General features: G+C 61.0%; 54 protein-coding genes and 1 tRNA gene (2 of these 55 only partly in view). 38 read left to right on the top strand and 17 right to left on the bottom strand.

What is annotated here, in order from left to right:
- On the bottom strand, window positions 1–250 hold the start of the coding sequence (locus tag CIW50_RS08495; protein ID WP_149530825.1) for an alpha/beta hydrolase family protein. It extends 671 nt beyond the left edge of the window; only the first 250 of its 921 coding nucleotides appear in the window; it begins with the start codon at window positions 248–250; its stop codon lies beyond the left edge, outside the window.
- Between the two features lie 159 nt (window positions 251–409).
- On the opposite strand from CIW50_RS08495, the gene CIW50_RS08490 reads away from it, so the two are divergent.
- Genes CIW50_RS08490 through CIW50_RS08480 form a run of 3 tightly spaced genes read left to right on the top strand, consistent with a single transcriptional unit; the run spans window position 410 to window position 3,952 of the window.
- On the top strand, window positions 410–1,798 hold the full coding sequence (locus CIW50_RS08490) for a class II 3-deoxy-7-phosphoheptulonate synthase (RefSeq protein ID WP_149530824.1): 1,389 nt from the start codon (window positions 410–412) through the stop codon (window positions 1,796–1,798).
- 2 nt (window positions 1,799–1,800) lie between these two features.
- Window positions 1,801–2,154, top strand: coding sequence for a diacylglycerol kinase (locus tag CIW50_RS08485; protein WP_149530823.1), 354 nt, complete (start codon window positions 1,801–1,803; stop codon window positions 2,152–2,154).
- A 43-nt stretch (window positions 2,155–2,197) separates the two neighbouring features.
- Entirely contained in the window at window positions 2,198–3,952 is a 1,755-nt protein-coding gene (locus CIW50_RS08480; RefSeq protein ID WP_149530822.1) for an NAD+ synthase, read from the top strand.
- A 12-nt stretch (window positions 3,953–3,964) separates the two neighbouring features.
- Here CIW50_RS08480 and CIW50_RS08475 read toward each other — a convergent pair whose 3' ends face one another.
- Window positions 3,965–5,152, bottom strand: a complete 1,188-nt coding sequence (locus CIW50_RS08475; RefSeq protein WP_149530821.1) for a DUF2865 domain-containing protein — start codon at window positions 5,150–5,152, stop codon at window positions 3,965–3,967.
- A 231-nt stretch (window positions 5,153–5,383) separates the two neighbouring features.
- Window positions 5,384–5,689, bottom strand: a complete 306-nt coding sequence (locus tag CIW50_RS08470) for a Rossmann-fold NAD(P)-binding domain-containing protein (protein ID WP_149530820.1) — start codon at window positions 5,687–5,689, stop codon at window positions 5,384–5,386.
- 302 nt (window positions 5,690–5,991) lie between these two features.
- Between CIW50_RS08470 and cysS the strand changes: the two genes are divergently transcribed.
- From cysS to CIW50_RS08455, 3 genes are all read left to right on the top strand, one after another.
- Window positions 5,992–7,386 carry a cysteine--tRNA ligase gene (cysS, locus tag CIW50_RS08465; RefSeq protein ID WP_149530819.1) on the top strand — a complete coding sequence of 465 codons (1,395 nt, stop codon included), beginning with the start codon at window positions 5,992–5,994 and terminating at the stop codon, window positions 7,384–7,386.
- Between the two features lie 115 nt (window positions 7,387–7,501).
- On the top strand, window positions 7,502–7,996 hold the full coding sequence (locus CIW50_RS08460) for a GNAT family N-acetyltransferase (protein ID WP_149531559.1): 495 nt from the start codon (window positions 7,502–7,504) through the stop codon (window positions 7,994–7,996).
- 30 nt (window positions 7,997–8,026) lie between these two features.
- On the top strand, window positions 8,027–8,419 hold the full coding sequence (locus tag CIW50_RS08455) for a VOC family protein (RefSeq protein WP_149530818.1): 393 nt from the start codon (window positions 8,027–8,029) through the stop codon (window positions 8,417–8,419).
- Window positions 8,420–8,425: 6 nt separating this feature from the next.
- On the opposite strand, the gene CIW50_RS08450 is transcribed toward CIW50_RS08455, so the two are convergent.
- On the bottom strand, window positions 8,426–9,031 hold the full coding sequence (locus tag CIW50_RS08450) for an LOG family protein (protein WP_149530817.1): 606 nt from the start codon (window positions 9,029–9,031) through the stop codon (window positions 8,426–8,428).
- 209 nt (window positions 9,032–9,240) lie between these two features.
- On the opposite strand from CIW50_RS08450, the gene CIW50_RS08445 reads away from it, so the two are divergent.
- The 12 genes from CIW50_RS08445 to CIW50_RS08390 all read left to right on the top strand — a co-directional run bounded on the left by CIW50_RS08445 (window position 9,241) and on the right by CIW50_RS08390 (window position 23,368).
- The gene (locus tag CIW50_RS08445; protein WP_149530816.1) at window positions 9,241–11,196 is read left to right on the top strand and encodes an ABCB family ABC transporter ATP-binding protein/permease; all 1,956 of its coding nucleotides are present in this window, start codon (window positions 9,241–9,243) and stop codon (window positions 11,194–11,196) included.
- Window positions 11,197–11,247: 51 nt separating this feature from the next.
- Window positions 11,248–11,946: a phosphatidylserine decarboxylase gene (locus CIW50_RS08440; RefSeq protein ID WP_149530815.1), complete on the top strand. Its 699-nt coding sequence runs from the start codon at window positions 11,248–11,250 to the stop codon at window positions 11,944–11,946.
- 129 nt (window positions 11,947–12,075) lie between these two features.
- A complete protein-coding gene (gene pssA, locus CIW50_RS08435; protein WP_149530814.1) occupies window positions 12,076–12,954 on the top strand; it encodes a CDP-diacylglycerol--serine O-phosphatidyltransferase in 879 nt (292 codons plus the stop codon).
- A gap of 158 nt (window positions 12,955–13,112) precedes the next feature.
- Window positions 13,113–13,832, top strand: coding sequence for an RraA family protein (locus CIW50_RS08430; protein ID WP_149530813.1), 720 nt, complete (start codon window positions 13,113–13,115; stop codon window positions 13,830–13,832).
- Window positions 13,833–13,964: 132 nt separating this feature from the next.
- Complete coding sequence (locus CIW50_RS08425) at window positions 13,965–14,711, top strand: class I SAM-dependent methyltransferase (protein ID WP_149530812.1); 747 nt, start codon at window positions 13,965–13,967, stop codon at window positions 14,709–14,711.
- 213 nt (window positions 14,712–14,924) lie between these two features.
- Window positions 14,925–15,698 carry a motility protein A gene (locus tag CIW50_RS08420; protein ID WP_149530811.1) on the top strand — a complete coding sequence of 258 codons (774 nt, stop codon included), beginning with the start codon at window positions 14,925–14,927 and terminating at the stop codon, window positions 15,696–15,698.
- Between the two features lie 30 nt (window positions 15,699–15,728).
- Entirely contained in the window at window positions 15,729–16,553 is an 825-nt protein-coding gene (locus CIW50_RS08415) for an OmpA/MotB family protein (protein WP_068730582.1), read from the top strand.
- A gap of 150 nt (window positions 16,554–16,703) precedes the next feature.
- Window positions 16,704–18,605 carry a potassium transporter Kup gene (locus CIW50_RS08410; protein WP_149530810.1) on the top strand — a complete coding sequence of 634 codons (1,902 nt, stop codon included), beginning with the start codon at window positions 16,704–16,706 and terminating at the stop codon, window positions 18,603–18,605.
- 124 nt (window positions 18,606–18,729) lie between these two features.
- The gene (locus CIW50_RS08405; RefSeq protein ID WP_149530809.1) at window positions 18,730–20,652 is read left to right on the top strand and encodes a potassium transporter Kup; all 1,923 of its coding nucleotides are present in this window, start codon (window positions 18,730–18,732) and stop codon (window positions 20,650–20,652) included.
- Between the two features lie 111 nt (window positions 20,653–20,763).
- Entirely contained in the window at window positions 20,764–21,096 is a 333-nt protein-coding gene (locus CIW50_RS08400; protein WP_149530808.1) for a rhodanese-like domain-containing protein, read from the top strand.
- Window positions 21,097–21,103: 7 nt separating this feature from the next.
- Entirely contained in the window at window positions 21,104–22,258 is a 1,155-nt protein-coding gene (locus CIW50_RS08395; protein ID WP_149530807.1) for an aminotransferase, read from the top strand.
- Between the two features lie 15 nt (window positions 22,259–22,273).
- The gene (locus CIW50_RS08390; protein WP_149531558.1) at window positions 22,274–23,368 is read left to right on the top strand and encodes a polyamine ABC transporter substrate-binding protein; all 1,095 of its coding nucleotides are present in this window, start codon (window positions 22,274–22,276) and stop codon (window positions 23,366–23,368) included.
- 3 nt (window positions 23,369–23,371) lie between these two features.
- Here CIW50_RS08390 and CIW50_RS08385 read toward each other — a convergent pair whose 3' ends face one another.
- From CIW50_RS08385 to CIW50_RS08355, 7 genes are all read right to left on the bottom strand, one after another.
- Window positions 23,372–24,307 (bottom strand): lipid A biosynthesis lauroyl acyltransferase, encoded by a 936-nt coding sequence (locus CIW50_RS08385; protein WP_149530806.1) that lies wholly within the window; start codon window positions 24,305–24,307, stop codon window positions 23,372–23,374.
- Window positions 24,307–25,329 (bottom strand): zinc-binding dehydrogenase, encoded by a 1,023-nt coding sequence (locus tag CIW50_RS08380; RefSeq protein WP_149530805.1) that lies wholly within the window; start codon window positions 25,327–25,329, stop codon window positions 24,307–24,309. The genes CIW50_RS08385 and CIW50_RS08380 overlap by 1 nt, the downstream gene beginning before the upstream one ends.
- 103 nt (window positions 25,330–25,432) lie before the next feature.
- On the bottom strand, window positions 25,433–26,713 hold the full coding sequence (locus CIW50_RS08375) for a beta-ketoacyl-ACP synthase (protein ID WP_149530804.1): 1,281 nt from the start codon (window positions 26,711–26,713) through the stop codon (window positions 25,433–25,435).
- A gap of 27 nt (window positions 26,714–26,740) precedes the next feature.
- The gene (locus CIW50_RS08370; protein WP_149530803.1) at window positions 26,741–27,946 is read right to left on the bottom strand and encodes a beta-ketoacyl-ACP synthase; all 1,206 of its coding nucleotides are present in this window, start codon (window positions 27,944–27,946) and stop codon (window positions 26,741–26,743) included.
- Window positions 27,939–28,412, bottom strand: a complete 474-nt coding sequence (locus tag CIW50_RS08365) for a 3-hydroxyacyl-ACP dehydratase FabZ family protein (protein WP_116660339.1) — start codon at window positions 28,410–28,412, stop codon at window positions 27,939–27,941. The genes CIW50_RS08370 and CIW50_RS08365 overlap by 8 nt, the downstream gene beginning before the upstream one ends.
- 9 nt (window positions 28,413–28,421) lie before the next feature.
- On the bottom strand, window positions 28,422–28,703 hold the full coding sequence (locus CIW50_RS08360; protein WP_002711294.1) for an acyl carrier protein: 282 nt from the start codon (window positions 28,701–28,703) through the stop codon (window positions 28,422–28,424).
- A 188-nt stretch (window positions 28,704–28,891) separates the two neighbouring features.
- The gene (locus CIW50_RS08355; RefSeq protein WP_149530802.1) at window positions 28,892–29,239 is read right to left on the bottom strand and encodes a hypothetical protein; all 348 of its coding nucleotides are present in this window, start codon (window positions 29,237–29,239) and stop codon (window positions 28,892–28,894) included.
- 177 nt (window positions 29,240–29,416) lie between these two features.
- Between CIW50_RS08355 and CIW50_RS08350 the strand changes: the two genes are divergently transcribed.
- Window positions 29,417–30,043 carry a ParB-like protein gene (locus CIW50_RS08350; RefSeq protein WP_149530801.1) on the top strand — a complete coding sequence of 209 codons (627 nt, stop codon included), beginning with the start codon at window positions 29,417–29,419 and terminating at the stop codon, window positions 30,041–30,043.
- On the opposite strand, the gene CIW50_RS08345 is transcribed toward CIW50_RS08350, so the two are convergent.
- From CIW50_RS08345 to CIW50_RS08335, 3 genes are all read right to left on the bottom strand, one after another.
- Window positions 30,004–30,513: an MgtC/SapB family protein gene (locus CIW50_RS08345; RefSeq protein WP_149530800.1), complete on the bottom strand. Its 510-nt coding sequence runs from the start codon at window positions 30,511–30,513 to the stop codon at window positions 30,004–30,006. The genes CIW50_RS08350 and CIW50_RS08345 overlap by 40 nt on opposite strands.
- Window positions 30,514–30,534: 21 nt before the next feature.
- The gene (locus CIW50_RS08340; RefSeq protein WP_149530799.1) at window positions 30,535–31,113 is read right to left on the bottom strand and encodes a peroxidase-related enzyme; all 579 of its coding nucleotides are present in this window, start codon (window positions 31,111–31,113) and stop codon (window positions 30,535–30,537) included.
- 90 nt (window positions 31,114–31,203) lie between these two features.
- Window positions 31,204–32,964, bottom strand: a complete 1,761-nt coding sequence (locus CIW50_RS08335; RefSeq protein WP_149530798.1) for an ATP-binding protein — start codon at window positions 32,962–32,964, stop codon at window positions 31,204–31,206.
- A gap of 301 nt (window positions 32,965–33,265) precedes the next feature.
- Between CIW50_RS08335 and CIW50_RS08330 the strand changes: the two genes are divergently transcribed.
- The 13 genes from CIW50_RS08330 (at window position 33,266) to CIW50_RS08270 (ending at window position 46,424) form a co-directional block, all read left to right on the top strand.
- On the top strand, window positions 33,266–34,162 hold the full coding sequence (locus CIW50_RS08330) for a LysR family transcriptional regulator (RefSeq protein WP_149530797.1): 897 nt from the start codon (window positions 33,266–33,268) through the stop codon (window positions 34,160–34,162).
- A 183-nt stretch (window positions 34,163–34,345) separates the two neighbouring features.
- On the top strand, window positions 34,346–35,350 hold the full coding sequence (locus tag CIW50_RS08325) for a Bug family tripartite tricarboxylate transporter substrate binding protein (RefSeq protein WP_149530796.1): 1,005 nt from the start codon (window positions 34,346–34,348) through the stop codon (window positions 35,348–35,350).
- A complete protein-coding gene (locus CIW50_RS08320; RefSeq protein ID WP_149530795.1) occupies window positions 35,347–36,216 on the top strand; it encodes an amidohydrolase family protein in 870 nt (289 codons plus the stop codon). The genes CIW50_RS08325 and CIW50_RS08320 overlap by 4 nt, the downstream gene beginning before the upstream one ends.
- 28 nt (window positions 36,217–36,244) lie before the next feature.
- Complete coding sequence (locus tag CIW50_RS08315) at window positions 36,245–36,967, top strand: PIG-L deacetylase family protein (protein ID WP_068730598.1); 723 nt, start codon at window positions 36,245–36,247, stop codon at window positions 36,965–36,967.
- Complete coding sequence (locus CIW50_RS08310) at window positions 36,964–37,656, top strand: 4-carboxy-4-hydroxy-2-oxoadipate aldolase/oxaloacetate decarboxylase (RefSeq protein WP_149530794.1); 693 nt, start codon at window positions 36,964–36,966, stop codon at window positions 37,654–37,656. The genes CIW50_RS08315 and CIW50_RS08310 overlap by 4 nt, the downstream gene beginning before the upstream one ends.
- A gap of 17 nt (window positions 37,657–37,673) precedes the next feature.
- The gene (locus CIW50_RS08305) at window positions 37,674–38,522 is read left to right on the top strand and encodes an ABC transporter substrate-binding protein (protein WP_149530793.1); all 849 of its coding nucleotides are present in this window, start codon (window positions 37,674–37,676) and stop codon (window positions 38,520–38,522) included.
- A gap of 35 nt (window positions 38,523–38,557) precedes the next feature.
- The gene (locus CIW50_RS08300; protein ID WP_149530792.1) at window positions 38,558–39,517 is read left to right on the top strand and encodes a catechol 2,3-dioxygenase; all 960 of its coding nucleotides are present in this window, start codon (window positions 38,558–38,560) and stop codon (window positions 39,515–39,517) included.
- 72 nt (window positions 39,518–39,589) lie between these two features.
- Complete coding sequence (locus CIW50_RS08295; RefSeq protein WP_149530791.1) at window positions 39,590–41,011, top strand: cytosine permease; 1,422 nt, start codon at window positions 39,590–39,592, stop codon at window positions 41,009–41,011.
- 188 nt (window positions 41,012–41,199) lie between these two features.
- A tRNA-Gln gene (locus tag CIW50_RS08290) sits at window positions 41,200–41,273 on the top strand.
- 900 nt (window positions 41,274–42,173) lie between these two features.
- On the top strand, window positions 42,174–43,865 hold the full coding sequence (locus tag CIW50_RS08285) for a methyl-accepting chemotaxis protein (protein ID WP_149530790.1): 1,692 nt from the start codon (window positions 42,174–42,176) through the stop codon (window positions 43,863–43,865).
- 529 nt (window positions 43,866–44,394) lie between these two features.
- Window positions 44,395–45,276, top strand: a complete 882-nt coding sequence (locus tag CIW50_RS08280) for a CheR family methyltransferase (RefSeq protein ID WP_149530789.1) — start codon at window positions 44,395–44,397, stop codon at window positions 45,274–45,276.
- A gap of 8 nt (window positions 45,277–45,284) precedes the next feature.
- Window positions 45,285–45,611: a PilZ domain-containing protein gene (locus CIW50_RS08275; RefSeq protein WP_149530788.1), complete on the top strand. Its 327-nt coding sequence runs from the start codon at window positions 45,285–45,287 to the stop codon at window positions 45,609–45,611.
- Window positions 45,612–45,701: 90 nt separating this feature from the next.
- Window positions 45,702–46,424, top strand: a complete 723-nt coding sequence (locus CIW50_RS08270; RefSeq protein WP_197738355.1) for a spermine/spermidine synthase domain-containing protein — start codon at window positions 45,702–45,704, stop codon at window positions 46,422–46,424.
- A gap of 12 nt (window positions 46,425–46,436) precedes the next feature.
- Here the strand turns inward: CIW50_RS08270 and CIW50_RS08265 are convergent, their stop codons facing one another.
- Window positions 46,437–49,583, bottom strand: coding sequence for a multidrug efflux RND transporter permease subunit (locus tag CIW50_RS08265; RefSeq protein WP_149530786.1), 3,147 nt, complete (start codon window positions 49,581–49,583; stop codon window positions 46,437–46,439).
- A complete protein-coding gene (locus tag CIW50_RS08260; RefSeq protein ID WP_149530785.1) occupies window positions 49,580–50,752 on the bottom strand; it encodes an efflux RND transporter periplasmic adaptor subunit in 1,173 nt (390 codons plus the stop codon). The genes CIW50_RS08265 and CIW50_RS08260 overlap by 4 nt, the downstream gene beginning before the upstream one ends.
- Before the next feature lie 360 nt (window positions 50,753–51,112).
- On the opposite strand from CIW50_RS08260, the gene CIW50_RS08255 reads away from it, so the two are divergent.
- From CIW50_RS08255 to CIW50_RS08230, 6 genes are all read left to right on the top strand, one after another.
- Window positions 51,113–51,352 (top strand): hypothetical protein, encoded by a 240-nt coding sequence (locus tag CIW50_RS08255; protein ID WP_149531557.1) that lies wholly within the window; start codon window positions 51,113–51,115, stop codon window positions 51,350–51,352.
- Window positions 51,353–51,582: 230 nt separating this feature from the next.
- The gene (locus tag CIW50_RS08250) at window positions 51,583–53,961 is read left to right on the top strand and encodes a TonB-dependent receptor (protein ID WP_149530784.1); all 2,379 of its coding nucleotides are present in this window, start codon (window positions 51,583–51,585) and stop codon (window positions 53,959–53,961) included.
- 12 nt (window positions 53,962–53,973) lie between these two features.
- Window positions 53,974–54,663 carry a Fe2+-dependent dioxygenase gene (locus CIW50_RS08245; RefSeq protein ID WP_149530783.1) on the top strand — a complete coding sequence of 230 codons (690 nt, stop codon included), beginning with the start codon at window positions 53,974–53,976 and terminating at the stop codon, window positions 54,661–54,663.
- Window positions 54,664–54,665: 2 nt separating this feature from the next.
- A complete protein-coding gene (exbB, locus tag CIW50_RS08240) occupies window positions 54,666–55,595 on the top strand; it encodes a tonB-system energizer ExbB (RefSeq protein ID WP_149530782.1) in 930 nt (309 codons plus the stop codon).
- A 2-nt stretch (window positions 55,596–55,597) separates the two neighbouring features.
- Window positions 55,598–56,080 carry a TonB system transport protein ExbD gene (gene exbD, locus CIW50_RS08235; RefSeq protein WP_149530781.1) on the top strand — a complete coding sequence of 161 codons (483 nt, stop codon included), beginning with the start codon at window positions 55,598–55,600 and terminating at the stop codon, window positions 56,078–56,080.
- Window positions 56,081–56,095: 15 nt separating this feature from the next.
- Window positions 56,096–56,881 (top strand): energy transducer TonB family protein, encoded by a 786-nt coding sequence (locus tag CIW50_RS08230; protein ID WP_149530780.1) that lies wholly within the window; start codon window positions 56,096–56,098, stop codon window positions 56,879–56,881.
- 13 nt (window positions 56,882–56,894) lie between these two features.
- Here the strand turns inward: CIW50_RS08230 and CIW50_RS08225 are convergent, their stop codons facing one another.
- Window positions 56,895–57,402, bottom strand: the 3' portion of a protein-coding gene (locus tag CIW50_RS08225; RefSeq protein WP_149530779.1) for an SDR family NAD(P)-dependent oxidoreductase. The gene runs 239 nt beyond the window's last position; only the last 508 of its 747 coding nucleotides appear in the window; its start codon lies off the right edge, out of view; it ends in the stop codon at window positions 56,895–56,897.

Genomic DNA, 57,402 nt, shown 5'->3' with positions numbered 1-57,402 from the left:
GCCGCGAATCCCCGGTGCCGCGATAGTCATAGGTCAGTACGGCGCAACCGCGGCTGGCGAGGTAGCTGGCGAAGCCCCTGTAGATTTTGCGGGGAACGGCGGTTGCGGAATTGATCAGAACCGCATGAGTTCGGGCGCCGCGGGGCAGGTACAGCGTCGCGCCCAACGAATAGCCGTCGGCCGCCTGGAAGGTGATGTCATCGGCAAAAGCGTCGTCCAGTGTAGCCTCCGACACCGCAGTTTCTCCCATGGTGTCCCATATGTTCCTTGCCCGAGCCTAGCAAAGGCGAATTCGGCTTTGGCTGCAAGGGCTTGGCGCGCAATGTGGATTTCGAACTGGCGATCCCCATCTGTGCTGTGTATAACGCGGCCTCCGCAGCCATAAAGCGCGGTTTTCAGGAGAGAAGTGATGTCCGAGCGGTGGACGCCCGATAGCTGGCGCGGCAAGCCCGTGCTGCAAATGCCGGAATACCCGGATCTCAAGGCCCTTGGCGATGTCGAGGCGCAGCTTGCTACGTTTCCGCCGCTGGTTTTTGCAGGTGAAGCCCGCAATCTGAAGAAGTCGCTCGCCCGCGTGGCCGCCGGCGAAGCCTTCCTGCTGCAGGGCGGTGATTGCGCCGAGAGCTTTGCCGAACACGGTGCCAACAATATCCGCGATTTCTTCCGCGCCTTCCTGCAGATGTCGGTCGTGCTGACCTATGCCGGCGCGCTGCCCGTGGTGAAGATCGGCCGTATCGCCGGTCAGTTCGCCAAGCCGCGGTCCTCGCCGATGGAGAAGCTCAACGGCGTCGAACTGCCGAGCTATCGTGGCGACATCATCAACGACATCGCCTTCACGGCGGAATCGCGCGTGCCCGATCCGCAGCGCCAGCTGATGGCTTATCGCCAGTCGGCAGCGACGCTCAATCTGCTGCGCGCTTTCGCGACAGGCGGTTTCGCCAATCTCGGCAGCGTGCATCAGTGGATGCTCGGCTTCCTGAAGGATTCGCAGCAGTCGCGCCGTTACAAGGAACTGGCCGATCGCATTTCGGATGCGCTGAACTTCATGCGCGCCTGCGGCCTCAACCTGGAAAGCCATCCGGAGCTGCGGTCGACGGATTTCTACACCAGCCACGAAGCGCTGTTGCTCGGCTATGAGCAGGCCTTCACCCGCGTCGATTCCACGACCGGCGACTGGTACGCGACCTCAGGGCACATGATCTGGATCGGCGACCGCACACGCCAGCTCGATCACGCGCATGTGGAATACTTCCGCGGCATCAAGAATCCGATCGGCCTGAAGTGTGGCCCGTCGCTGAAGCCGGATGAACTGCTGAAGCTGATCGACGTTCTCAATCCGGACAATGAGCCCGGCCGCCTGACGCTGATCAACCGCTTTGGCCACGAGAAGGTTGGGGAGCATCTGCCGGGCTTCATCCGCGCGGTGCAGAAGGAAGGGCGCTCGGTGGTATGGTCGTGCGATCCGATGCACGGCAACACCATCACGTCGAACTCGGGCTACAAGACCCGGCCGTTCGACCGCATCCTGTCGGAAGTGAAGTCGTTCTTCCAGATCCATGCAGCCGAAGGCACCCATCCGGGCGGCGTGCATCTGGAGATGACCGGCCAGAACGTGACGGAATGCACCGGTGGCGCGCGCGCCATTTCGGACGAGGATCTCAACGACCGCTATCACACGGTCTGCGATCCCCGTCTGAATGCCGAGCAGGCTATCGACATGGCGTTCCTGATTGCCGAACTACTCAAGACGTCCCGTGTCGACAGGGCGGAGCCGCTGCCGGTGGCATCGGGTCTCTAAACTTGTCGCGCCTCTGGCGGGCCTGCATCAACACCTGGAATGGCCTGACCTTCGCAACGCGATCGGAGCAGGCCATTCGCGAGGAGCTGTTTGCGCTGCTCCTCGCAGTCCCGCTGTCATTCCTTATCGGCACCACCGCAGCGCGCCGGCTCGAGCTGGTGGCGGTGGTTTTGCTGCTGCTCACCGTCGAACTCCTCAATACCGCTATCGAGAAACTGGCCGATCGGCTCACCACCGACCACGATCCGCAGATCGGGCGTGTGAAGGACATGGGCTCGGCGGCCGTCGGCGTCGCGCTGGTGATCGCCGGCATGACCTGGCTGTACGCGCTCGGTGAGCGCATAGGGCTCCTTTAAACATGCAGTTGCGAAGGGTGGGCCGGTAGGCTTGGATGTTTCCATGACAGAATTGACGCGCTTCACGGTCACGCTCGCCCAGCTCAATCCTATCGTCGGGGACATCACCGGCAATGCCGCCAAGGCGCGCACCGCGCGGGCGCAAGCTAAAGCCGACGGCGCGACGCTGATCGTGTTTCCTGAATTGTTCATCGCCGGCTACCCACCGGAAGATCTTGTGCTGAAACCGGCATTTCAGGCTGCCTGCCGTGCGGCCATCGAGGAGCTGGCGCGCGAGACCGCGGACGGTGGTCCCGCTGTGCTGATCGGTTCGCCCTGGGTCGATGGCGGCAAGCTCTATAATGCCTGCGCGCTGCTGGACGAAGGCCGCATCGCCGCGATCCGCTTCAAGGTCAACCTTCCGAACTACGGCGTGTTCGACGAGAAGCGCGTCTTCGCCCGTGGCTCGGTATCCGGCCCAATGACGATCCGCGGCCTGCGTGTCGGCGTGCCGATCTGCGAAGACACCTGGATGGAGGAATCCGCCGACTACGAAGACGTGGTCGAGACCCTTACAGAGACCGGCGCTGAAATCCTGATCGTGCCGAACGGCTCGCCCTATGCTCGCGGCAAGACGGATTTGCGCCTGTCGGTACAGGTCGCCCGCGTCACCGAGAGCGGATTGCCGCTGGTCTATCTCAACCAGGTTGGCGGTCAGGACGAACTCGTGTTCGACGGCTCGTCCTTCGTGCTCAACGCGGATCGCTCGCTCGGCGCGCAAATGCCGGCTTTCTCCGAGAGCATCGCCACGCTGACCTTCGAAAAGAGCGGCGGTCACTGGCGCTGCAATGGACCGATTGCGCCTGTACTCGAAGGCGACGAGGGCGACTACGCGGCCTGCGTGCTCGGCCTGCGTGATTACGTGAACAAGAACGGCTTCCCCGGCGTGCTCATGGGCATCTCCGGCGGCATCGACAGCGCGCTCTGCGCCGCCATTGCCGTCGATGCGCTCGGCGCCGATCGCGTGCGCGGGATCATGCTGCCATTCCGCTACACCGCACAGGTGTCGCTCGACGATGCCGACAAGCTCGCGAAGGCACTCGGCTTCCGCTACGAGATCCTGCCTATTGCCGATGCGGTGAACGGTTTCGAGAAAATCCTCGCGGACACCTTCAAGGGGCTCGCGCGTGACATCACCGAAGAGAACCTGCAGGCCCGCACCCGCGGCACGCTGTTGATGGCGGTCTCCAACAAGACCGGCGCGATGGTCGTCACGACAGGCAACAAGTCGGAAATGTCGGTCGGCTATGCCACGCTTTATGGCGATATGAATGGCGGCTTCAATCCGATCAAGGATCTCTACAAGACACAGGTATTCCGTATCTCGGCACTGCGCAATTCATGGAAGCCGGACATCGCGCTCGGTCCCGATGGTGAAGTGATCCCGGTCAATATCATCATCCGTCCGCCCACGGCCGAGCTACGCGAGAACCAGACCGATCAGGACTCGCTACCCCCATACGATATTCTCGATGGCATTCTCGAGCGCCTCGTCGAACGCGAAGAGCCGCTGTCGGAGATCGTCGCCGCCGGCTTTGAGAAGGACGTCGTGACGCGCATCGATCGGCTGCTCAACATCGCCGAATACAAGCGCCGACAGGCGGCGCCGGGCGTGAAAGTGACGCGGAAGAACTTTGGCAGGGATCGCCGCTATCCGATCACCAACAAGTTTCGTGATCTGGCCAATCCATTGCCGAAGCCGGACGAAGATCTTGTCACACGCGCCAGCAAGGGTTCGGCGGAAGCGTTCGACGGCTAGAACGCGCGCCGCTTAGCGCGGCGCGTTATTCGGCAGGAATTGCGGGCCGACCGTGCGGATCTGTCCAGGAGTGGACGGTGCCACAGGCTGCGCAGGCGCCGCTGCCGCCGGAGGGGCATCGGTCGTCGCGCCCTTCTTCAATGCCGCGGGTGTGCCCTTCTGCGGCTGCGACATCCGCTTCGCGCGTTCCTCGGTGACGATGATGTCGCCATTCTCCGCTGCTGATTTGTCGTCGATATTCTTCAACGCCTCGGACCAGGTCTGGCCCTGCGCCTTGCAGGAGCATGACGGGTTGAATTCGGTGCGATACTTGAAAGCATTCGGCGACGACGAATAGGGCTGACCCGCGATGGAGACCGCAGAGTTCATGTCCTCGCCAGGATTGCGATAGGTGAACAGGTTGGCGTCGGATGCCGGGCAGAGATTCTTGCACGTCCGCTCGTCATCGCCGAAGCGCGCCGGGATCGTTGCGAACGAGATCGGGAAATAGAAGCCGTCGCAGGTGCGCACGCAGACGGTCCGATAGGTGCCGGACGGAACGGGGCTCATATTGCCATCCAGCGGCGGCGCGCCGGGGCTTGGCTCGTTGTTGCCGAACAGGTTGCTCAGGAAACCGCCGGGGCCTGAGTTCTGCGGCGCGGCACGCTGCGCAGCGGCGGCGTATTGCGGGCCGCAATTGTTCTGCGCGAGCGCCAGCAGCACCGAACGGCGTTGGGTGTCGCGATCCGAACTGCCGGGCGTGCCGACGCGCAGGCGCTCAAGATTGCTGGTGATCTGATCCAGATTGCCGCGCATCTGCTGGATCTGGGTGTTGACCGGGCCGCACTGCTGCGACTGACCATTGAACAGCGAGAAGAAGCCGGAACTGTCGCAGCCCATCCGCTTGGCCTGCGCCGAGACCCGATCGAGCTCGTTTTGCTGCTTGGACGCGGCGTCCTCATAGCGGCGGAGCTGTTCGGCGCGCGCGGGATCGAGGCCGTTGCCGCGATCGATGGTCGAAAGCTGCGCTTCGAGGCGTCCGCACATCGGATTTGCAGAGCCCTGCTGCTGCGCCTGACTTGGCGGATAGACCTGCTGCGCGGGATAGCCCGGAGGCGGTCCGTTCTGCGCCGATGCAGGAGTGCCCAGCGACAGCGCACCAACCAGTGCGGCACCAACGAAAGCCCAGCGAGAGAGGGAAGCAGTCACAGTGTCAGACATATCCGGCCAATGCGCGAGTCAGAAGCGAGCGAGACAGAAACAAACGAACTGGTGCCGGCATCGCGCGTTGATACCGCCGCCAACCTCTCGCCGACGTTGCCAGACGCGCGCGATGAAAATGCGGCGGCGAACGCGGCTTTCCATAGCTGCTTCTCGCGGCAGGGTCACGTCGTTTCCGGGGCCTCACTGTGGCCGCAAGCCTGACGCAAGAAAGTCGCAGGCCGGGGGATGTCAGCGCTGGCAGGTAATCGCAACGAATTCGTCGCATTTGCCGTGATGGCAGGCGCTGCCTGATGTCGGAACCGAGCCGGTCACTTCATCGGGATCGACACGGCGATAGGCCACCGCTTGGTCGAAGGCGCGCGATTTGCAATAGGACAGGGCGGCATGCGCGCCGCACTTCTCGCCGCGGGCGAGGCACTGGTCAATACCGTAACCGTCAGACTGGTTGGCGATGATGAAGACACGGGAATCGGCAAAGACCGAGGAAGCGGCCAGAACAAATGCCGCGGTCAGAAAGACTGAAATGGGTTTCATAACTCACCAAATGAATGAGGAAATTCGCCCTCATTCGATACGCCTCAAAGATTAACAATCATTAACCATAGGCGACGTAGCCATTGATTGAGGCCGAAATCGGCCTTTCACCGCTTTGTTCCACGCTCTTGACGGGCCACCTGGGGTTGCCGCATGGTGCCCGGATGAACGGTTCTCTCGCCATTTGTGGCATTTGCCGCGAGATTAAGAGCTAGCGATTCGCTGGCTGAGGCCGTCTTTTCTCGATCGAGATCATCTCAATGGAGATCACTGGACGCCCGGCCGCAAGGGACGGAACTTCCATGGATTTGCGCCTTTACGACACTTTGACCCGCGAAAAGCGCGTCTTTACGCCGATCGATGCCGACAATGTCCGGATGTATGTCTGCGGACCGACGGTCTACGACTTCGCCCATATCGGCAATGCGCGCCCGGTGATCGTGTTCGACGTGCTGTTCCGGCTGCTGCGGCACGTCTACGGCGCCGACCAGGTCACCTATGTCCGCAACATCACCGACGTCGACGACAAGATCAACGACCGTGCGTTGCGCGATTTTCCCGGGCTGCCCCTGAACGAAGCGATCCGCCGGGTCACCGAGACCACGTTCAATCAGTTCGAGACTGACGTTCATGCGCTGGGCTGCCTGCCGCCGACCCATCAACCGCGGGCGACGGACTTCGTGCTGCCGCGACCAGACGGCAAGACCGATATGGTTACGCTGATCAGGGAATTGATCGCGCGCGGCCACGCCTATGAAGCTGCGGGCGAAGTGTTGTTCGACACCCAGTCGATGGCCGACTATGGCGCACTCTCCGGCCGCAAACTGGAAGACCAGCAGGCCGGTGCGCGCGTCGCAGTCGATGCGCACAAGAAGCATCCGACCGACTTCGTGTTGTGGAAGCAGTCATCCGCGGAAGAGCCCGGCTGGGACAGCCCGTGGGGCAGGGGCCGTCCGGGCTGGCACATCGAGTGCTCGGCGATGGCGGAGGCCTATCTCGGCACGATCTTCGACATTCATGGGGGCGGCCTCGATCTGATCTTCCCGCATCATGAAAACGAAATCGCCCAGTCGCGCTGCGCGCACGGTACGCATGCGATGGCGAATTACTGGATGCACAACGGCTTCCTGCAGGTCGAGGGCGAGAAGATGTCGAAGAGCCTCGGCAATTTCTTCACCATCCGCGAATTGCTGCAAGATTGGCCGGGCGAAGTACTGCGCCTGAACATGTTGAAGACACACTATCGTTCGCCGATCGACTGGACCGTGAAAGGTTTGGAAGAAAGCGCCAAGACGCTCGATGACTGGTATTGGGTCGCAGCGGATGCAACAGGTGGTGACGTCTCCGACAAGGTGATGGAGCCGATGTTCGACGATCTGAATACGTCGCTGGCTGTTGCGGCGTTACACGGTCTTCGCAACAGCGCCGCAGCTGGCAATGACGACGATCGCAGCCAGTTTGCAGCGTCGTTGCGTGCGCTCGGTTTCCTGTCGGAAACGGCTGCTGCATGGAATGGACGCAAACAACAGGCCAGCGGGATCGATGCAGCAAAGGTCGATGGTTTGATTGCGGATCGTACAGCCGCACGGGCCCGCAAGGATTTCAAGGAGTCGGATCGTATTCGCGACGAACTTGCTGCCATGGGCGTCGTCATCAAGGACTCGAAGGAAGGCACCACCTGGGAGATCGCGCGGTGAGCCGACCCGACACACCGTTTCCAAAGCACTGGAAATATTACATCGCCATCAAATGGGCGCTGATCGTCGGCGCGATCGCGCTGGCGCTGAAGCTGGTGGATTTCTGGTGAGCGCGATGGGCGAGGCGAAACCGGCATTGCGCCCGTTCCTGCCGGATGACACCGCGATTGCGGCTGCGATCTATGTGGCCAGCATCGAGGAATTGACCGGCGACGATTACAGCGAAGCGCAGCAGGAAGCCTGGGCTGCAACTGTCGACGATGAGGTGGCATTCGGCAAACGGCTGGCGTCGCAACTGACGCTGATTGCGACGCTGGACGGCGTGCCGGTCGGCTTTGCATCGCTGAAGGGCGCCAATCACATCGACCTGCTTTACGTGCATCCGAATGCCGCCCTGCGGGGCGTGGCATCGCTGCTGATCGATGCGATCGAGAAACTGGCAGGCGCACGCGGCGCCAAGCTGCTGACCGTGGATGCCAGCGACACCGCCGAACCCTTCTTCAAGAAGCGCGGCTACATCCCGACACAGCGCAACAGCGTGCCGTTGAATGACGAGTGGCTTGCCAACACCACGATGCAAAAAACACTGGGCGAAGCCGGGGCGTCGTAATCTGAACTGAGGCGACGAGGTGAAGGACCGATGATCGATCATGTCTCCATCGCCGTCAGCAATCTCGAACGCGCCGTGCCGTTCTACGAGCGCAGTTTCGCGCCGCTTGGCATGACCCGACTGGTGACACGTCCGGCGATGGTCGGGTTCGGCAAGACCTATCCTGAAGTCTGGATCAATCTGCGTGCTGGCATGGCACCGCTATTACCTGATAGCGGCGCGCATCTTTGCTTGCGCGTAAGGACTATGGATGAGGTTGATGCGTTTTATGTGGTTGCCATGGCCGCTGGCGGTGTGTCGGAAAGCGCGCCCTCGCTGCGGCCGCATGATCGCGTGCGCTACTATGCAGCTTTCATCGCCGATGCCGATGGCAATCGTATCGAGGTGGTGACGTTCCCGAAGGACGACGTCACCACGTCGTAGAAGGCGTCAGAGCCGCGTCGCGACGTCCGGGGCCAGCTTCTTGGCTTCGTCGGAGGCCAGGGCCGCAGCGGCGCGGAGCCGGGGCAGGATGTCTTCGGCCCGGTCGGCCGTCAGCACGTCCAGCGGCAGTGTCGGCCGGATGAAGGCCGTTGAGCGCATGTGTTTGAGCAGCTCGAGCAGCGGCTCCCAGAAATTATCGATATTGGCCATCAGGATCGGCTTCGAGTGCCGGCCGAGCTGCTGCCAGGTGAGCTGTTCGACCAGCTCTTCCAGCGTGCCGATACCGCCGGGCAGGGCGACGAAGGCGTCCGACCGCTCGAACATCAGCCGTTTGCGCTCATGCATGTCGTGGGTGACGATCAGTTCCTGGGCGCCCGTCAGCGCGTTCTCGCGCTTGGTCAGGAATTCCGGGATGATGCCGGTGACCCGGCCGCCATTGTCCAGCACCGACTTGGCCACCGCGCCCATCAGGCCGATGGAGCCGCCGCCATAGACCAAGCCGATGCCTTGCTCGGCCATGATCTTGCCGAGTGCAACAGCTGATTCGACGAAACGGGGATTGGTGCCAGGGCCGGAGCCGCAATAGACGCAGATCGTTTTAATTGTGCTCATGGAATCCATGTGGCACTGCGGGATAACAGCGTCAAGACACGGAATGAACGCGATACGGGAAATTCCTGCCCGGGACACCTCTCCGCAGGGAAAAGAATGCTCCGCAAGGGTGCGACGTTCCGGCAAAGCGCCTATATGCATTCTAATGAAATTGCCCTCCATTTTGAGGCGGCCTCGGGCCGCCGTTTCGTTCCTTCCAGGCGCCGTGCATGTCTAATTCCCATCCCGCGCTGAACGACGAAACATCTCCCAATCCGGCCTATATTGAGCGCGGCACCCTGTTCGGGACGCTTGCGCATCTGTGGCCCTATATCTGGCCGGGCGACCGCGACGACCTGAAGATGCGGGTCGTCTGGTCGATGTTGCTGCTGCTGGTCGCCAAGGCGGCCACGCTGACGGTGCCGTTCACCTTCAAATGGGCGATCGATGCGCTGACCGGCGCCGATACGGCTCCCGTCCAGTCCTCGAACTGGACGCTGTGGCTGATCGCATCACCCGTCGCCATGACCGTCAGCTACGGTGCAATCCGCGTGCTCATGGCGATCTTCACGCAATGGCGCGACGGCATCTTTGCCAAGGTGGCGATGCACGCAGTGCGAAAGCTGGCCTATCTCACTTTCGTTCATATGCACGAATTGTCGCTGCGCTTTCATCTGGAGCGCAAGACCGGCGGTCTGACGCGCGTGCTCGAACGCGGCCGCGCCGGCATCGAAGTCATCGTGCGCATGGTCATCCTGCAGCTGGTCCCGACCATCATCGAACTGTTGCTGGTGATGGGTGTGCTGCTCTGGCAGTTCGACTGGCGTTACGTGCTGGTCGTGGCGATCACCGTGGTCGTCTACATGTACTATACGTACCTGGCGACCGAGTGGCGCATTGCCATCCGCCGCAACATGAACGAGTCCGATACCGAGGCGAATACCAAGGCGATCGACTCGCTGTTGAACTACGAGACGGTGAAATATTTCAGCGCTGAGACGCGCGAAGCCGAACGCTATGACAAGACGGTCGAGCGTTTCGAGCGCGCCAGCGTCAAGACCTATACGTCTCTGGCTGTGCTCAATACCGGGCAGGCGATCATCTTCACGCTCGGTCTGACATCGACGATGCTGATGTGCGCGGTCGGCGTGCGCAACGGCACCCACACGGTGGGCGATTTCGTCATGATCAACGCCATGATGATCCAGCTCTACCAGCCGCTGAATTTCATGGGCATGGTGTATCGCGAGATCAAGCAGGCGATCATCGACATCGAGAAGATGTTCGGCGTCCTCAATCGCAATCCGGAAGTGAAGGATATCGCCGGTGCCAGGCCGCTGCTGGTGACCTCGGGCGCGGTGCGCTTCGACGATGTGCGCTTTGCCTATGATCCGGAGCGGCCGATCCTGAAGGGACTCTCCTTCGAGGTCCCGGCCGGCAAGACCGTTGCCATTGTCGGTCCGTCGGGGGCCGGCAAGTCCACTATCTCGCGGCTGCTGTTCCGGCTGTACGACGTGTCCGGCGGCACGATCTCCATCGACGGCCAGAACATTCGCAATGTCACGCAGGCTTCGCTGCGCCAGTCTATCGGCATGGTTCCTCAGGACACCGTGCTGTTCAACGACACCATTCGCTACAACATCCGCTATGGCCGCTGGGATGCGACTGACGCGGAAGTCGAGGAGGCCGCCCGCATGGCCCAGATCGACCCGTTCATCCGCATGTCACCGAAGGGCTACGAGACCGAAGTGGGCGAACGCGGCCTGAAGCTTTCTGGCGGCGAGAAGCAGCGCGTGGCCATTGCGCGCACCGTGCTGAAGGGCCCGCCGATCCTGTTGCTCGACGAGGCGACGTCGGCGCTCGACAGCCATACCGAGCAGGAGATCCAGGACGCGCTGGAGAAGGTCTCGCAGGGCCGCACCTCGCTGGTGATTGCGCATCGGCTGTCGACGATTGTCGGCGCCGACGAGATCATTGTGCTCGATCAGGGCCGCATCGCCGAGCGGGGCGCCCATAGCCAGTTGCTGGCTGCGGGCGGTCTCTATGCCAGCATGTGGAACCGGCAGCGCGAGGCCCAGGAGGCTCGTGAGCGGCTGGCCCAGATCGGCGACGATGCCATCGCCCCCAATCGCACCCCGCCGCCGGTCGATGACGACCGGCTGATGACGCCTGACGCGGCGGAATAATCTCTGCTAAAGCAGGGCCAGATTCTGCCCGAACCCAGGTTTTAAGCACCCATGTCCATCGCAAATTCCATCCGTGGCCAGATCCCGCCGATCCACAAGGAAGGCTATCCGTTCATCGGCGCTTTTGCGCTGGCGAGCCTGGTGCTGTTCTGGATCTGGACGCCGCTGGGCTGGATCGGCACGATCCTGACTGTCTGGTGTGCGCTGTTCTTCCGCGATCCGGTTCGCGTGACACCAACCCGTGAGGGCGTCGTGGTGTCGCCGGCCGACGGCAAGGTGTCGATGGTGCAGCCGGTGCTGCCGCCGGCTGAACTGGGCCTCGGCGACCAGCCGCTGCTGCGCATCTCGGTGTTCATGAGCGTCTTCAACGTCCACGTAAACCGGAGCCCGGTGGCTGGCCGGATCGAGCGCATCGCGTATCGACCGGGCAAGTTCATCAATGCCGAGCTGGACAAGGCCAGCGAGGACAATGAGCGCAATTCGCTGGTCATTTCGACTCCCGGTGGCCGGATCGGCGTGGTGCAGATCGCCGGCCTGGTGGCGCGCCGGATCGTGTCCTTCGTGCGCGAGGGCCAGACCCTGACCGCCGGCGAGCGCTTCGGCCTGATCCGCTTCGGCTCCCGGCTGGATATCTACCTGCCGGAGGGCAGCAAGGCGCTGGTGGCCGTGGGGCAGACCGCGATTGCCGGCGAGACCGTGCTGGCCGATTTCCGGATTGGCGACGGTGGCCGGACCTACCGCGTTGATTGACCCAGCGGATTGATCAACCCCAGGGGTGACTAACCCCAGGGGTAATTAACCCCGTTGTGGTGCCGCTTTGGGCGGCCGGACGGCACAATGGCGGAGCAGGGCGGGATTTGCTAAGGTCAGCTTATGCAAATGCCAGACGATAGCCCATCGCCCGAGACGCGCCGCCGCCGGTTCCGGACCATTCCGATCCGGATGCTGGTGCCGAACATGATCACGCTGCTGGCGATCTGCGCCGGCCTGACGGCGATCCGCCTGTCCACCGAAGGGCGGATGGAACTCGCGGTTGCGGCCATCGTGTTCGCCGCCATACTCGACGGTGTCGACGGCCGTGTCGCCCGCATGATCAAGGGCCAGTCCAAGTTCGGCGCGGAACTCGATAGTCTGGCCGACTTCGTCAATTTCGGCGTGGCGCCTGGCCTGATCCTGTATTTCTGGCAGCTCCACGATCTCAGCAATGCCGGCTGGATCGCCGCGATGGTGTTCGCCATCGCCGGCAGCCTGCGGCTGGCGCGGTTCAACGCCACCATGGACGATCCGGACAAGCCGGCCTTTGCCGCCAACTTCTTCACCGGCATGCCGGCGCCGCTGGGCGCTCTCGCCGTGATGCTGCCGATCTATCTCGGCTTCCTGGGCATGCCGATGCCGCCGGCCATCCTGACGACCCTCTACACGCTGCTGATCGGCTTCCTGATGGTGTCGCGCCTGCCGGTGTTCTCCGGCAAGGCCGTGAACATGCGGGTGCCGCGCGAGATGGTATTGCCAGTGTTCGTCGGCGTCGTGCTCTTCATTGCGCTGCTGATCGGGTACCCTTGGCACATCCTGTCGGCGCTCTCGATCATCTATCTGCTGAGCCTGCCGCTCGGCTGGAAGTCGTATCGCGATCAGGAACGCGCGCTGGCCGCGCAGTCGGTGGTGCCCGTCGACCCGGTGACGCCGAATGCATCGACGCCCTATACGCCGGGTGCGCCGGAGATCGCGCCGGACGATCGGCCCACGCGCCTGAACTGATTGTCCGTCTCGCGGATAATTCATGCGGCTGCTTTCGATGACGAAAGCAGCCGCATTTCGTTTTGGGCGTGCTGTGAAGTCGGCTATATCCGGAGTCACTCAACACTGACGACGTCCCGCGAAGACGGGATGCGATAATCACGCACAGGAGAAACGCCGTGACGAATCCCGCGACCGGTCCGCTGCCCGCATCCGTTCTGGAAGCGCTGGGCCGTTACGACACGCCGACTATCTGCAATGCGATGGAGATCGTCGCACCCGAGCGCCGGCTGATCGGCTACACCACGCGTCCGCTGGTTTGTCCGTTTCCCAATCTCCCGCCTATCGTCGGCTATGCGCGCACCGCAACCATTCGCGCGACCATGGCCTCCGGCCTTCCTGCCGCAGAACAGAAGGCGCGGCGGCTCGCTTACTACGACTATGTCGGTACGGGCATCGGTCCACGCATCAGCGTGATCCAGGATATCGACGGGCCCAACACAGGCTATGGTGCGTTCTGGGGCGAGGTGAACAGCGCCGTGCACAAGGCGCTCGGTTGCCTGGGTGTGGTCACCGACGGTTCGATCCGCGACATCCCGCAATGGGCGCCGGACTTCCAGGCGCTCGCCGGCACGATCGGCCCGTCGCATGCGTATGTGCATGTGAGTGAGTTCGGTCAGGAAATACGCGTGGCTGGCATGAGTGTCCGTTCGGACGATCTGATCCATGCCGATCAGCACGGCGCGGTTGTGATCCCGCTCGATGTCGCCGCTAAACTGCCGGAAGCGGCAGAGCTGTGCGGACGGCGCGAGACACCCATTCTCGATATCGCGCGCAGTCCGTCATTCACGCTCGAGAAGCTGAAAGAGGCGATGGCGCGCTCGTCGGAAATACACTGAAATCCGGGGCTATTAAGACTAACGAGAAAGGTTAGATGCCGATCATACCGAACCAGCTCCGGTTGCTTGCGCGGCCGGAGAGCTTCGGGCTAACTGCCCGCTCGGCCGTTAAGACTGGCATTGGAGACGGTATTGCCTCAGACCAAGGATATGAAGAAAGCCTGGAATGAGCGCGCAAATCGTGACCCGTTCTTTTACGTCGAGACCGAGCTGTGGGATCACGATCCCGAAAAATTCTTCGCACTCGGTCGCGAACGCGCAACGCTGCTGATCGATCCCGTTCTCGCAAAATATGCTCTAGATCCCGTCGGCAAGACGGCGGTCGATATCGGCTGCGGCGTCGGACGTTTCACGCAGGCACTCGGCCGGCGTTTCACCAGGGCGGTCGGCATCGATGTGTCCGACGTCATGGTGGAGAAGGCGAAGGCGGCGGCCGCGGCATTCAGCAATCTCGACTTCGTGGCAGGGAATGGCGTCGTGTTTCCGTGTGCGTCCGAGACCGCGGACTTCGTATGGTCATATGAGGTCTTTCAGCACATGCCATCGCATGATGTCGTGAAGGCAAATCTGGTCGAGGTTGCCCGTATCCTGCGTCCATCCGCGCTCGGGCTCATTCACTTCAGAACGGCGCATGAGTATCCGACGATCCTCTGGCACATCGCCAAGTTCGTTCCGACGCCTGTCATCCAGAGGATCAAGGCGCTGCTCGGCAAGGATCCGTTGACCGCAGATACGTCGTGGCGGGGTGCAAAGCCGTTGCCGAAGAGCACGATCGCCGACTTCTGCGTGGCCGCCGGCCTCAAGCCGATCGAGTTTCTCGACGACCCGACCCACGCGCCGGAATCGCGTACTTTCGTGGTCGTCCGGCGCGCTGCCTGACTCCGCACGATCGTCCCAATCGACCTGCTGAACGAACTCTCCGTATCCGTTCCACGCACGCTCGCGCGTCATTAATCTATCATTAATGGGCGGTGAAGCGGTAACGCGTCCTTAATCGCAATATCGCTAAGGTGCCCTTGCGCGGCCTGATATCGAGGCGTGCCGCCGTCCAGGACGGGCGTCGTTCGATACGTGTATTGCGTCGGAGTTGACATGGATATCACAACACTCGTCGGTTTTGTCGCTGGCATCATCGTGCTGTGTACCCTGGTCCTCATGGGCGGCAGCTTCGGGATGTTCTACGATGTCCACGCTGTCATCATCATTTTCGGCGGTTCGTTCGCCGCGACGCTGATCCGCTTTCCACTCTCGTCTATCCTCCATGGCATTCCGCTCGGCGCCAAATTTGCATTCACGCTGAGCCGCCTGAACGCTCGTGATCTCGTTGACGAACTCGCCCGCATCGCGGAAATCGCGAGAAAGCAGGGCCCGGTCGGACTCGAGAAAGTCGAAACTGATGACGCGTTCCTCGCCAAGGGAATCCGCTTCGTTGCCGACGGCTACGACCTCGAATTCATCCGCGATAATCTCGAGCGCGACCGCGACAACTTCCTCATGCATCTCGATGAAGGCTCGAAGATCTATCGTGCCATCGGCGATTGCGCCCCGGCCTTCGGCATGATCGGCACGCTGCTGGGCATGGTGCAGATGTTCTCGAACATGTCCGATCCGTCCAAGCTCGGCCCGTTCATGGCGGTCGCGCTGCTGGCGACACTGTATGGCGCGATCGTCGGCAACCTGATCTGTCTGCCCATTGCCGACAAACTGCACGTCAAGGTGCTCGATGAGGAAACCAACCGCACGCTCATCATCGACGGCATCCTGATGATCCGCGACTCGAAGAGCCCGGCGCTGGTGCGCGAAATGCTGCTGGCCTATCTGCCCGAGAAGCACCGCCATGACGAAAGTGAGCCGGTCCCAGCGTAACGCACTGGAGGCAGGCTCGGAGCACGTCCGATGGCGAAGAAAAAACGCGGAGAAGCACACGGCGGCCATGGCTGGTTCGTGACCTTCGCCGACCTGATGGCGCTGCTGCTCAGCTATTTCGTCATGCTCGTGGCGTTCTCGAGCCCTGATGGCGCCAAGCTCAAGATCGTTGCCGGTTCGGTCCGCGAAGCATTCGGTGTGCAGTCTGATGCGCGTTATTCCGGCGTGATCGAGTCCGACGGTTTGCCGACGCGCGGCCAGACGAAGAACAAGGACCATGTGTCGCCGGACGATGCGTCGAACATCACCAGTCCGAGCGAGAAAGGTGGTCGTCCCGCCGGCGCCAAGCTGAAGATGGATCGCGAATTCGCGCTCGCTTCGGCATCACTGCGACAGGCGCTGCAGGACATGCCGGAGATCAACGAGATCTCCAAGAACATCATGTTCGAGGAAACCAAGCAGGGCCTCAATCTGGAAATCATCGATCAGAACGGCCGCTCGATGTTTGCTGACGGATCCAAGGTTCCTTATGAGCGCACACGTCTGCTGCTGCAGAAACTCGCCGGGCCGCTGAAGGCAACGCCGCTGCGCGTGGCGATCGTCGGTCACACTGCCGCGGGTTTCGTGCCGGCGCGCAGCGAATATGACGCATTCGATCTGTCGGCCGATCGCGCCAATGTCGTTCGGCAGATTCTGGAACGGGAAGGCCTGCCGTCGTCCCATATCTTCTCGGTGTCGGGCAAGGCAGACAGCCAGCCGCTGTTCCCCGATGATCCGACCATGGCCGCCAACCGGCGGGTGACCATTACGCTGATGCGGGAAGACCCGCCGCTGCCGCCAAACCTCAAGCCGTAAAACAGTCAATTCCTTTTTTCGCTGCTCCACCTCGATTTTGCCGCGTCCGGGATACGTGATCGGCGGCAGGATAGGCTAGTGTCCCGGTTGACTGGCATTGCCCGGCACGCCATAGCCGGGTCCGGATTGTCCAGAGGCGTCACGAGCAGAATGGCCGTTACGGAAACAACAGGCGAGGGACCGATCGAAGCTCCGGCTCATACCGGCTTCTGGTCGCTCACGGTCGGCAGTATCGGCGTCGTGTTCGGCGACATCGGAACGTCGCCGCTTTACGCGTTCCGCGAGGCGGTACACGGCGCGACGCATGGCGCGCCAGTGACGCCTGTCATCGTGCTCGGCGTGCTCTCGCTGATCCTGTGGGCGCTGTTCATCGTTGTCACCGCCAAATATGTGCTGTTCCTGCTGCGCGCCGACAACAATGGCGAGGGCGGAACGCTGTCGCTGATGGCGCTCGGCCAGCGTGCCTTGGGTCGGCGAAGCTTGCCGCTGATGGTGATGGGCGTGATCGGCGCCTCGATGTTTATCGGTGATTCCATGATCACCCCGGCGATCTCGGTGCTCTCGGCGGTGGAAGGCCTTAAACTCAAGGCACCCGCGCTCGAACCTTATGTCGTGCCGGTCACGGTCGCAATTCTCGTGGTGCTGTTCTCGGTGCAGCGGATTGGCACCGCAAAGGTGGCCTCTGCCTTCGGTCCGGTGATGATCGTCTGGTTTACGGCGCTCGCGCTGATGGGCGCCTCGCACATCTTCGATGATCCGACGGTGCTGAAAGCGATCAACCCATACTACGCCGTGCAGTTTATGCTGACCCACGGCACCATCGGTCTGGTGACCCTGGGCGCGGTCTTCCTCGCCGTGACCGGGGGCGAGGCGCTCTATGCGGATCTTGGCCATTTCGGCCGCAGGCCAATTCAGTACGGCTGGTTTTTCTTCGTACTGCCGGCGCTCTTGATCAATTATTTCGGGCAGGGCGCGCTCGTACTGTCGAACCCGGCTGCGATCGAAAATCCGTTCTATCGGATGGCACCGGAATCGATGCTGTTGCCGCTGATTGCACTGGCGACGGCTGCCACCGTGATTGCGAGCCAGGCGGTGATCACCGGCGCGTATTCGCTGGTGCGTCAGGCGGTGCAGCTTGGTCTGTTGCCCCGCTTCGAAGTGCGCTTCACCTCCGAGACCCATGCCGGCCAGATCTATTTGCCTCGGGTCAATCGTCTGCTGCTGATCGGCGTGCTGCTGCTGGTGCTGCTGTTCAAGTCGTCGAGCGGTCTTGCGTCTGCCTATGGCATCGCCGTCTCCACCACCATGGTCGCCGATGGCATTATGGGCTTCGTGGTGATCTGGAAGCTGTGGAACTGGAAAGCCGCGACCGCCGCAGCCCTCATCGCGCCGCTGGTGTTCGTCGATTTGACCTTCCTGAGCGCCAATCTCCTGAAGCTGCTGGAAGGCGCCTGGGTGCCGCTGCTGTTCGGTGTACTGATGGCCGGCGTGATCTGGACCTGGCGCCGTGGTGCTGCGATCCTCATCACCAAGACACGTCGCACCGAAGTGCCGCTTCGCGATCTCATCAAGAGCCTCGAAAAGCGTCCACCGCATGTCGTGAAGGGGACCGCGGTGTTTCTCACCAGCGATCCCGAATTCGTGCCGACGGCGCTGCTGCATAATCTGAAGCACAACAAGGTTTTGCACGAACACAATGTGATCCTGACTATCGAGACTGCGCAGACGCCGAAGGTCGATCTCGCTGAACGCGTTCGCATGGAGAACATCAGCGACAAGTTCTCGATGGTGAAGCTGCGTTTTGGCTTCATGGAATCGCCGAACGTGCCGAAGGCACTGGTCGTCGCGCGAAAACTCGGCTGGCAGTTCGACATCATGGCAACGTCGTTCTTCGTGTCGCGGCGTTCGCTGAAGCCGTCGGCGCAATCAGGGATGCCGCTATGGCAGGACCATCTGTTCATCGCGCTCAGCCGCTCGGCAAACGATGCCACCGACTATTTCCAGATTCCCACCGGACGTGTGGTGGAGGTCGGTACTCAGGTGACGATCTAAACACCTTTTGTTATGTCCGGTTCCCGGATTTGCGCTATAACGGGTGCGATCATCGGGGCCGGCAACGGCCTCGCTGCCCCGCTGTTCAGAGATCTGCGATTCAGAAGTCTTCGAGGCCGTTTCCATGACCATCGATAGCGCATCTCCCGCCGCGACGTCCCCGGCGGACCCTACCCATGGGCATTCGACGGCCAGCTTTGGCTCGCTCGTCATGGGCAGTATCGGGGTCGTCTATGGCGACATCGGCACCAGCCCGCTTTACGCACTCCGTGAGGCGCTGGTCGCGGCCGGGGGCCACAAGGCGCCAGGCGTGGACAATGAAGCGATCCTTGGCGTTCTGTCGCTGATCCTATGGGCCCTGATCATCGTGGTGACGCTCAAATATGTCGTGCTGCTGCTGCGCGCCGACAACAACGGCGAGGGCGGCCCGTTGGCCCTAATGGCGCTGGCCCAACGGGCGATCGGATCGAGCGGGACGGTGGTGGTGATGCTCGGCATCATTGCCGCGGCGCTGTTCTATGGCGATGCCGTGATCACGCCGGCGCTGTCCGTGCTCTCGGCCATCGAGGGCGTCAAGCTCGTCACCACCGCCTTCGATCCCTATGTTGTACCGATCACCATCGTGATCCTGGTGGCGCTTTTCGCCGTGCAATCGCGTGGCACCGCGAAGGTCGCGACGTTCTTCGGACCGATCATGTGCCTGTGGTTCATCGTGATCGCGGTAGCGGCCATTCCGCAGATCATGAAGCATCCTGAAGTGCTTGCGGCCCTTAATCCCGTGCATGCGATCTACTTCATGTTCCATCACGGCATCATCGCCTTCGTTACCTTGGGCGCAGTTTTTCTCGCTGTAACCGGTGCCGAAGCGCTCTATGCTGACTTGGGCCATTTCGGCAAGAAGCCGATCCAGCTGGCGTGGCTGTTTCTCGTGCTGCCGTCACTGGCCATCAACTATTTCGGACAGGCTGCGCTGGTGATGCGCGATCCCACCGCGCTGGAAAATCCGTTCTATCTCATGTTTCCCGACTGGGCGCTGATCCCCATGGTGATCCTCGCGGCGACTGCTACCGTGATCGCGAGCCAAGCAGTGATCACAGGCGCCTATTCGCTGACCCAGCAGGCAATTCAGCTTGGCCTGTTGCCACGTTTCGAAATCCGGCACACATCGGAGTCGCATTCCGGCCAGATCTACATTCCGCGCGTCAACATGCTGCTGTTCATCGCAGTGATCGTGCTTGTCGTGCTGTTCAAGTCGTCGAGCTCGCTGGCCTCGGCATATGGCATCTCTGTCACCGGCACCATGGTCGTCACTGCGATGATGGGCTTTGTGGTGATCTGGCGCGGCTGGAAGTGGTCGCCGATCGCGGCTGCAGCGCTGATTGTGCCATTTCTGGTGATCGACGTCACCTTCCTCACCGCGAACCTCCTGAAGGTGTTCGACGGCGGCTGGGTGCCGCTGGCGATGGGCGGCGTGATTATCCTGCTGATGTATACGTGGCGGCGCGGCAGCCGCCTGCTGTTCGAGAAGTCGCGCAAGCTGGAGTTTCCGCTGGCCGATCTCGTGGCCATGCTGGAGAAGCGTCCGCCGCAACGCGTCGCCGGAACAGCAGTGTTTCTCACCAGCGATCCCGACTCTGCGCCGACGGCGCTGATGCATAGTCTGAAACACTACAAAGTGCTTCACGAGAAGAACGTTATTCTCACCATCGAAACCGCACCGACGCCGCGCATCGATCCGAGCGAACGCGTGCGCATGGAAGAGATCAGCGCTACCTTCTCGAAAGTGACGCTGCGCTTCGGCTTCATGGAATCGCCGAATGTGCCTAAATCCCTGGCGATAGCGCGCAAGACCGGCTGGCAGTTCGACATCATGTCGACGTCGTTCTTCCTGTCACGGCGGGCGCTGAAGCCGGCCGCACATTCCGGCATGCCGCGCTGGCAGGACCATCTATTCATCGGGCTGAGCCGCACCGCCAATGATGCCACCGACTATTTCCAGATCCCCACAGGGCGCGTGGTCGAGGTGGGGACGCAAGTCACGATTTAGACCCCTGTAACGCTTGATTTTCGCCGCGGCAGAGGCGAGTTTGGCGCCCGAAAAATCGGGGTATCTCGGCCCCGTCGTATTCGCTCCGCACCGGGGCGCCAGGAGGTTGTAGTGGCAGGCGAAGCTCATACCGTTCACGATTTGACGCCCGAAGAAGTCTCCAAGGGGATCGCCGACGGCAAGTATCTGCTGGTTGATGTGCGCGAGCCCAACGAGGTCGCGGTCGAAGCCTATCCGGATGCTGTCGTCGTGCCGCTCTCGACCTTCGACAGCGCCGATCTGCCCGATCCCGCAGGTAAGCAGATCGTATTTGCCTGCCGCTCCGGCAAGCGCTCGGTGACTGCCTCGCTGGCCGCCCAGGCCGATGGATTTGCCTACGACAAGCATCTCGCCGGCGGGATGCTCGGCTGGAAAGCTGCGGGCCTGCCGAGCAAGGCTGGCTGATCACTCGATGAACAAGATCTTCTCCGAGCTGCCCGTCACGGTGTTCGAGGCGATGTCGCAGCTTGCGCGCGACCATAACGCCATCAATCTCGGGCAGGGCTTTCCCGATCATCCCGGTCCCGATGATATCCGTCAGGCGGCCGCGGACGCGACGCTGCACGGCTATAACCAGTATCCGTCGATGATGGGTATCCCGGAACTGCGTCAGGCAATCGCCACGCATTACCAGCACTGGCACAAGCTCACGCTCGATCCGATGACCGAGGTAATGGTGACCTCCGGCGGCACCGAGGCGCTGACCTCGTCGATCCTCGCGGTGGTCGAGCCCGGCGATGAAGTCGTGTGCTTCCAGCCGGTCTACGACTCTTATCTGCCGATCATCCGCCAGGCCGGCGGCATTCCGCGTCTGGTCAGCCTGAAGCCACCGCACTGGCGTCTCACGGAAGAAGATTTGCGCGCGGTCTTCAATCACAAGACCAAGGCTGTGCTGTTCAACAGCCCGCTCAACCCGGCGGCGGTGGTGTCGCCGCGCGAGGACCTCGAACTGCTGGCGAAGTTCTGCCAGGAATTCGATACGATCGCGATCTGCGATGAAGTGTGGGAACACGTGACCTTCGATGGGCACGATCATATCCCGCTGATCACCATTCCCGGCATGCGCGACCGCACCATCAAGGTCGGCTCGGCCGGCAAGATCTTTTCGCTGACCGGCTGGAAGATCGGCTTTGTCTGCGCCCCGCCGCATCTGCTGCGCGTCTGCGCCAAGGTGCATCAGTTCCTGACCTTCACGACCGCGCCGAACCTGCAGGTTGCGGTCGCCTATGGTCTCGGCAAGTCCGACGATTACTTCAAGCAGATGCGCGCCGATCTCGCGCGCAGTCGCGATCGTTTGGCGGCTGGTCTGGAGAGCATAGGCTTTCCCGTCATCAAGTCGCAGGGCACGTATTTCCTCACTGTCGATCTGTCGCCGCTCGGGTTGAACGAGACCGACGAGGAGTTTTGCCGACGTCTCGTCTACGACTACAAGGTCGCGGCGATTCCTGTCTCAGCGTTCTATGAGCAGGACAAGGTGACGTCGGTAGTGCGGTTCTGTTTTGCGAAGAATGACGCGACGCTCGATACCGCGCTGGAGCGTCTGCACGACGCCGTTCACCGCCGCTAGGGGAAGTTGATGCGCATGGGCAGCCACGGGCGCGCGTGGGTCGTCGGAATGGCACTGCTGTGGTCCTTGCCCGCACATGCGCAGGAACGCGTCGTTAATTTCTATAACTGGTCGAACTACATGGCGCCCGGTGTGCTGGAGGCGTTCACCAGGGAGACCGGCATCAAGGTCGTTTACGACACCTTCGATGCCAATGAGACGCTGGAGACGCGTCTGCTGGCCGGCAAATCCGGTTACGACGTGGTGGTGCCGACGGCTTATTTCCTGCAGCGCCAGATCACCGCAAAAGTGTTCCAGAAGCTGGACAAGGCGAAACTCCCGAACCTTGCCAATGCCTGGCCGGAAGTCACAAAACGCCTCGCGATCTACGACCCCGGCAATCAGTTTGCTGCGAACTATATGTGGGGCACCACCGGCATTGGCTACAACGTCAAGCAGGTCGCGAAGATTCTTGGACCCGACACGAAGATCGATAGCTGGGATATCATCTTCAAGCCGGAGAACCTCGCGAAGTTCAAGGATTGCGGAATCCACATGCTGGACTCCGCCGATGACATCCTGCCGGCGGCGCTGAATGCGCTGGGCCTCGATCCCAATTCCACCAAGCAGCCGGACCTCGAAAAGGCCGCCGATCTCGTCGGCAAGATCAGAGGCAATGTCCGCAAGTTTCACTCATCCGAGTATTTGAGTGCATTGGCGACTGGCGAGATCTGTCTCGTGGTCGGCTGGTCCGGCGACATCATCCAGGCGCGTGCGCGGGCGGATGAAGCGAAGAACGGCGTCGAGATCGGCTATGCGGTGCCGAAAGAGGGTGCCCAGATGTTCTTCGACAATCTGGCGATCCCAGCCGATGCGAAGAACGTCGTTGAGGCCTATGAGCTGATCAACTATCTCTACCGGCCGGATGTTGCAGCGAAGAACTCGGATTTCCTTGGTTACGCCAACGGCAATCTCGCCAGCCAGAAGCTGGTCGATCCGAAAATCCTGAACGACAAGACGATCTACCCGGATGACGCGATGCTGCAGAAACTCTTCGTCATCACCGCACGTGATCCTGCCACGCAGCGCGTGATCAACCGGCTCTGGACAAAGGTGAAGACGGGGCGCTGAGCGCTACCGCCACCTGCGGTGCAGCCACAGCCACTGCTCGGGATATTCCCGGATCCAGCCTTCCAGCACCGACGTCACCGCCTGCATGGTGCCCTGAACGTCGACCTTGCCGTTGGGATCGCGCACCGGTTTCACCTCTTCGGAGACCTCGATCCGGAAACGATGATGGGGCAGGCGGATGATACGAACGCCATGGATCGGGCAATCCACCTGGCGCAGCAGCCGCGCCAGCATCGGATTGGCATTGGTCTTGCGACCGAAGAAATCCACCGGAACGCCATTGGTGAACCATTGATCCACCAGCATGGCGACGTGCTTGCCCTCATTCAGTGCATGCGCGAGCTTGAGCGGCGCGTCATGGCTGGCCGGAATGAGGTTACCCATATTGATCGCGCGCGTCTGATGGATGGCGCGGTCAGCAGCGGCACTGTTCGGCCGGCGGTACAACACGGCTGCGTCGAGGCCGTGAGCAACGGCTGCAAGTGCTGGAATTTCCCAATTGCCGAGATGGCTCGCGAAAATCAGCGCCGGCCTGCCGTCATCGCGCAGCTGATCGAAAATTTCCGCCGTCCGCGCCGAGAATTCGACATTGCTGGGCTTGGTCGGATGTGCCGGGTCGTAATCCCAGATCTGGTCGAGATGCGCGAACTCCGCACCGACGCGGCCCATATTGTCCCAGACACCGGCGAGAATCTTCTCGATCTCTTCCGGTGACTTCTCGGGGAAGGCAGCTGTGAGATTGGCGCGACCGATCTTGTCTTCGCGAAACAGCGGCCCGATGCGCTGCGTGATCTTGCCGAACCGGTTGGCGGTCTTGACCGGATCGAAATAGCGCGTGGTGCGCAAGATGGCGATCGTCAGCGCACCGACGGCGGCGTCGCCTGCTGGCTTCAGGGCATCGCGAATGCGGGCCTTGGTGCGAAGCAGCAGGCGGAGCATCAGAAGTGAACGATGATCTTGCCGAACACCTGGCGGGTTTCCATCCGCTTCAGTGCGGTCTCGACGTCGCTGATCGGTACTTCGGTATCGATCACCGGCAGCATGCCGTCGGCCATCTTGTCGAGGCTCTCACTGATGTTCTTCATGGTGGCGCCGAACGAACCGAAGATGCGGTACTGCTGCTGGAACAGCTGCATCAGGTTGATGGTGGTTGTGGGACCCGAGGTCGAGCCGCAGGTGACCAGGCGGCCGCCGCGCTTCATGACCAGCAGCGAACCGTTGAAGGTGTCAGCGCCGACGTGTTCGAACACGACATCGACGCCCTTCTTCTTGGTGATCTTGCGGGTCTCGCCTTCGAAGCGATCCTTGCGATAGTTGATGACGTGGTCGGCGCCGAGCGCCTTGACGCCTTCGATCTTGCTGTCGTCGCCCACGGTGGTGATGACGGTGCAGCCAATCTTCTTCGCCATCTTGATCGCGACGGTACCGATGCCAGAGCCGCCAGCGTGAACGAGAATGGTCTCGCCCGGCTGCAGCTTGGCATTGTCGAACAGCATGTGCTGGACGGTCGAGAACGCGATCGGCGCACACGCGGCATCGCGGAAGCTGATGCCGTCAGGGACGGGGATCACGAGCCGTGCCGGCATGTTCATCAGTTCGCGTGAGAAGCCATCGATGTGGAAGCCATAGAGGCCGCCGACATTCTCACAGAAATTGTCGCGGCCTTCCTGACAGGCCTTGCAATGACCGCAGGTCAGTGCGCCATACATCACGACCTTCTGGCCGGGCTTCAGGTTGGTAACGCCTTCGCCAACGGCAGCGATTTCGCCCGAAGCTTCTGCGCCAATCGACAGCGGCAGCTTGCGCTTGGCGAAGGCCATGCCGCGGAAGCCCCAGACGTCGATATGGTTCAGGCCGACAGCCTTGACGCGGATTTGTACTTCGCCGGCAGCGGGCGGCGGGGGCGGCGGCACGTCGACGACGACGAGCTCACGATCAGCAACAAGATTGAGCGCACGCATGAACCGCGTCTCCGGCAAGAAAGGTTGATTTCGGATGCCTGCGTATCGCCGGTTCACGCCATGACGTCAACCGGAGAGGGGGCCGCCCAGAGGCCAGAGAGCCCTAAACGGGCTCGCCGGTGAGGATCAGCGAGGCATTCTGGCCGCCAAAGCCGAAGGAATTCGACATCACGGCGGTCACACGTGCATCCCGGGCGGTATTGGGAACCACGTCGAACGGAATGGCTGGATCGGGCACATCGTAATTGATGGTCGGGGGAATCCGCTGATGCGCCAGCGTTAGCAGCGAGAACACTGCTTCGACGGCGCCCGCGGCGGAGAGAGTATGGCCGACCATGGACTTGTTCGACGAGACCGGGATCTCCTTTGCGCGCTCGCCGAATACGCTGGAGATGCCGAGATACTCCATCTTGTCGTTTTCCGGCGTGCCGGTGCCGTGGGCGTTGATGTAGTCGATCTGGTCCGACGTCAGGCCGGCATCCACCAGCGCGTTGTTCACGCAGCCGATGATGGGCTTGCCGTCCGGGCTGGAGCGGGTGCGGTGGAAGGAATCCGCGAGTTCGCCGCAGCCGGCGACGATGCCAAGGATCTTCGCGCCACGCGCAGTGGCGGCTTCCAGGCTTTCCAGCACTAGCGCGCCAGCGCCTTCGGCCATCACGAAACCATCGCGGTTCTTGGCGAATGGACGGACGGCCTTCTCAGGCGGATCGTTATGGGTTGAGAGCGCCGAGAGCAGGGAGAAGCGAATGAGTGCTTCCGGGTTTACCGAACCGTCGGTGGCGACGCACAGCGCCGCATCGGCTTCGCCGCGGCGGATCGCTTCGACGCCGAGCTGGATCGCAGTCGCGCCAGAGGCGCAGGCGGTCGACAGCGAGATCGGCGAGCCCTTGGTGCCGAAGGTGTCGGCGAGATGATCGGCGACAGAGCCGAACAGGAAGCGGCGATGATACTGAACGAACTGGCCGCCGCCGGCGACGCGGAGCAGCGTGTCGTAATTGATGTCGCTATTGGCGCCCGCAGCCTTTGCGATGAGCTGACGCTGCGGCCACTCGACCTCAACAGGAGCAACGGCGAGGAACAGCGGGCCAGGGAAGTCGCCCTTGCTGCCGATATTGGCCTGCGCAATCGCTTCCTCGGTGACCATCTCGCCGAGTTTCTCGGAGAGATCAGTGGAGGAGAACGGCTCGACCGGCACGAAATCGATCGTGCCTGCCATCGTGGTCTTCATGCCGTCGACGGGAAAGCGCGTGATGGTGCGGATGCCGGATTCGCCGGCGGTGAGCTTTGCCCAATTATCTTCCTTGCCGGCACCAAGCGATGTCGCAACACCCATGCCGGTGACGACAACAATCGGTCGGCCGAATTTATCGCGCGTTGCAGTCATATTATCTCCGTCGGCCGCGTCGACCGCTCAACTAATGGCTTCAACCAGCGCCATGCCTTCGCCGCGCCAATGGCCGGCGCCGATCACGACAATCTGGGTGGGCTTGCCGGACTTTTCAATCTCAAGGCCGGTTGAATCGTTCGGCGGAAACATCGCACCGCGCGAGATCGCTAGCGCCGCAAGGCCGAGGCCGAGCGGGAATTGGGTTTCAAGCGTATGACCGAAGAGGGTACCGGTGCCGCGAATGGCGACGTCGGCATGATCCTTCAGGAAGGCGCGCTCCTCGGATGTCACTGGCTCCGCACCAGTCGCGCCGGTGATGATCGCTGCGTCGTTCTTTGCGCCGAGCTGCGACCACAGCTTCTGCAGGACCGTCGTGACTTCGCCGGGCGTCTTGCGACGCGCGTGATCGGCAACGACGCTCTTCAACCGTGCGAGAGGCTTGGCGCCGCGGGCTTCAGCATGCGCCTTCGACTCGATTACGAGGAATGCGCCGGCAGAGCCGAGTGCAAAGCCCGAATTGTTTTCGCGCGCCCAGACAGTCTCGAACTTGTTCTTCAGATTGAAATCGTCGAATTCGTACAGCAGCAGAAGATCCTTGCGCTCGCCATTATGTGCGGCGCCGATCAGTGCGATGTCGCTCTGGCCTGAGGCGATGCGTGCCAACGCGATACGTGCGGCGTCGACTCCAGCAGCTTCCTCGCCCATGAAGGTCCGCGATGAGCCGGTGACGCCGTGGACGATGGCGATGTTGCCAGCAAGCAGGTTCGAGAGCTGCGCCAGAAATAGCGTTGGCCTGAGGTCGTTGAGCAGCTTTTCGTTGAGCAGACCCGGTGTCGCGGCGCCGTAACCGTCCGAGTTCAGGATGCCGGAATCGACGGCCAGATCGCGCTCACCACCACCGGCGGCGACGATCATGTCCATCTTCGACAGGATGTCTTTGTTGCCTTTGACGCCAGCGGAATCGAGCGCGAGGCCGGCGGCATAGGTGCCGATCCGCTGCCAGGCTTCCATCTGCCGTTGATCGCCCTTCTTGGGAATCTGCGCATCATAGGAAACGGGGGCGAGGGGATGCACGATATTCGGTGCAAAGCCGGTTTCATCAACATTGATGCGCTTGTTGTTCAGCGCATCCCAGTGCGCGTCGGGGCCTTCGCCCAATGACGTCGCGAGGCCTATGCCGGTGATCCACGCTTCCACCGGCTCGGATGTCATCGGTCGGGTTTCAGCCATTGGTGATTGCCTGTAGGGGGAATCCGATACGCTCGGCCACAACGTCCATGTGCCCGCGCAGATCCGGATGGGGGAACGGGACGGTCTTGAAAGTGAGCTGCGCGTTGCAGGTCAGCTTGCCGTCGACCTTGATCTTGACCGTGGTCATGAAGAATCCGTCGCCTTCGTGCAGCACGCTGGCGTTGATGTCCAGCTTCGTACCTGGCGTGATGAAGGTGCGCATCTTGGCTTCCTTCACCGCGGCGAGGAACGGCATGCGCTCGAATTTCATCAGCGCGATCAACAGCCAGCCTGAGGTCTGCGCCATCGACTCGATCAGCAGCACGCCGGGCATCAGCGGGTAGCCCGGGAAGTGGCCCTCGAAGATGGTGCTCTTTTCAGGGACGTTCGCTTCGACCGTGATCGTCCGTTCGCCGACATTAAGGTCGGTGATGCGGTCGATCAGGTGAAAATATTCGAGGTTCATGGCGGGGCGTTACGCGCCCTTGGCCGCGACCAATTCGTCGATGCGCGCGCTGAGGTTCTTCAGGACGAAATACTGCTCGGTGGTCGCCTTGCCGTCGTTGACCTCCTGGGTCCACTTTTCCAGCGGCAGCTTGATCCCGAACGCCTTGTCGATCGCAAAAGCGATATCCAGGAAGTCGAGGCTGTCGATCCCCAGATCGTCGATGGCGTGGCTTTCCGGCGTGATCGTGTCGCGGGGAATGTCGCAAGTCTCGGCGATGATTGTAGCGACCTGATCGAATGTGGAGGACATTACTAAGCCTTTGATATATTGAAGATAATTTTCGATCGGCGCGCGCAAACACAGGGCTTCGCCCCGGGTAGTCCCGGTCCGCCGTATAGAGTCGATTGCCCGTATATCGGAGCGGGGGCGGCAGTTCAATGCAGTTGAGCGCCTGCTCACCAGCCGCTGTGGGCTGTGGAAGGGGGGTATGGCGCGCCTCAGCCGTGCGGCGCAACAATGTGGGCGCAGTCGCGGCGGCCCATCAACACGCAATCCTGGGTTTTCCGGAGATCGGCGATGCTGACCGCGAGCCAGATTCCGACACCCACCAGGATCACCGTAAAGCCGAAGGCTGCGCTATTGGCCAGCATCCGGTGGCGGAAGTCGTCCGTATCGTCCTGTGTCTGTTGATACCGGGACAGGTCGCTCGCGCCGGTGGTTTGGCGGCGGCGGGGGGCGTCGGCGGGAGAGGTGGGATGGTATGGCAGCGTATCCGAGGTGCGCGGCACGAAACGAAGCACGCGGTGCTCGTCATCCTCCCTGATAATCGGCTGCTGGGTCTTCATGGTCGTGGGTCTGCGCATGTAATACCGAAGTGTAGCACGATGCGACTGCTTCGCGCAGCTAAAGTCCGCATGGCATGGATGCGGCAATCGCTGGAGATGACGTGGAACTGATCCGCATTGGCGCGGCGACCATGCCATACTTCGCTCCGATGAAACGTAGGATAGATGGGAGGCCACATGCCGAACACACGTGAACCGTTGCTGCATCCGGTCCCGATCCTGTCGCTGCGGCCAACGCAGATGACAGTGGGCATGCGCGAAGTGAAGGAGAAGCGCAAACGCTGGCGTGCGCACAAGTCAAAGCGCAAACAGGCCGAACTGCTTGGCAAACACATGATTCCGGTGGTGCTGGGGCCGGATCAGCGCCATTACGTGGTCGATCACCATCATCTCGCACGTGCGTTGCATGACGAAGGCGTGAAGGATGTGCTCGTCACCGTGATCGCAGATCTCACGATGGTCGACATGAAAGCATTCTGGGGCGTGCTCGATCACCGCCGCTGGGCCTATCCTTATGACGCCAAGGGCGATCGACGACACTTCAAGGACATTCCGAAATCGGTGACGGGCCTGAAGGACGATCCATTCCGCAGCCTGGCCGGCGAAATTCGCCGCGCCGGCGGCTATGCCAAGGACACGACGCCGTTCAGCGAATTCCTGTGGGCAGACCTGTTTCGCAGCCGGCTCTCCACCAAGGAGGTCGGGGCCGATTTTGCCAAGGCATTGGAGAAGGCGCTGGCGATCGCCAAAAGCAAGGATGCGATCTATTTGCCCGGCTGGTGCGGACCGGCGTCGGACGACTGAGGGGGATCCACCGGGATCGACGCCGGATCGTCTTTGCCGCCAAAGGCACGGTGTAGCGCGCGTTCAACCTTGCCGCCGAACAGCAGCACGAGGAAGGCGATCACCACCGAGACGGTGACAATGCGCCAGTGACCGGCGCCGCACATGATGCCGACACAGGCTGTCAGCCACACACAGGCGGCGCTGGTCAGGCCACGGACGCGGAAATGGCGCTCGGCGTGGAAGATCACGCCGGCGCCGAGAAAGCCGATGCCTGTGAGAACGCCCTGAATGACCCGGCTGCCGGCATCCGTGAAGCCGCCTTTGCCGAGTGGATCGGCCAGCACTACGATCATGGCGGTGGCCAGGCTGACCAGCCCCAGCGTGCGCACGCCAACTGGCTTGCCGTGCAGGTCGCGATTGAGGCCGATGGCGCTGCCGACGAGGGCGGCGATGCCGAGACGCAGGATGATGTCCGTCCAGTCGAGCAATGGAGTGTTCCTGTTGCGCCGTTACTTCGGCAGCCGGCCCATCAAATAGAACTCGTCGTTCGGTTTCATATTGGTGACGTTGGCCATCCGGTTCGACAGCGCGAAGAAAGCCGAGATCGCGGTGATGTCCCAGATGTCGTCGTCGCTGAAGCCGTGGCCGGAAACCTCGGCAAAATCCTGCTCGCCGATGGTCTCGGCGGATCGGCTCACCTTCATGGCGAAATCCAGCATCGCATGCTGCTTCGGCGTGATGTCGGCCTTGCGATAGTTGACGGCGATCTGGTCGGCTATGGTCGGGTTCTTGGCGCGAATACGCAGGATCGCCCCATGCGCAATGACGCAATAATGGCACTGGTTGGCGGCTGACGTCGCGACGACGATCATCTCGCGCTCGGCCTTGGTCAATCCGCTGTCCTTGTCCATCAATGCGTCGTGATAGGCGAAGAAGGCGCGGAATTCGTCGGGGCGATAGGCCAGCGACAGGAACACGTTCGGCACGAAGCCGGACTTTTCCTGCACGCCCATGATGCGCGTGCGGATGTCCTCGGGCAACTTGTCGAGGGCGGGCGTCGGAAAGCGTTTTGCAATCGGCTGGGTCATCTGGCGTTCCCGTGAACGTTTCTGTTTCACGGGACCATAGGCGATCACGCCGTCACCGCAAAGCGCTTGCGGCAACGCAAACCGATGCGATCAGCGCAGCGGTTTCTTGAGCAGCGAGAAGCGATCCGGATCGAGACCGAGCGAGGGCTGCAGCATCGGGGCTTCGACGCTGCGCTGTGCCGGAGCTGCAGGGCGTTCGATGAAGCCGGGATCGTTCGGCACATCGCGATGCGATGTGGCGCCACGCCAGCGTTCCAGCACCGCGCTGACGAACTGCATGTCATGACCGGCGGCCACCGAGGGCACCGTCGCGATCGTGGCTTCGGAGCGCGGTAGCTGATGCGGCGGCACTTCCTTGAAACGGAGGCGGGTCGGCAATGCGACGCCTTCACCGAACGCGAGCACTTCGCGGGTGCCGAGTGACGGTACGAAGGAGAGCAGGTTGGCAGCGGCATCCGACACCGCGGAGCGCAGCAGGGCCTGGTCGCGCTCGTTGGCGAGGCGCATGGCGAACAGCGTGTTGCACTGTGAAATGATCGTGGCGTCGAGTTCGGCCGGCCGCTGTGTCACGAGACCGAGATAGACACCGTATTTGCGGCCTTCCTTGGCGATGCGCGACACCGCCTTGCGGGTCGGGCCGAAGCCGATATTGCGGTCGGCGGAGGCATAGCGATGCGCTTCCTCGCACACAAACAGCAAGGGCGAGGCGCCGTCGCTCCACAGGCCGAAATCGAAAGCCATGCGGCACAGCACCGACACTACGGAGTCGACCACTTCCGCGGGGAAGCCGGCGAGCTGCATGATAGTCATCGGCTTGCCATTGGCGGGCAGGCGGAACAGATGGCTGATCACTTCCGCCATAGTGTCGCCGCCAACGTTGGCGTTGTCGAACATGAAGGCGTAGCGCGGATCGTTCTTCACCGCTTCGATGCGCGAGATCAGCTTGTGATACTGGATGCGCGAAGAGCGGTTCTCAAGCTTGCCCATACGCTCGTCGATCAGTGAAATCAGATCGACCAGGCGATAGGGAACCGGCGTATCGACCGTGTAACCGCTAGTTTTCGGATCGATACGCTTGAGGCCGACGCGGTCCGCGTTCTGGTATTGCGTATAGACGCCCTTGGCGATCGGGACCACTTCCGTGAGAATTTCGAGCTCTTCGGGCACGCCGGGGCGGCCGGCGAACAGCACGTCGACGATTTCCTCGAAGTTGAACAACCAGAACGGAAGTTTCAAATTGCGCGGGTTCAGCACCAGCGCCTTGTCGCCGAAGCAGCGGCCATATTCATTGTGAACGTCGAGCAGGAAGATGCGCAGATGCGGGCGCGATTTCAGGATCTCGTTGAGCAGTAGCGACACGCCGGAAGATTTACCGACACCCGTGGAGCCGAGTACCGCGAAATGCTTGCTGAGCATCTCCTCGACATCAACATAGGCCGTGACCGTCTTGTCTTGCTGCAGCGTACCGACATTGATCTGCTCTGCCCCTGAGGGCGCGTAGACCGTACGCAGGTCCTCAGTGCTGATCAGGTCGACGATATCGCCAATGGTCGGATAGTCGGTGACGCCACGCTGAAACTTCGCCCGATCGCCCGATCCCAGGATTTCGCCGAGCAGATCGACCGAGGCGCTGGCGATATACGTATCCGACGCGTGCATATTCTCGGAAGAGACCTCCGTGATCATGGCGATGATGGTCGAGGAGGAGCAACGGATACTCACGAAGCGACCGACGGTTCCGCGCATTTCCGAGGGCGTCATCGGGCTTACGGCGAGCAATCCGACGCGGGCCAGCGAGCCTCGTACTGAGATAATGCGACCGAACGACGCCGCTGCGTTTAAACTTGTCATTGAATTCGCGTCTCACGCCCCGGTTGGGGACGACTATGCAGGTCAGGGACTGCACAAATTGTTAAGGCGCGCCGGCTGAAACCGAGGTGGCTTTGCTCGTCAAACTCGCGTTGCGGAATTCGTAGTGCACGGGAGCGCGAAAATGCCAGCACTGGATACCTTGTTGTTCAAGGCTACGAATTTCGCTTTACGCGGTTTTAACCAGCCCGCGAGGTCGGCTCTGCGGACCGCCTGACCTTGCGTGGGTCGTCGCCGCCGCGTTATCTCACCGCGGTCGCCTTTGGCCGTGTTCGGACCCCTCATGCGCATCGATTTTCCCGGCCTGCAGGCGTTTCTGAGTATCGCGGAGCGGGGCAGTTTTTCGCGCGCGGCCGCACATCTCAATCTGTCGCAGACGGCTTTGAGCCACCGGATCAAGAAATTGGAAGAGGATCTCGGTTTCCAGCTTTTGGCCCGGACCACGCGTCAGGTGGCGCTAACCCCGGCCGGGCTGGAACTACTACCGACCGCGCGGCGGATGATCGGGGAACTCTCCGACTCCATCGACCTGCTACGGGCGCGGGGCCGCAAACGGCAGGAGCACATCGCGCTCGGCTGTCTGCCGACCATCGCCGCCTATCATCTGCCGCGGGTGCTGAAGCAGTTCACCGTGCTACACCCGGGGATCTCGATCAAGATCCATGACAATTCGGCCGGCGAGATTGCGACCCTTGTGCAGTCCGGGCAGGCGGAGTTCGGCATCACGATCACGGCGACCAATATCTGGGATCTGGCCGTCACCCCGCTGATCAAGGAGCGGTTCGTTCTTTTGTGCACGAAAGATCACGTCTTTGCGCAGCGCAAGTTCGTGGCCTGGTCGCATCTCGAGGACACGCCGTTGATCCGTATCAGCCCGCAGGCCGGCAACCGGGCCCTGATCGACGATGCGCTCGGCCATCGGCGTGATACGCTGAACTGGCGCTACGAAGTTCAGCACCTGCAGACTGCCGTCGGCATGGTGTTCGAAAAGCTCGGGATCGCCGTAGTGCCGAGCATCGCGGTGGCGACGCAGGGGACCGCCGGACTGGTCGCCGTTCCGCTGCGCAACCCGAGCGTCAGCCGTACGGTGGGGATCATCGTCAAGCGCGGACAGCCGGTGAGCAAGCCGGCGCAGGCGCTGATCGACCTGACGCGAAAATACTTTCAGGCGGTGGGATAATCCGCCGCTGCTGGATATATGCAGGGAATTGCACGATTATGCCAGATTTCTCATTTGTTTCATAAATCGGAATTGGATACTCCGGGAGCAGAACGGTCCATGGCTTTGTTGCGATGACGTGACAGCCATTGGCGCCGATACAAAAACGGCGAGGGTGGACGCGTCAGGCGTCTTCAATCCATCATGACGCTCTGCTTTCCGACCAGGCTCAAGCACCTGCTGACCGCCGCGCAAGTGGCGCTCGGCGTGATGTTCCTCGCAAGCGCGGTGCCTCTGGTGCAGGCGCAATCCGGCTATCCGGCCCGGCCTATCCGGGTGATCGTACCATTCGCAGCCGGCGGTGTAGCCGACATCACCATGCGCGTCGTCGCCGAGAAGCTTGGTGACAATCTAGGGCAGCGCCTTGTGATCGAGAACATGCCCGGCGCCGGTGGCGTCGCCGCGGCACGCGCAGTGCTGTCGTCGCAGCCCGATGGCTATACGCTGGCGCTGCTCAGCAACGGCACCGCTGTCAGCGTGCCGCTGTTCAAGAGCCTGCCATTCGATCCCGTGAAGAATTTTGCACCGATCTCCTCGATCGGATTTTTCGATTTCATCGTCGGCACCAATGCGAATTCGCAACACAAGACTCTGGCTGACCTCATCAAGTTTGCACGCGACAATCCGGGCAAGTTGAATGTCGGCACGATCAGTGTGGGCAGCACACAGAACCTGTCGGCCGAATTGCTCAAATCCACCGCCGGGATCAATTTTCAGATCGTGCCTTATCGCGGAACACCGGAAGTCATCGTCGGGTTACTGCGCGAAGATATCGATGTGATGATCGACAATTATGTCGGGATGAAATCGGCGCTGCAGGATGGCAAGATGCGGCCTGTCGGCACCACTGGCGATGCGCGTTCGGTGATCCTGAAAGACGTCCCGACAATGATCGAAGGCGGTGCGAAGGGCTATGACGTGGTGTCGTGGAACGCGCTGTTCGCGCCATCCGGCACGCCGCCCGAAGCGATTGCGCGGTTGAATGCGGGTTTGCGCGAGGTGCTGGCGATGCCCGATGTGAAGCAGAAGCTGCTCGATCTCGGCATCGAGGCGAAAGCCAGCTCGCCGGAGGAATTGAAGGCCCGACTGGTCGACGACATCGCCAAATGGACCGCCGTGATCGACAAGGCAGGAATTCCGAAACAATGACGAAACCCACCGTTCCCGGTCCCGATCCGCATACAAAGACGCCGAAGTTCAAGCTGCCGCCGCTAGCCTGCGACGCGCATACGCATATCTTCGGGCCCGGCGACAAATATCCCTATGTCGGCTCTTACATCCCGCCCGATGCGCCGTTGGAAGATTTTCAGGCGCTGCACAAGAAGCTCGGCATCGGTCGCGCGGTCATCGTCAATGCCAGCGTACACGGCACAGACAACCGCGTCGCGCTCGACGCCATCGCGGTAAGCGACGGGCGCTATCGCGCTGTGGCCAATATCGATGGCACGATCACGGAGCGGGGCCTGCGCGAACTGCATGAAGGCGGCTTCCGCGGTTGCCGCTTCAACTTCGTGCGACATCTCGGCGGCACGCCGGATATGAAAGTGTTTCATCGCATCATCGACATGATCGCGCCGATAAACTGGCACGTCGATCTGCATTTCGATGCGGTCGATCTGCCTGACTATGCTGAACTGCTGGCGAAGCTTCCGGTGCGCTACACCATCGACCATATGGGCCGCGTGAAGGCCGCCGACGGGCTCGATCAGCAGCCGTTCCGCACGCTGATCGACCTCATGCAGCGCGACGAAAAATGCTGGGTGAAGGTCTCCGGCTGCGAACGCGTGACCTCGATGGGACCGCCTTTCACTGACGCCGTGCCGTTCGCGAAGAGAATCTGTGAGACTGCACCAGATCGCGTGATCTGGGGTACCGACTGGCCGCATCCCAACGTCAAGGCGATGCCCAATGACGGCGATCTCGTCGATTTGATTCCGCTATTTGCGCCGGATGCCGAGGTTCAACAGAAGATCCTCGTCGATAATCCTGCGCGATTGTTTGAATTCGACACCTAGGCGACGCGAAAATCCGAAGGAACATCCGATGTCCAAAGCCAAGACCGGCCTCGTGGTCTCCGCCCATCCCGGCGATTTCGTCTGGCGTGCCGGCGGCGCCATCGCGCTCCACGCCAAGAAGGGGTACCGCGTCAAGATCGTCTGCCTTGCTTACGGCGAGCGCGGCGAGTCGCAATTTGCCTGGAAACAGGCGGGCATGACGCTCGACAAGGTCAAGGCCGGTCGGAAAGACGAAGCCGAGCGCGCGGCAGCATCATTGGGCGCGGAGATCGAATTCTTCGATGCCGGCGATTACCCGCTGCATCTGACCGAGGCGCACAAGGAGCGGCTGATCGATATCTATCGGGAGCTCAATCCGAGTTTCGTGCTGACGCATTCGCTTGAAGATCCGTACAATGTGGATCATCCCGCGGCGACCGCCGCCGCACAGGAGGCCCGCATCATCGCGCAGGCGATGGGGCACAAGCCTGAAGCGGAATACAGCTACTCCGCGCCGCCGGTGTTTTTGTTCGAGCCTCATCAGCCGGAGATGTGCAACTTCAAGCCACAGGTGATCCTCAATATCGATGAGGTCTGGGACATCAAGCGGAAGACGTTTGAAATTCTCGCTGCGCAAAAGCACCTCTGGGCCTATTACGAGCGGGTGGCCTTGCAGCGCGGCATGCAGGGCGGCCGCAACACCGGCGCGGCCATGACCTATGGCGAAGCCTATCAACGGCTGTTCCCGATGACCCTTGAGGTGCTGGCATGAAACCCGTCGTCGTCAGGAATATTCAACGCGCGGATGCCGACGTCGTGCAGCGGCTCGGCGCGCTCGGTGTTTCTACGGTGCACGAGGCCTATGGCCGCTTCGGCCTGATGAAGACCTATATGCGGCCGGTGTGGTCCGGCGCAGAGGCCGCCGGCACCGCCGTGACGGTGCTGGCGCAGCCCGGCGACAACTGGATGCTGCATGTGGCCATCGAGCAGTGCAAGCCCGGCGACATGCTGGTGGTGGCCTGCACCACGGACAATACCGACGGCATGTTCGGCGATCTCCTCGCGACGTCGCTGAAGGCGCGTGGTGGCGTCGGTCTGATCATCGATGCCGGCTGCCGCGATATCAAGACGCTGCGCGAGATGGGCTTTCCCGTGTGGTCACGCGCGATTTCTGCGAAGGGGACGGTCAAGGCGACGCTCGGCGCGGTGAACGTGCCGGTGGTCTGCGCCGGCGCGCAGGTGATGCCGGGCGATGTCATCGTTGCCGATGAAGACGGCGTTGTAGTGATCCCGCGAAAGGATGCTGCCGAGGTTGCAGTGAAGGGCGAGAAGCGTTTTGCGGAAGAAGACGCCAAGCGCCAGAAGCTCGCCTCCGGCGTTCTCGGTCTCGACATGTACAATATGCGCGAGCCGCTGGCGAAAGCGGGTCTGGTCTACGTCGACGATCCCGATCAGGCCTGATCGGGAAGGAGGCTGTGATGCGGCTTCGTATTCTGCTCGGCGATCATCCGCATACAGCGGCGTTGAAATCCGGCGCGATCACGTCTGATCTCGTCGAACTGGACTTTGCGGAGTACACGCCGACCAACAAGGGCTTCAAGCCCATGGTACGCGACGCTGCTTTCGACGTCGCCGAAATGGCCATCGTCACCTATCTGATGGCCAGGAGCTATGACAAGCCGATGGTGCTGCTGCCAAGCGTGATGATGGCGCGGCATCAATTTGGCTTCGCCGTCACCAACCCCGGGGCTGGTATTGCCGGACCTAAGGATCTTGAAGGCAAGCGCGTCGGTATTCGGTCGTTTACGACAACGACGGGCGCGTGGCTGCGCGGCATGCTCGCCAATGACTACGGCGTCAATCTCGATGCGATCGAATGGATCACCTTCGAGGAGCCGCATGTCGCGGAATATGTAGACAGCACCACCAAGGCGCCTGCCGGCAAGGCGATCATGCAGATACTGTTCGATGGCGAACTGGACGCCGTGCTCGGCGAGAAGAGCGACGATCCACGGGGGGCGCAGTTGTTCCCAGACGTGGCCGCTGAAGAGAAGGCCTGGCTGGCCAGGTATGGTGTCGTGCCGATCAACCACATGGTGGTCGTCAGCAAGCAATTGTCCGATACGCGGCCCGACGTGGTGCGCGAGGTGCAGCGGATGCTGGAGGCGAGCAGGGCGGATGCAACGGGCAAGGTGCCGGCGTTCAGCAAGGATGACATGACGCGATCGCTGGAACTGATCACGGACTATTCCGCGCAGCAGGGCCTGATCCCGCGCAAGTTCTACGTCGATGAACTGTTCGACGACGTGACGCGCGCGCTGCGCTGATGCGATAACGGGGGCTTCGCCCAAGGACGACACCGATGCTTCCTGAACCCATCTTCGATCTCGCCCATCTCGGCCATCTCGAACTGCTGACGCCGAAGCCGGACGAGAGCCTGAAATTCTTCGTCGACGTGATGGGCATGACCGTGTCGGGCCGGCAGGGCGAGTCGGTCTATCTGCGCGGCTGGGACGACTATGAGCGCTATTCGCTGAAGCTGACGGCGTCGAACACGTCGGGCATGGAGCATATGGCGCTGCGCGCACGCAGCCCGCAGGCGCTGGAGCGCCGCGTGGCGGCACTGAAAGGCTCCGGCTACGATATCGGCTGGACCGACGGCGATCTCGGGCACGGGCCGGCATTTCGCTGCCGGGATCCCGACGGACATATCGTCGAACTCTATTACGAGACCGAATGGTATGAGGCGCCGCCGGAACTCAAGCCAGCGCTTAAAAATCAGGCGCAGCGTTATCCGGCGCGCGGCATCAATGTGCGACGGCTCGACCACCTCAACTGCCTTGCGGTAGACATCAAGGCCAACCGCGAGTTTTTCGAGCACTATATGGGGCTCCGGCTGACCGAGCAGATCGTGCTCAATGACGGCACGGAAGCGGCGATGTGGATGACCATGTCGAACAAGACCTACGACTTCGCCTATTCACGCGACCACTCTGGCACCAAGGGACGTTTCCACCACGTCACCTACGCGCTGGACAGCCGCGAAGACATTCTGCGCGCGGCCGATATTTTCCTGGAAAATGGCGTCTTTATCGAGACCGGCCCGCACAAACATGCGATCCAGCAGACCTTCTTCCTCTATGTCTACGAGCCGGGCGGCAACCGCGTCGAAGTCGCGAACGCCGGCGCGCGGCTGATCCTGGCGCCGGACTGGAAGCCGATCGTCTGGACCGAAGAGGAGCGCAAGAAAGGGCAGGCCTGGGGCCTCAAGACCATCGAGTCGTTCCACACGCATGGAACGCCGCCGGTGCCCCACAAGTAGCAAGTCGCTCTGCCGGGATTGGTACGCGTCTTGCTTTGTTGACCTCAGGTTGTTTCTGACGTGGGGGCGAGCATGACTAACTCTGAGTTGCGGGCAGACATCCACAGTATCGAACCGATCCCCGATGCCGACCGGGATTCGACCGGGCCGCAGCAGATGTGGATCTGGGCCGGTGCCAATATCGCGCCGGTGAACTGGGCGCTCGGCGCGCTTGGTATCATTCTCAAGCTTGGTTTGTGGGAGACGATTGCGGTCATCGTGATCGGCAACGCGGCGGGCTCCGCGATCTTCGCCGCCTTTACGGTCATGGGCCATAAGACCGGCGTCAACCAGATGGTCCTCGCGCGCTCGGCCTTCGGGCGCAGGGGTGCCTATCTGCCGAGTTTGCTGATGTTCCTGATGACGCTCGGCTGGATCGGCGTGAATACGTATTTTCCGGTCAAGATCTCGATGGCCATTCTCGGTCAGTTCGGCATTGCCGATAGCTGGTTTGCCAACCTTGTGGTGATCACCATCGTGATGGTGACGCAGGTGGTGATCGGCACCTATGGTTTCTATGCGATCCGCACCTTCGAGAAATACACCGTGCCGGTCACGGTGGTGATCATGGTGTTGATGAGCATGCTGGCCTGGAGCCAGCCTGGCGTCGTCAACTGGAATCACACCACGTCGCTGCCGCCAGGGCCACATCTGGCGATGCTGTCGCTGCTGATGACCGCCGTTGGTGTCGGCTGGGGCATTTCGTGGGTGACCTGGGCATCGGATTATTCGCGCTTCGTGCCGCGCTCGACATCATCCAAAGCCGTTTTCTGGTACAGCTATGTCGGGATGTTCGTGCCATCGGTGTGGCTGGCCATTCTCGGTGCCACCATCGCATCGGTGACGCTCGACACCGATCCGGCCAAGATGGTGTCGGCGGTGTTCGGAGGCGTTGCCAGCATTCTCGTGCTGCTGCTGGTGCTGCACGGGCCGATCGCCACCAATATCCTCAATGTCTATTCGTCGGCGCTGGCGGCACTCAGCATGGGCGTGCGCTTTTCGCGGACGATGCTGGCGCTGATCGTCGGCGTCGCCGGCTATGCGGTGACAGTGTATTTCATCTTCGCGCCGTCTTTCGCCAAGGCGTTCGACAACTGGCTGATCAGCCTGTTGATGTGGATGAGCCCCTATGCCGGGGTGGTGTTGGCCGACTTCTTCGTCAAGCGGAAGAGCCAGATCGATATCGCCGAACTCTACAAATCGCCGGAGACCAGTATCTATGGCGATATCAACTGGAGCGGCATGATTGCGTTCTTCGCCGGTCTGATCGCCACCTGGCTGTTCCAGGATGGCCTGGTGCCTGCGTTGCAGGGGCCGATCTCGATCAGTCTTCTCGGCGGTGCGGATCTGAGCTGGCTGGCGGGCATCGCTGTCGGCGGCGGTGTCTATCTGGCGCTGGGCAAGCGTCTGGCGCCGGAGCCGATGGCCATTCCGGTGGGTGGCCCCGGCGAATAGTGGCTGAGAGATCGGGCAGGACGCGGTTCGCGCGGCCTGTCCATCGCCAATGACAGGGATTGGCAGCCATTTCCGTTGAGAGGCCTTGCGCTTTGTCCGGCGGACGGGCTAGAACGCGCCCGAACGAGATGAGCATCTCAGTTCCGACCGATTCCAGACTGAATTTTTCTGTAAGTCTCTGAATCGTTTGGGGAATGGTGTAACGGTAGCACAACAGACTCTGACTCTGTTTGTCTAGGTTCGAATCCTAGTTCCCCAGCCAGCTTACCCAAAGTCGCACCTTGACCAGTACCGACCCGCTCCAAGCTGAAGCGAAAGAGCGCGCTGAAGGCTGTCGGGCGATCATCAGGAGCGCTGCAGCATAGTCGCCGCGTAGCAAAAGTTGTGGAACGGAGCGGGACAACCGGACTTGAGTCGATGACTTCACCCTGGCGGAGGCATCGATGTGAGAGCAACGAAACTACCAGCAGTCAATCTATTGCTGTGCCGCCGCTGCGGGGCGGCACGCACCCTTATCAAGATTGTGGCTCAACCTAGAGCCAGTCTGCCCGGCGATCGTCGGACGTTCCGGTGTCCCAATTGCATGTCGTCGCAAACCTACCAGATCAACCGCCACGGGGCGCTGCTACTATCTTCAGATTGAAATGCAGTTGGGTGGTTATAACCTGACGGCAAGATAAATATCCGGACCAGACCGCTGGTGGTTCCCAGCCAGCACATTCAGTCGTGCTCACACGCCGCGTCGTTCTCGCGCTGAGTGGCGAATAAAACTTCAGGTCTGCGAGCGCCAGGGACCGGAACTAAAAGTTGTAATCTTGATTCGCTGCTTTTCCCGGAGGCACGATGTCGTCGCTGCCCTGTGCAGGGATGCCTCTACAAGTAGTGAAATGGAGATTGTCAACTTCAGATACTTGTTGCTAACTGGCTGATATTGCACGCGATCGAAAAAAGAGACCTGCGGTTCATTTTTGCTCGGCCAGAATGTCGCACCTTTACCAACGGTTTACATAATACCTACAAATTGAAGTGGCGGGACTTGATAACGAGAAAGTCATCGAACCCCGTGTTCGCCGCTCTGCCATTGCACTTCTGCTGACTGCTCCATTTCCACGACACCCCGCACATTGCGGACCAACGGTCGAAAACCGAGGGACCCTTAGTCATGCTCGCCAGTCTGTCTATTCGCGCCAAGATCACCATCGTTCTTTCATTTCTGCTACTGGCGATGACGGGTCTGGGCCTGGTCGCGGTTCGGAAGATGCAGGCGATCAACGCCAATGCGGTGGATATCCAGACCAGCTGGCTGCCGAGCGTTCGCCTGCTCGGTGATTTGCGTTCGGGTACGATCACCTATCGCAACGTGATCCGTCAGCACATGCTGTCCGAGACGCTCGAAGAAAAGCTGGCCAATGAGAAAACGCTCGAGACGGTGGTGACGAGCAACACCGCTATCCGCGCGAAGTATGAGAAGCTGATCACCTCGCCGGAAGAGCGCGTTCTCTATGAGGAGTGGAGCAAGGTCTGGGACGCCTACAGGAAAGGCACGCTCGATGTGATGGATCTGTCGCGCAAGAGCGCAGGCAAGATGCCTCAGGAAGCCAATCTGCTGAACACAAAGACGGTCAATCCAATCGGTCTGAAGGCTGACGAACTTCTCAACAAGGATATCGAGCTCAACCTGAAGGGCTCCGACGCTGCGGGTGCCGATGCCCTTGCCAATTACGACGCGGCCTTCTTGATCGTTGTCGCTATCCTCGCTATTTCGGCTGTGCTTGGCATTGGCATCGGTATCTATCTTGTGAAGGACGTCTCCAGCGGCATCGCCTCGATCGTCAAGCCGATGCAGGCACTGGGGCAAGGCGATCTGACCGCTATCGTGCCGCATCAGGGCATGAAGACCGAAATCGGCACCATGGGTGACGCGCTGCAGGTGTTCAAGCAGGCGCTGATCGACAAGCGTGCCGCGGACGAAGCGGCAGCTGCCGATGCTGAAGCCAAGATCGAACGCGGTCGCCGCGTCGATACCATCACCCGCGAGTTCGAAGCGATGATCGGAGAAATCGTCGAGACGGTGTCGTCAGCCTCGACCGAACTCGAAGCTTCTGCCGGTACGCTGACTGCGACCGCCGAGCGTTCGCAGGAGCTGACCACGACTGTGGCGGCCGCTTCGGAGGAAGCTTCGACGAATGTGCAGTCGGTTGCGTCCGCGACTGAAGAGATGGCCTCATCGGTGAACGAAATCAGCCGTCAGGTGCAGGAATCGGCGAGCATCGCCAACCAGGCTGTGGATCAGGCACGTCTCACCAACGATCGTGTCAGTGCCCTAGCCAGCGCGGCAGCACGCATCGGTGACGTCGTCGAGCTGATCAACAACATCGCCGGCCAGACCAATCTTCTGGCACTGAATGCAACGATTGAAGCGGCACGCGCCGGCGAAGCCGGTCGTGGCTTCGCGGTGGTTGCATCGGAAGTGAAGGCGCTGGCCGAGCAGACTGCAAAAGCCACCGGCGAGATCAGTACGCAGATTTCCGGCATCCAGGCAGCAACGCAGGAGTCGGTCGGAGCGATCAAGGAAATCGGCGATACCATCGGCCGCATGTCCGAGATCGCCTCGACCATCGCATCAGCGGTTGAAGAGCAGGGCGCAGCGACACAGGAAATCTCCCGCAACGTCCAGCAGGCAGCTCAGGGCACCATGCAGGTCTCGTCGAACATCACCGACGTACAGCGTGGCGCCAGCGAGACCGGCTCGGCATCCTCGCAGGTGCTCTCCGCAGCGCAGTCGCTGTCGTCCGACAGCACGCGTTTGAAGGTTGAAGTTAGCAAGTTCCTGAACGCTGTACGCGCTGCCTGATAGTACAAATATCGAGACATCGAAGCCGGCGCGTAAGCGCCGGCTTTTTCCATTGTCAAACGACGTCGCCTCTCGCGCATTCGCTCGGCGAATTATCTTGCTTGCGCAGGTTGCGAGCTACCGCGGGCGGCGGTGATGTTGCCACGCTTCTCAACTTTGTGCCTGGCGCAGGAAGTCTCCCGCAACGCGCAACAAGCCGCGCAGGGCATCGGCACGTTTTGTCGAACATCACCCGGGTGCAGCGCGGCGCAACGAAACCCGATTTAGCATCTACTCGGTGCCCTTCACAGCCCAGTCGCTCTCGTCGGATAGTGCTCGTCTGAAGGATGGAGTCGGTAAATTCATCACACCGCCCGCACCGTCTGAGGCGAAAACAGCTTGATTCCAGCGGGCGCACGCCGTTTCTTGCGGCATCTTGGTGATCTCTTAGTCATTTGCTGCAATCGTGTGAGCTGCATTTTTTGCGTGGAGCGGCATACCGTCGTCGCTGCAAGTTATTCGGACCGGCGGCGCGTCTTAGAAAGAGACCATGACCCCTCTTGATTATGAGTACTTGCAGAAGATCCTGAAAGAGCGTTCCGGACTGGTGTTATCGGCCGACAAGAAGTATCTGCTCGAAAGCAGGTTGATGCCGCTGGCGCGTAAGGCCGATGTCGCGGGGATCAGCGAGCTGGTGCAGAAGATGAAGGCTGGCTCCGAGCCGATGATTGCGGATGTGGTCGAAGCCATGACGACCAACGAGACCTTCTTCTTTCGCGACAAGACGCCGTTCGAGCACTTCCAGAACACGGTCATGCCGGACCTGATCAAGGCTCGTGCGGCCAAGCGCAGTCTGCGAATCTGGTGCGCCGCCGGCTCGACCGGGCAGGAGCCATATTCGCTCGCCATGATCGTGAAGGAACTCGGTGCCGCACTGACGGGGTGGCGCGTCGAGATCGTGGCCACGGATCTGTCGCCTGAAGTACTCGAAAAATCGCGCACCGGCGTTTACACCCAGTTCGAGGTGCAGCGCGGCCTGCCGATCCAGCTCTTGGTGAAATACTTCAAGCAGACCGGCACGACATGGCAGCTCAATGCCGACGTCCGCGCGATGGTTCAGTTCAGGCAGTTCAATCTGCTGCAGGACTACGCGCATCTCGGCAAGTTCGACGTCATCTTTTGCCGTAACGTGCTGATCTATTTCGATCAGGCGACCAAAACCGACATCTTCGGCAGGCTGGCAAAAGTCAGCGAAGCCGATGGCTATCTGTTTCTGGGTGCAGCCGAGACCGTGATCGGTCTGACCGACCGTTATCGGGTTTGTCCCGATCGCCGTGGTGTCTACCTGCCGATAGGCGCGCAAGCGTCGCCGTCGATCGTGCCCGGTGTGGGTGCCGGACTGAAATCCTCTTCCGCCAGCCTGCGCGCATAGGAGGGGTCATGGCAGACGAAGTTGCAACCAACGGACGCGTTATCTTCGGGCGCGGCTACAATGTCTGGATCATGGCCATCGACGGCACATGGCGGCGCAGTTGCGTGCTCAAAGCCGTGTCGAGCCATGATGCCGAGTTGATCCTCGATAGCTCTATCGAGGGCCTCAACCTCAAGGAATTCTTCCTGTTGCTGTCATCGACGGGGCTTGCCTATCGCCGATGCGAACTGGTGAAGGTGAACGGCGCCCAGATCGACATTCGCTTCCTGAACACCAAGGGCAACAAGAAGAAATCGCCGGCAAAGAGCGATCACGGCGATATGGCTGACGCCTGATCATCAGGTGTCAGTGCCCGCCACACTCGTATCGGAAAATTCGCTGTTGCCGCATTGCCCGCACCATGCGCATGGTCGGATATGAGCATCATGTTCGAAGAACTGGACTATCGTCCGACGCCGATGGGCGTGCTGACACTGCGCCGCCGCCGAAAGCCGGGGACTGAAACCGACATCTACGAGATCAAGCTCGGCGACGAATTCCTGATGTCGAGCGCATTCACCGCTGCCGAGATTGCTCTGGCCGATATCGGCTTGGCTTCGCTGGCCGGCAGTGGGTTGGATGTTGTCGTTGGCGGTCTCGGTCTGGGCTACACCGCGCAGGCGGTTCTCGCGCACCAGAGGGTGGGTTCACTCGTTGTCATTGACGCGTTGCCTGAAGTGATTGAGTGGCATCAGGCCGGCCTGATCCCGATCGGCCGCGAACTGTCGGCGGATGGGCGCTGCCGCCTCGTGCATGGCGACTTCTTCAAGATGGCGACGTCGGCGCAGGGCTATCTCGATCCCGATGCCTCCGGCCGCCGCTTCGATGCGGTACTGGTGGATATCGATCATGCGCCGGACAATCTGCTGCATCCAAGCCATGCTGTGCTCTACACGGCCGCGGGGCTGCAGCGTCTGTCGGAGCATCTCAAACCCGGCGGCGTGTTTGCGCTGTGGTCGAACGATCCACCAGATACTGCCTTCACGGCGGTGATGGGGAGCGTGTTCGGTGCGGTGAGCGCGCATGTCGTGGCATTCGATAATCTGAATGCCGATGAGGAAGTGTCCAACACGGTCTATGTAGGAACCAGGTTGAACGAGACCGCGTAGCAATCAGCGGCGCTACTCTGCGGCTTCCTTTGCGAGCACAGGCTTGTCCGATTGTTCGTCGTTGTCGCGCTTCGATCGCCCCCAGCCGGACATGATGTTGGAAAGCTGGTCGAGATAGACATAGATCACCGGCGTGGTGAACAGCGTCAGCGCCTGGCTGACGATGAGGCCGCCGACCATGGCATAACCGAGCGGCTGGCGGATTTCGGAGCCAGTGCCGGTGCCGAGCATCAACGGCACGCCGCCGAGCAGCGCCGCCATGGTCGTCATCATGATCGGGCGGAAACGCATCAACGCCGCCTTGCGGATCGATTCAGTTGGCGAGAGATGCTCGTCGCGCTCCGCCGCGATGGCGAAGTCGATCATCATGATGCCGTTCTTCTTTACGATGCCGATTAGTAGGATGATGCCGATAAGGGCGATCAGACTGAAGTCAAAGCCGAACGCCATCAGGATCGCCAGCGCGCCGACGCCCGCCGAGGGCAGCGTGGATAGGATCGTCAACGGATGGATATAGCTCTCATAGAGAATACCGAGGATCAGATAGACGACAACCAGCGCGGCCATGATAAGCAGCGGCACTGAGCTCAACGACTGCTGGAATGCCTGCGCAGTGCCCTGGAAGCTGCTGCTCAGCGTGGTCGGCGCACCAATCTCGACCATCGCTCGTTCGACGGCTTGCGTCGCGTCGCCCAGCGCTGCCCCCTGTGCGAGGTTGAAGCTGATCGTGGTGGCCGGGAACTGTCCCTGATGGCTGATCGACAACGGTCGTACCGGGACACTGGTCCAGGTCGCGAAGGTCGCCAGCGGCACCTGTTCGCCTGTGGTGGGCGACTTGATGTAGATCTTGTTCAGAGAGTCGATGGTGCCCTGCAGCTCCGGCAGGACCTCAAGGATCACGTGATAGCTGTTGAGCTGCGTGAAGTACTGGGTCACCTGGCGCTGGCCGAAGGCATCGTACAACGTGTCGTCGATCAGTTGCGGCTGGATGCCGTATCTCGCAGCCGTGTCTCGGTTGATCTTGAGCTGGAGCGTCGTGCCTTGGGTCTGCTGGTCGGTCGCGACGTCGCGCAGTTCCGGCAGCGTCTGCATCTTGGCAAGGATTTTCGGTGCCCAGGCATTGAGCTCGTTGAGGTCGGCGTCCTGCAGCGTGAACTGGAATTGCGTGCGGCTCGGCCGGCCGCCAAGGCGAACATCCTGTGCAGCCTGCATGAATAGCCGGATGCCTTCGACCTTTTCGAGCTTTGGACGCAGTCGGGCGATGATCTGCTGGGCATTGGCGTTGCGCTGCTCGATCGGCTTCAGCGTGATGAACATGTTGCCGTTGTTCTCGGCACGTCCGCTGCCGCCGAGGTTCATGGCGACGGAGGCGACGGCGGGATCGGCCTGCACGATCTTGCCGATCTCCTCCTGGCGCCGGACCATGTCGGCAAAGGAGATGTCCTGATTGGCTTCGGACGTTCCGGTGATCAGGCCGACGTCCTGCTGCGGGAAGAAACCTTTCGGAATGATCACGAACAGATAGACTGACAGAGCGAGCGTGGCGAAGAACACGAATAGAGTGGTCAATCGCCAGCGCAGCACGAGGTCGAGGCCGCGTTCATAAGCGCGCAGCATGGCGTCGAAGCCCCGCTCGCTCCATTCGTACAGCTTGTTGTGCTTCTCGCCCTGTTTGTGCGCGCGCAGGAAGCGCGAGGCCATCATCGGGGTCAGGGTCAGCGACACCACCATCGAGACGAAGATCGTCATCGTCAGAACCACCGCAAATTCGCGGAACAGACGCCCGATGATGCCGCCCATCAGAAGCAGCGGAATCAGCACCGCGACCAGCGAGATGCTGATCGACACGATCGTGAAGCCGATCTGTTGCGCGCCCTTGAACGCGGCGGCCATCGGCTTCTCGCCTTCCTCGATGTATCGCGTGATGTTTTCCAGCATTACGATCGCGTCGTCGACGACGAAGCCGACGGCGATGGTGAGTGCCATCAGCGAGAGATTATCGAGCGTATAGCCGAATACGTACATCAGGGCGCAGGCGCCGAGCAGCGCCAGCGGTACGGTCACCGTCGGAATGACCGTAGCCCAGAAATTCCGAAGGAAGACGAAGATGACCATCACGACCAGTGCGATGGTGAGCAATAGCGTGTATTGCACGTCGGCGACGGCAGCGCGAATGGTTGTGGTGCGATCGCTGATGACATCGATCTTGATGGCCGGCGAGATCGTGGCGACAAGCTGCGGCAGCGTCGCCTTGATCTTGTCGACGGTATCGATGACGTTAGCGCCAGGCTGTTTGAAAACGACCAGGAACACGCCGCGCTTGCCATTCGCCCAGGCGAGCTGTTTGGCGTCTTCCGGACCGGTGACCGCACGGCCGATGTCGCGAATGCGGAGCGGACCGCCGTTGCGGTAGGCGATGATGATGTCGTTCCAGTCCTTCGCCTCGAGCAGCTGGTCGTTGGCGTAGATCGTGTAGGAGCGCGTGGCCCCATCGATATTGCCCTTCGGGCTGTCGACGGTGGTGATCGCGATCTGGCTACGGACGTCCTCCAGCGACAATCCCTTGGCGACGAGCTTGGCCGGGTCGACCTGGATGCGAACGGACGGCTTTTGCTGTCCGCCGATGACCACCTGCGCCACGCCCGCGATCTGACTGATCTGCTGGGCGAGCTGCGCATCGACACTATCGCTGACGGTCGTCAGGGGCAGGGTGTCGGATGTCGCGGAAAGCAGCATGATCGGCGCGTCAGCCGGGTTGACCTTGCGGTAGGTCGGCGGGCTGGGGAGGTTCTTGGGCAACTGGCCGCTGGCGGCGTTGATAGCCGCTTGCACGTCATTGGCGGCGCCGTCGATCGAACGGTTGAGGTCGAACTGGATGGTGACCGCCGCCGTGCCGAGATAGCTCGTCGAGGTCATCTGCGAGATGCCAGGGATTTGCGCGAATTGTCGCTCCAGCGGTTGCGCAACCGACGAAGCCATCGTTTCGGGGCTGCCGCCCGGAAGGCTGGCGGAGACCTGGATGGTGGGGAAGTCGACCTGCGGAAGCGGTGCGACCGGAAGCATAGGGTAGGCGACGAGACCTACGAAGAGAATGCCGGCCATCAGCAGTGAGGTGCCAATGGGGTAGCGGATAAACGGCCCTGAAATACCCCCGCTCATTCTGCTTTGACCTTCGATTGGTTGTCACCGGAATTGGCGACGGCGGTGCTAACCAAAGATCCCGGCTGTACCTTGTACTGGCCGGACACAATGACCTGCTGACCCGGTGTCAAACCGCTCTCGATAACCGTGCGCCCGTCGATTGACTGAGTAGCCTTGATCTTCTGCACCTCGGCCTTGTTGTCCTGATTGACACTGTAGGCGTAGAGCCCGTCATTGCCGTGCTGGATCGCGTCATCGGGAATGACAGTGGCGTCCTTGAGCGTGGTGACGAGCAGACGGGTCGAGATTGACTGGCCGGGCCACAGCGCGTGATCCTTGTTATCAAACACGGCCTTCAGCCGAATAGTGCCGCTGGTGGTATCGACCTGATTGTTGATCAAAGCGAGCTTGCCCGTGGATAGTACGCGCTTGCCGTCGGTGGTCATGGCGATCACAGCGGGAGGCGCGACGGCGAGCGCCGCCTTGATCTGCGGAAGCTGCTCTTCGGGCGCGGTGAATATCGCAGCGATAGGCTCGACCTGGGCGATGGTGACAATGCCGGTCTGGGTCGAAGCATTTACGATGTTGCCTTGATCGACCTGGCGGAAGCCGGTGACGCCTGCGATCGGGGCGCGAATGGTCGCGTAGTCGAGCTGTGTCTGGGCGTTGGAAATTGCTGCTTCATCGGCTGCGATCTGCGCGGTGAGCTGCTGCACCGTCGACCGTTGTGTGTCTGTTTGTTGCTTGGTCGCGAATTCGCCGAGTTTAGTGTAACGCTGCAGGTCGAGATTGGCGTTGGCGATATTGGCCTCGTCCTGCGCTTTCTTGGCTTTGGCCTGATCGAGGGCGGCCTGGAACGGGCGCGGATCAATCTCTGCCAGAACGTCACCCTGCTTGACATACTGGCCCTCAACAAAGGCGATGCGATCGATCTGGCCGTCAACACGCGTTCGGACGACAACCGTGTTGAAGCCCTGAACGTTTCCGAGACCGGTCAGATAGACCGGGAAATCCGATTTCTCGACGGGGGCGATCTTCACGGGAACAGGGGCTGGACCGCGTGGTTTGTTGGCGCTCGCCTGCTTTGCTGCAGTAGTTGCGTAGTGTTGCCAGGCAACGTATCCGCCGGCCCCCAGTATCGCCAGAACGATTAGTCCGGTCCATCGAAAACGATTAAGCGTTGTCATGGTGATCTCATCAATCTCTTGGCAACTACTGAGGCGGACATGCGCGTCCGATGCTCACTCACTCGAGTGGCTCTGATCAGCTAGGTCGCGACTCAAATGCTGTAAACACACGACCGCTTGAATGTGTGCTTCATTGCCAAATCTTCATGTAGGCGCTGACGATTATGAGTACCGTTGCACCGCTCGGTCCGACCACAATGATCGGCTTGGTAGGCGACTATGCAGCCAGTTTTGTGCGCCGTATTGGATAATCCAGCGGCGAGTTGTGAGGCGCCTGCAGTTGTAACTGCGCGCCGTATCCGTCATAGCCTCGTCAAAGCCGACATTACGGCGGATAATGCGAACAATCCGGAGTGTAACATGGACGAGTTGAACGGGCGGATGATCGCCTGTCAGATTTTGATCACCGGACTGATCGCGCGGGTCGCCAATGAATCGCCGGATCCGCTGCGCTTCCTGACCGACTATCGGGACGAGATCAAAGCCGTCGTGCGTGGCATCAACATCGCCGGGATGGAGAACACGGATCGGGTCAGGCAGTCGGCGCTTGCAACTGTCGACGAGATGTTCTCGCTGATGAAACCGCCCAGCTCGGATTGAAAGCGATCGTTGCGGATCGTTGCTGGTGCCGATTTGTCGATGTCAGTCCGTCAGTCGCGTACTACAAGATTAGAATGATTTTAGTTTAGAAGTATTGTTATCTGGATGTATTCAAACGTGTGACTGTCGTGATTTTGCCCTAATGTGTTGACGCTTCCGCTCGTGCCAAGCTACCGCTGCTTCGAATTGGCGCAGAATTAGCTGCGTATGGGACGGCAGGGGCAGGTTTTATGGGTTTTGCGAAGATTCCGGTATCGTTGCGTTCGAGCCCTACGACAGCCACCAACGAACGATCCGATAGCAATCACTCCGCCCGCAAGACCTCTGCCGTTGCTGGCATGATCGCCGTCGCCTCGTTCGGCGGCGCGGAAGCCCAGCAATCGGTACTCCCGCCGGTAACGGTCGATGCACCGGTCACGCGGCCGCGTCCGGCGGTGCGGCCGACACCCGATCAGATACGCGCGCGAACCGCACTGCGGCGCGCGGCGCGCCGGACCCAGCCAGTGCAAGTGGCGCCGGTGCCTTACCCGAATGCGGGTGGTCTCGCGGCCGACGCCAATCCCTATGCCGATGCTGCAGCGCCTTATAAAGGCGACCGGCTCGCGGGAACCAAATTCTCCGAAAAGCTGATCGACACGCCGCGCACGGTCACCGTGCTGACCAAGGAAATCCTCGAAGACAAGAATGCGACGAGCCTGAAGGAAGTCGCGCGCACCACGGCAGGTGTTACGCTCGGTACGGGCGAGGGCGGCAACGCTTTCGGTGATCGCTTTTTTATCCGCGGATTCGATGCACGAAACGACATCTTCATCGACGGTGTGCGCGATCCGGCCATCAGCATTCGTGAAAATTTCTTCACCGAGCAGGTCGAGATTCTGCGTGGTCCGGCGTCGTCCTTTGCTGGTCGTGGCACGGCAGGTGGCGCCATCAATATCGTGACCAAACAGGCCGGTGACCGTAATTTCCAGAAGGTCGAAACGACCTATGGCACCGATCAGACCAAGCGGATTACCTTTGACGTCAATCAGGTAGTCAGCCCGACCCTGAGCCTGCGTAGCGGCGGACTTTACCAGGATGCCGAAGTGGCCGGCCGGAACTACGTGACCGACGATCGCTGGGGAGCATTCGCTGCTCTGAAATGGACGCCGACGGACGCCTTCAAGGTCACAGCCAACTACGTCCACACAGATCTCAGCGGCCTGCCGGATTTCGGCGTACCCTATAACCGCACGGCGCGTGCGCCTGTTACCGACATTAACGTGCCGCGGGAAACCTATTACGGCTTCGTCAACCGCGACTTTCAGAAGGCCCGGCAGGATTTCGGTACAGTGATCGGCGAATTGAAGATCACGCCCGATATCACGCTCACCAACAAGACCCGGCTGGAGCGCTCGATCCTCGACTATGTTGGAACACTGCCCAGCAATGCCACGGCAACCACTGCGACGCTCTCCGCGCAGAGCCGCTACCAGGTTACGGATGTGGTGGCCAACGTCACCGACGCGACGTTCAAGTTTGACGCTTACGGAATCAAGAACACGCTGGTGACCGGCGTCGAGATTTCGCAGGAAAGCGTGATGCGCGATAACTATACGGGTCTGACGTCGGAGCTGAACGGCATTTTGACCGGTACCCAGCTCATCGTGCCGATCGCCAATCCGCCCAACTTGTTCCCATTCAACAATGCGCCCCAGCGCGCCAACAATCCGACCAATATCAACGTCGACACCAAGGCGGCTTACGCCATTCATACGGCCAATTTCCAGGACGTGGTGATCCTCAACGGAGGCATCCGCTACGACGACTATGAGATCAACGGCTCTAACCGGACTTCAAGTACGGGCGTGAAGACCGGCATGGTCAATTACAACCTTGGAGCTGTCCTGAAGCCGGTGCCATATGGCAGCCTGTATGGCGCCTTCGCCACATCGTCCAATCCGGTCGGTGCGGAACTCGATGCGACTGGCACGGCGTATGGCGGACTTGTGGTCAACAATACAACTTTCCAGGCCTTGGCTCCCGAAGAAAACCGGTCGTCGGAAGTGGGCACCAAGTGGGAGCTGTTCGATCGCCACCTGTTGGTCACCGCGGCGCTGTTCGAGACCGTCAAGAGCAATGCTCGCGAAACAAGCGGAAATGACATCATCGCTGGTGCGCAATATCGCGTGCGCGGTGTCGATCTTGGCATGGGCGGCAAAATCACCCCACGCTGGAGCATGTTCGCCGGTGCCGTGTTCATGGAATCCAGGGTGCTGAAGTCAATCGATCCGACGCAGGTCGGCGCGCAACTCGCCAACATCGCGCACGAATCCTTCAATTTGCTGACCAAGTATCAGATCACCGAGCCGTGGGAGATTGGGGGGCAAGCAACCTATGCTTCGCAGATCTACGGCGGCACCTTCGGTGCGGTTAACGGAAACGTGTTGCCGTCGCACTGGCGGTTTGACGCCTTTACAGAGTACAGGTTCGACAAGCACCTGAAGGCGAAAGTATCGGTCAACAATATCTTCGATACGGTCTATTACGACGCGTTCTATCGCAGCAATACGCCGTTCACGTTCATCGCGCCGGGGCGGTCCGTCTGGTTTACTCTGATGGGGTCACTGTGATCGTCTGTTGTTATGCTGATCTGCATCCCTGATGTTCTGAGCAAAAGTGATGTGGCGGAGTTCCGCCGCATCATGGATGCGGCCGGTTGGGAGGACGGTCGCTCGACGGCTGGCGCACAATCGGCGCTGGTCAAAAGGAACGAGCAACTGCCGCCGGATAGCGACGTGGCGCGCGCGCTTGGCAATCGCATCATCTCGGCACTGACGTCGAATCCGCGGTTTTTATCTGCGGCAATTCCGTTGCATATCTTTCCGCCGCTGTTCAATCGTTATGTCGCATCGGACGGACATCACTTCGGCGTGCATGTCGACAATGCGGTGCGCGGGGACCATCTCACCGGCATGCGTATCCGCACTGACCTGTCGGTGACATTGTTCCTCTCTGAACCCGAGGAATATGAAGGCGGTGAGCTTGTCATTGAAGACAATTACGGCTCACACGAGGTGAAGCTGCCGGCCGGCCATCTCGTACTTTATCCTGCTTCCAGTTTGCACCTTGTAACGCCTCTAAGGGCAGGTATGCGCGTAGCGTCTTTTTTCTGGCTTCAGAGCATGATACGTGATGCTCACGCGCGCAGCATGATCTTCGATCTCGACAGCGCGATTCAGAGCCTAGTTGAACGTCTCGGAAGGGACGACCCAGAAACGGTCAAATTGACGGGCATCTATCATAATCTCATCCGCTACTGGGCCGAGGTATAAGCTTGTTTAGAACCGTTCTTAAGTCGCTGGCTGTGCTGGCAGTGGTTGCGTTTGCTTCGCCAATCATTGCGCAGCAGGCTGCAAAGCCCGTGGCGCCAGTGGTTACTCAGGCAGCTCCCACTGTGGCGCCGGCCCCGGTAACTTCTCAGCCGAGCAGCCCAGTAGCGAGCCCGGCCGCTTCGACAGCTCTTGCGAGCCCGGTGGCTGAGGCCGCCGCCAGGCCGATGGTCGCGACCGGTGAGCATGATCTGTCGCCCTGGAAAATGTTCATGGGTGCCGACATCATCGTCAAGGCGGTGATGGTGGGTCTGGCTTTCGCATCGGTCGTCACCTGGACGGTCGGCATCTTCAAGATGATGGAACTGAGCTGGGCGATGCGTCGCCTGAAGGGTGCGCTCCGCAAGATCGGTGAATCGCGTTCGCTGTCCGAAGCGCAGATGGCACTCGGTGAGCGCGGCACGATCCTGTCGCGGTTTTTGGCGGCAGCGATGCGGGAAGGGCGGATGTCCGCCGGCATTTCGAGCGATGAAGGCATCAAGGAGCGCGCCGCGTCGAGCTTTGGCGAAATCGTTCGCGCTGAAGGCCGCAAGGTGCGCACCGGCATGGGCGTGCTCGCCACTATCGGCGCAACGTCGCCGTTCGTTGGACTGTTCGGCACCGTGTGGGGCATCATGAACAGCTTCATCGGTATCTCGAAGTCGCAGACCACAAATCTTGCGGTTGTCGCGCCCGGCATTGCCGAAGCGCTGCTGGCGACCGCGATCGGCCTCGTCGCGGCGATCCCGGCGGTCATCATCTACAATCACTTCTCGCGCGTCACGAAGGCCTACATGGAAATCGTCGGCCGCGCTCAAGGCGCCGCCGGACGTTTGCTCTCACGTGATCTCGATCGCACCCACTCCAGTTCACACGCACGCGCGGCGGCTGAATAGCCATGGGTATGTCGCTTTCCGAAGGTTCTGATGACGATGATGATTTCGCTGAAAATCACGAAATCAACGTCACACCCTTCATCGACGTCATTCTGGTTCTGCTGATCATCTTCATGGTGGCAGCGCCACTGTCGACGGTGGACTTGCCGATCAATCTGCCATCCTCCACGGCGACGCCGCAGAAGAAGCCGGACAAGCCGACTTATGTGAGCATCAAGCCAGATCTCGCTGTCGCGATCGGCGAGAACATGGTCAAGCGCGTCGATCTCGTGCGCCAGCTCGATGCGATGGGCGACGGCAACAAGGATCGTCCGATCTTCCTGCGCGTCGATCGCGGTGTGCCCTATGGCGAATTCTTTGACGTAATGGAACGGCTGCGTGCCGGTGGCTATCAGAAGACCAAGCTTGTTGCGCTGGAAGGTGTTCCGGATGCCGCTGCGGCATCACCGGCACTGACCGCTGCGCCTGACGCGCCGAAGCCCTGACGTTACGGAAGCGATATGTCCGAGCTCGATAGAAAGTCGTCCTGGCGACTGTGGCTGATCGCGGCGCTTGTCGCCGTGGTGCTGCATGTCGGTGGTATCGCTGCGGCCGTGTTCGAGATGCAGCAAGAGGACGACGACGGCCTCGGTGCCAATGCCATCGAAGTCGGGATGGAAATGTTGTCCCCGGACGTCGAGCCGACCGATCTGCCGCAGGGCCCGGACTCGGAGGCCTCGACTGCATCTCCGGCCGTTCAGGAGCAGAAGGCTGTCGAGAAGCAGTCCGATCTCCCGAAGGAGACGCCGCACGAGAGCGAAGAACCCGATCAGGTCGTGACCGAGAACAAGGCGACCAAGCCCGAAGAAGAGACACCCGAAAAGGCGCAGAAGCAGCAGCAGGCGTCGCAGGAATCCGTCGCGTCGGAAGCCGCCGCGCAGCAGAAGCTCGATGATTCCAAGACTGGCGAGAAAGCGCAGGCACAGCAGGGCGGCATCGGTACCGACAAGAAGCGCCTGTCGACAATCTGGTCGAAGCAGCTCAGCGCCTATCTCGAAAAGAACAAGCGCTATCCGCAGGAGCGCCAGCAGAAGACGGCCGAAGTGACGGTGAATTTCGAGATCGACCGCCTCGGCAAGGTTCTGGCTGTGCGGGTGGTGAAGGGCTCCGGCGACGCTGCGTTTGACGAAGCTGCAGTGGCCATGGTCCGTCGCTCCGATCCGCTGCCGGCGCCGCCGCCGTTGATTGCCGACGACGGCCTGAGCTTTACCGTGCCCGTGATCTTCCGCGTCAAGGGCAAGGGCTGACGAGAAGGGCGACTTAGTAGGTCGCTCGTCCGCCCGAAATATCGAACACTGCGCCGGTCGAGAAGGCACAGTCTTCCGAGGCCAGCCACGCAGCCATCGCGGCCAGTTCCTGTACCAGTACGAAACGTCCTTTCGGAATCTTCGACAGCATGAAGTTGATGTGCTGTTCCGTCATCTGGTCGAAGATCGCCGTCTTCGCCGCAGCAGGCGTGATGGCGTTGACATTGATCTCGTGGCTGGCCAGTTCCTTTCCGAGCGACTTGGTCAGCGCGATCAGGCCGGCCTTCGATGCCGAATAGTGCGAGGCGTTCGGATTGCCTTCCTTGCCGGCGATCGAGGCGATGTTGACGATACGGCCGTAATTCTGCTTCAGCATCACCGGTACGACGGCCTTGCAACACAGGAACGGGCCGTCGAGATTGATGCGCATCACCTTGCGCCAGTCGTCGTAATCGATCTCCCACACCGGCTTGTTGAATCCCGTGATGCCGGCATTGTTGACCAGGATATCGATCTTGCCG

It is taken from the genome of Tardiphaga sp. P9-11, from assembly GCF_008329525.1.
In the GTDB taxonomy this organism is placed as follows: domain Bacteria; phylum Pseudomonadota; class Alphaproteobacteria; order Rhizobiales; family Xanthobacteraceae; genus Tardiphaga.
The sequence above is the reverse complement of the archived record's forward strand: the minus strand, read 5'-3'. Positions and strand labels throughout refer to the sequence as shown.

Coding starts and splice junctions, on each gene's coding strand:
- CIW50_RS08375 (WP_149530804.1), bottom strand. CDS start 26,713: ATGACTGCAACGCGCGATAAATTCGGCCGACCGATTGTTGTCGTCACC.
- cysS (WP_149530819.1), top strand. CDS start 5,992: ATGGATTTGCGCCTTTACGACACTTTGACCCGCGAAAAGCGCGTCTTT.
- CIW50_RS08275 (WP_149530788.1), top strand. CDS start 45,285: ATGGCAGACGAAGTTGCAACCAACGGACGCGTTATCTTCGGGCGCGGC.
- CIW50_RS08320 (WP_149530795.1), top strand. CDS start 35,347: ATGACGAAACCCACCGTTCCCGGTCCCGATCCGCATACAAAGACGCCG.
- CIW50_RS08420 (WP_149530811.1), top strand. CDS start 14,925: ATGGATATCACAACACTCGTCGGTTTTGTCGCTGGCATCATCGTGCTG.
- CIW50_RS08415 (WP_068730582.1), top strand. CDS start 15,729: ATGGCGAAGAAAAAACGCGGAGAAGCACACGGCGGCCATGGCTGGTTC.
- CIW50_RS08310 (WP_149530794.1), top strand. CDS start 36,964: ATGAAACCCGTCGTCGTCAGGAATATTCAACGCGCGGATGCCGACGTC.
- CIW50_RS08340 (WP_149530799.1), bottom strand. CDS start 31,113: ATGACCCAGCCGATTGCAAAACGCTTTCCGACGCCCGCCCTCGACAAG.
- CIW50_RS08440 (WP_149530815.1), top strand. CDS start 11,248: ATGTCCATCGCAAATTCCATCCGTGGCCAGATCCCGCCGATCCACAAG.
- CIW50_RS08315 (WP_068730598.1), top strand. CDS start 36,245: ATGTCCAAAGCCAAGACCGGCCTCGTGGTCTCCGCCCATCCCGGCGAT.
- CIW50_RS08330 (WP_149530797.1), top strand. CDS start 33,266: ATGCGCATCGATTTTCCCGGCCTGCAGGCGTTTCTGAGTATCGCGGAG.
- CIW50_RS08265 (WP_149530786.1), bottom strand. CDS start 49,583: ATGAGCGGGGGTATTTCAGGGCCGTTTATCCGCTACCCCATTGGCACC.
- CIW50_RS08450 (WP_149530817.1), bottom strand. CDS start 9,031: ATGAGCACAATTAAAACGATCTGCGTCTATTGCGGCTCCGGCCCTGGC.
- CIW50_RS08350 (WP_149530801.1), top strand. CDS start 29,417: ATGCCGAACACACGTGAACCGTTGCTGCATCCGGTCCCGATCCTGTCG.
- CIW50_RS08470 (WP_149530820.1), bottom strand. CDS start 5,689: ATGAAACCCATTTCAGTCTTTCTGACCGCGGCATTTGTTCTGGCCGCT.
- pssA (WP_149530814.1), top strand. CDS start 12,076: ATGCCAGACGATAGCCCATCGCCCGAGACGCGCCGCCGCCGGTTCCGG.
- CIW50_RS08385 (WP_149530806.1), bottom strand. CDS start 24,307: ATGCTCCGCCTGCTGCTTCGCACCAAGGCCCGCATTCGCGATGCCCTG.
- CIW50_RS08270 (WP_197738355.1), top strand. CDS start 45,702: ATGTTCGAAGAACTGGACTATCGTCCGACGCCGATGGGCGTGCTGACA.
- CIW50_RS08410 (WP_149530810.1), top strand. CDS start 16,704: ATGGCCGTTACGGAAACAACAGGCGAGGGACCGATCGAAGCTCCGGCT.
- CIW50_RS08395 (WP_149530807.1), top strand. CDS start 21,104: ATGAACAAGATCTTCTCCGAGCTGCCCGTCACGGTGTTCGAGGCGATG.
- CIW50_RS08245 (WP_149530783.1), top strand. CDS start 53,974: ATGCTGATCTGCATCCCTGATGTTCTGAGCAAAAGTGATGTGGCGGAG.
- CIW50_RS08295 (WP_149530791.1), top strand. CDS start 39,590: ATGACTAACTCTGAGTTGCGGGCAGACATCCACAGTATCGAACCGATC.
- CIW50_RS08455 (WP_149530818.1), top strand. CDS start 8,027: ATGATCGATCATGTCTCCATCGCCGTCAGCAATCTCGAACGCGCCGTG.
- CIW50_RS08370 (WP_149530803.1), bottom strand. CDS start 27,946: ATGGCTGAAACCCGACCGATGACATCCGAGCCGGTGGAAGCGTGGATC.
- CIW50_RS08285 (WP_149530790.1), top strand. CDS start 42,174: ATGCTCGCCAGTCTGTCTATTCGCGCCAAGATCACCATCGTTCTTTCA.
- CIW50_RS08260 (WP_149530785.1), bottom strand. CDS start 50,752: ATGACAACGCTTAATCGTTTTCGATGGACCGGACTAATCGTTCTGGCG.
- CIW50_RS08355 (WP_149530802.1), bottom strand. CDS start 29,239: ATGAAGACCCAGCAGCCGATTATCAGGGAGGATGACGAGCACCGCGTG.
- CIW50_RS08230 (WP_149530780.1), top strand. CDS start 56,096: ATGTCCGAGCTCGATAGAAAGTCGTCCTGGCGACTGTGGCTGATCGCG.
- CIW50_RS08490 (WP_149530824.1), top strand. CDS start 410: ATGTCCGAGCGGTGGACGCCCGATAGCTGGCGCGGCAAGCCCGTGCTG.
- CIW50_RS08480 (WP_149530822.1), top strand. CDS start 2,198: ATGACAGAATTGACGCGCTTCACGGTCACGCTCGCCCAGCTCAATCCT.
- CIW50_RS08335 (WP_149530798.1), bottom strand. CDS start 32,964: ATGACAAGTTTAAACGCAGCGGCGTCGTTCGGTCGCATTATCTCAGTA.
- CIW50_RS08300 (WP_149530792.1), top strand. CDS start 38,558: ATGCTTCCTGAACCCATCTTCGATCTCGCCCATCTCGGCCATCTCGAA.
- exbD (WP_149530781.1), top strand. CDS start 55,598: ATGGGTATGTCGCTTTCCGAAGGTTCTGATGACGATGATGATTTCGCT.
- CIW50_RS08475 (WP_149530821.1), bottom strand. CDS start 5,152: ATGTCTGACACTGTGACTGCTTCCCTCTCTCGCTGGGCTTTCGTTGGT.
- CIW50_RS08445 (WP_149530816.1), top strand. CDS start 9,241: ATGTCTAATTCCCATCCCGCGCTGAACGACGAAACATCTCCCAATCCG.
- CIW50_RS08255 (WP_149531557.1), top strand. CDS start 51,113: ATGGACGAGTTGAACGGGCGGATGATCGCCTGTCAGATTTTGATCACC.
- CIW50_RS08325 (WP_149530796.1), top strand. CDS start 34,346: ATGACGCTCTGCTTTCCGACCAGGCTCAAGCACCTGCTGACCGCCGCG.
- CIW50_RS08305 (WP_149530793.1), top strand. CDS start 37,674: ATGCGGCTTCGTATTCTGCTCGGCGATCATCCGCATACAGCGGCGTTG.
- CIW50_RS08360 (WP_002711294.1), bottom strand. CDS start 28,703: ATGTCCTCCACATTCGATCAGGTCGCTACAATCATCGCCGAGACTTGC.
- CIW50_RS08365 (WP_116660339.1), bottom strand. CDS start 28,412: ATGAACCTCGAATATTTTCACCTGATCGACCGCATCACCGACCTTAAT.
- CIW50_RS08250 (WP_149530784.1), top strand. CDS start 51,583: ATGGGTTTTGCGAAGATTCCGGTATCGTTGCGTTCGAGCCCTACGACA.
- CIW50_RS08280 (WP_149530789.1), top strand. CDS start 44,395: ATGACCCCTCTTGATTATGAGTACTTGCAGAAGATCCTGAAAGAGCGT.
- CIW50_RS08380 (WP_149530805.1), bottom strand. CDS start 25,329: ATGCGTGCGCTCAATCTTGTTGCTGATCGTGAGCTCGTCGTCGTCGAC.
- CIW50_RS08390 (WP_149531558.1), top strand. CDS start 22,274: ATGGGCAGCCACGGGCGCGCGTGGGTCGTCGGAATGGCACTGCTGTGG.
- CIW50_RS08405 (WP_149530809.1), top strand. CDS start 18,730: ATGACCATCGATAGCGCATCTCCCGCCGCGACGTCCCCGGCGGACCCT.
- CIW50_RS08460 (WP_149531559.1), top strand. CDS start 7,502: ATGGGCGAGGCGAAACCGGCATTGCGCCCGTTCCTGCCGGATGACACC.